Source organism: Streptomyces sp. NPDC014734 (genome assembly GCF_043083325.1).
Classification (GTDB): domain Bacteria; phylum Actinomycetota; class Actinomycetes; order Streptomycetales; family Streptomycetaceae; genus Streptomyces.
This window is the reverse complement of sequence record NZ_JBIBYN010000013.1, coordinates 109,074-166,744: the sequence shown is the minus strand read 5'-3', so window position 1 is coordinate 166,744 and position 57,671 is coordinate 109,074. Positions and strand designations below refer to the sequence as shown.

General features: G+C 72.2%; 46 protein-coding genes and 1 pseudogene (2 of these 47 cut by a window edge). 31 read left to right on the top strand and 16 right to left on the bottom strand.

Going from position 1 to position 57,671, the window contains the following annotated elements; genetic code table 11:
- On the top strand, positions 1-184 hold the 3' end of the coding sequence (locus tag ACF1CT_RS21720) for an acyl-CoA dehydrogenase family protein (RefSeq protein WP_391785545.1). It extends 1,031 nt beyond the left edge of the window; only the last 184 of its 1,215 coding nucleotides appear in the window; the start codon falls outside the window, past its left edge; the stop codon is at positions 182-184.
- A gap of 22 nt (positions 185-206) precedes the next feature.
- Here the strand turns inward: ACF1CT_RS21720 and ACF1CT_RS21715 are convergent, their stop codons facing one another.
- Complete coding sequence (locus ACF1CT_RS21715) at positions 207-650, bottom strand: cell division protein SepF (protein WP_391785544.1); 444 nt, start codon at positions 648-650, stop codon at positions 207-209.
- A gap of 309 nt (positions 651-959) precedes the next feature.
- Between ACF1CT_RS21715 and ACF1CT_RS21710 the strand changes: the two genes are divergently transcribed.
- Positions 960-2,219 carry a DUF5685 family protein gene (locus ACF1CT_RS21710; protein WP_391785590.1) on the top strand — a complete coding sequence of 420 codons (1,260 nt, stop codon included), beginning with the start codon at positions 960-962 and terminating at the stop codon, positions 2,217-2,219.
- A 152-nt stretch (positions 2,220-2,371) separates the two neighbouring features.
- On the opposite strand, the gene ACF1CT_RS21705 is transcribed toward ACF1CT_RS21710, so the two are convergent.
- On the bottom strand, positions 2,372-3,316 hold the full coding sequence (locus ACF1CT_RS21705) for an ABC transporter substrate-binding protein (RefSeq protein WP_391785543.1): 945 nt from the start codon (positions 3,314-3,316) through the stop codon (positions 2,372-2,374).
- 563 nt (positions 3,317-3,879) lie between these two features.
- On the opposite strand from ACF1CT_RS21705, the gene ACF1CT_RS21700 reads away from it, so the two are divergent.
- The 9 genes from ACF1CT_RS21700 (at position 3,880) to ACF1CT_RS21660 (ending at position 12,985) form a co-directional block, all read left to right on the top strand.
- Complete coding sequence (locus ACF1CT_RS21700) at positions 3,880-4,746, top strand: amino acid ABC transporter permease (protein ID WP_391785542.1); 867 nt, start codon at positions 3,880-3,882, stop codon at positions 4,744-4,746.
- Positions 4,743-6,599 carry an FAD/NAD(P)-binding protein gene (locus tag ACF1CT_RS21695; RefSeq protein WP_391785541.1) on the top strand — a complete coding sequence of 619 codons (1,857 nt, stop codon included), beginning with the start codon at positions 4,743-4,745 and terminating at the stop codon, positions 6,597-6,599. Before ACF1CT_RS21700 ends, ACF1CT_RS21695 begins: the two co-directional genes overlap by 4 nt.
- Positions 6,600-6,659: 60 nt before the next feature.
- Positions 6,660-6,926, top strand: coding sequence for a hypothetical protein (locus tag ACF1CT_RS21690; protein WP_391785540.1), 267 nt, complete (start codon positions 6,660-6,662; stop codon positions 6,924-6,926).
- Between the two features lie 38 nt (positions 6,927-6,964).
- Positions 6,965-7,717, top strand: coding sequence for an amino acid ABC transporter ATP-binding protein (locus ACF1CT_RS21685; RefSeq protein WP_391785589.1), 753 nt, complete (start codon positions 6,965-6,967; stop codon positions 7,715-7,717).
- Between the two features lie 190 nt (positions 7,718-7,907).
- Positions 7,908-8,975, top strand: a complete 1,068-nt coding sequence (locus tag ACF1CT_RS21680) for an LLM class flavin-dependent oxidoreductase (protein ID WP_391785539.1) — start codon at positions 7,908-7,910, stop codon at positions 8,973-8,975.
- A 17-nt stretch (positions 8,976-8,992) separates the two neighbouring features.
- Positions 8,993-10,273: an NtaA/DmoA family FMN-dependent monooxygenase gene (locus ACF1CT_RS21675; protein WP_391785588.1), complete on the top strand. Its 1,281-nt coding sequence runs from the start codon at positions 8,993-8,995 to the stop codon at positions 10,271-10,273.
- A 3-nt stretch (positions 10,274-10,276) separates the two neighbouring features.
- Positions 10,277-11,092 carry a DUF1684 domain-containing protein gene (locus ACF1CT_RS21670; RefSeq protein ID WP_391785538.1) on the top strand — a complete coding sequence of 272 codons (816 nt, stop codon included), beginning with the start codon at positions 10,277-10,279 and terminating at the stop codon, positions 11,090-11,092.
- A gap of 252 nt (positions 11,093-11,344) precedes the next feature.
- Positions 11,345-12,244, top strand: a complete 900-nt coding sequence (locus ACF1CT_RS21665) for a S1 family peptidase (RefSeq protein WP_391785537.1) — start codon at positions 11,345-11,347, stop codon at positions 12,242-12,244.
- A gap of 261 nt (positions 12,245-12,505) precedes the next feature.
- Entirely contained in the window at positions 12,506-12,985 is a 480-nt protein-coding gene (locus ACF1CT_RS21660; RefSeq protein ID WP_391785536.1) for a hypothetical protein, read from the top strand.
- A gap of 55 nt (positions 12,986-13,040) precedes the next feature.
- On the opposite strand, the gene ACF1CT_RS21655 is transcribed toward ACF1CT_RS21660, so the two are convergent.
- Positions 13,041-13,967, bottom strand: a complete 927-nt coding sequence (locus ACF1CT_RS21655; protein WP_391785535.1) for a DUF4231 domain-containing protein — start codon at positions 13,965-13,967, stop codon at positions 13,041-13,043.
- Between the two features lie 211 nt (positions 13,968-14,178).
- On the opposite strand from ACF1CT_RS21655, the gene ACF1CT_RS21650 reads away from it, so the two are divergent.
- The 5 genes from ACF1CT_RS21650 (at position 14,179) to fxsT (ending at position 23,068) form a co-directional block, all read left to right on the top strand.
- Positions 14,179-14,886 (top strand): hypothetical protein, encoded by a 708-nt coding sequence (locus tag ACF1CT_RS21650; protein ID WP_391785534.1) that lies wholly within the window; start codon positions 14,179-14,181, stop codon positions 14,884-14,886.
- A gap of 253 nt (positions 14,887-15,139) precedes the next feature.
- Positions 15,140-15,307: an FxSxx-COOH cyclophane-containing RiPP peptide gene (fxsA, locus tag ACF1CT_RS21645; RefSeq protein WP_391785533.1), complete on the top strand. Its 168-nt coding sequence runs from the start codon at positions 15,140-15,142 to the stop codon at positions 15,305-15,307.
- A gap of 30 nt (positions 15,308-15,337) precedes the next feature.
- Complete coding sequence (fxsBH, locus tag ACF1CT_RS21640; protein WP_391785532.1) at positions 15,338-17,572, top strand: radical SAM/SPASM protein FxsBH, inactivated beta-hydroxylase extension form; 2,235 nt, start codon at positions 15,338-15,340, stop codon at positions 17,570-17,572.
- 221 nt (positions 17,573-17,793) lie between these two features.
- Complete coding sequence (gene fsxC / locus ACF1CT_RS21635) at positions 17,794-19,152, top strand: FxsC protein (RefSeq protein WP_391785531.1); 1,359 nt, start codon at positions 17,794-17,796, stop codon at positions 19,150-19,152.
- Positions 19,136-23,068: an FxSxx-COOH system tetratricopeptide repeat protein gene (fxsT, locus tag ACF1CT_RS21630; protein WP_391785530.1), complete on the top strand. Its 3,933-nt coding sequence runs from the start codon at positions 19,136-19,138 to the stop codon at positions 23,066-23,068. Before fsxC ends, fxsT begins: the two co-directional genes overlap by 17 nt.
- Before the next feature lie 45 nt (positions 23,069-23,113).
- Here the strand turns inward: fxsT and ACF1CT_RS21625 are convergent, their stop codons facing one another.
- A complete protein-coding gene (locus tag ACF1CT_RS21625) occupies positions 23,114-23,989 on the bottom strand; it encodes an alpha/beta fold hydrolase (protein WP_391785529.1) in 876 nt (291 codons plus the stop codon).
- A 477-nt stretch (positions 23,990-24,466) separates the two neighbouring features.
- Positions 24,467-25,504, bottom strand: a complete 1,038-nt coding sequence (locus ACF1CT_RS21620; protein WP_391785528.1) for a DUF3533 domain-containing protein — start codon at positions 25,502-25,504, stop codon at positions 24,467-24,469.
- Positions 25,505-25,711: 207 nt separating this feature from the next.
- On the opposite strand from ACF1CT_RS21620, the gene ACF1CT_RS21615 reads away from it, so the two are divergent.
- From ACF1CT_RS21615 to ACF1CT_RS21600, 4 genes are all read left to right on the top strand, one after another.
- The gene (locus ACF1CT_RS21615) at positions 25,712-29,239 is read left to right on the top strand and encodes a DNA polymerase III subunit alpha (RefSeq protein ID WP_391785527.1); all 3,528 of its coding nucleotides are present in this window, start codon (positions 25,712-25,714) and stop codon (positions 29,237-29,239) included.
- Entirely contained in the window at positions 29,236-30,246 is a 1,011-nt protein-coding gene (locus ACF1CT_RS21610; protein WP_391785526.1) for a hypothetical protein, read from the top strand. Before ACF1CT_RS21615 ends, ACF1CT_RS21610 begins: the two co-directional genes overlap by 4 nt.
- A 211-nt stretch (positions 30,247-30,457) precedes the next feature.
- Positions 30,458-31,342, top strand: coding sequence for an esterase/lipase family protein (locus tag ACF1CT_RS21605; RefSeq protein ID WP_391785525.1), 885 nt, complete (start codon positions 30,458-30,460; stop codon positions 31,340-31,342).
- Between the two features lie 165 nt (positions 31,343-31,507).
- Positions 31,508-33,055 carry a trifunctional class I SAM-dependent methyltransferase/NUDIX hydrolase/VOC family protein gene (locus tag ACF1CT_RS21600; RefSeq protein WP_391785524.1) on the top strand — a complete coding sequence of 516 codons (1,548 nt, stop codon included), beginning with the start codon at positions 31,508-31,510 and terminating at the stop codon, positions 33,053-33,055.
- A gap of 130 nt (positions 33,056-33,185) precedes the next feature.
- Here the strand turns inward: ACF1CT_RS21600 and htpG are convergent, their stop codons facing one another.
- The 3 genes from htpG to ACF1CT_RS21585 all read right to left on the bottom strand — a co-directional run bounded on the left by htpG (position 33,186) and on the right by ACF1CT_RS21585 (position 36,671).
- The gene (htpG, locus tag ACF1CT_RS21595; protein WP_391785523.1) at positions 33,186-35,117 is read right to left on the bottom strand and encodes a molecular chaperone HtpG; all 1,932 of its coding nucleotides are present in this window, start codon (positions 35,115-35,117) and stop codon (positions 33,186-33,188) included.
- A gap of 158 nt (positions 35,118-35,275) precedes the next feature.
- On the bottom strand, positions 35,276-35,770 hold the full coding sequence (locus tag ACF1CT_RS21590; protein ID WP_391785522.1) for a DUF402 domain-containing protein: 495 nt from the start codon (positions 35,768-35,770) through the stop codon (positions 35,276-35,278).
- Positions 35,751-36,671 carry a GNAT family N-acetyltransferase gene (locus tag ACF1CT_RS21585; protein WP_391785521.1) on the bottom strand — a complete coding sequence of 307 codons (921 nt, stop codon included), beginning with the start codon at positions 36,669-36,671 and terminating at the stop codon, positions 35,751-35,753. Before ACF1CT_RS21585 ends, ACF1CT_RS21590 begins: the two co-directional genes overlap by 20 nt.
- A gap of 69 nt (positions 36,672-36,740) precedes the next feature.
- Between ACF1CT_RS21585 and ACF1CT_RS21580 the strand changes: the two genes are divergently transcribed.
- Positions 36,741-37,118 carry a GntR family transcriptional regulator gene (locus tag ACF1CT_RS21580; RefSeq protein WP_391785520.1) on the top strand — a complete coding sequence of 126 codons (378 nt, stop codon included), beginning with the start codon at positions 36,741-36,743 and terminating at the stop codon, positions 37,116-37,118.
- A 137-nt stretch (positions 37,119-37,255) separates the two neighbouring features.
- On the opposite strand, the gene ACF1CT_RS21575 is transcribed toward ACF1CT_RS21580, so the two are convergent.
- Entirely contained in the window at positions 37,256-38,350 is a 1,095-nt protein-coding gene (locus ACF1CT_RS21575; RefSeq protein WP_391785519.1) for a DUF5925 domain-containing protein, read from the bottom strand.
- Between the two features lie 223 nt (positions 38,351-38,573).
- On the opposite strand from ACF1CT_RS21575, the gene ACF1CT_RS21570 reads away from it, so the two are divergent.
- Entirely contained in the window at positions 38,574-39,383 is an 810-nt protein-coding gene (locus tag ACF1CT_RS21570) for an SGNH/GDSL hydrolase family protein (protein WP_391785518.1), read from the top strand.
- 273 nt (positions 39,384-39,656) lie between these two features.
- Positions 39,657-39,920 (top strand): hypothetical protein, encoded by a 264-nt coding sequence (locus tag ACF1CT_RS21565; RefSeq protein WP_391785517.1) that lies wholly within the window; start codon positions 39,657-39,659, stop codon positions 39,918-39,920.
- A 343-nt stretch (positions 39,921-40,263) separates the two neighbouring features.
- Here the strand turns inward: ACF1CT_RS21565 and ACF1CT_RS21560 are convergent, their stop codons facing one another.
- Together ACF1CT_RS21560 and ACF1CT_RS21555 are read right to left on the bottom strand one after the other, a co-directional pair.
- The gene (locus tag ACF1CT_RS21560; protein ID WP_391785516.1) at positions 40,264-41,070 is read right to left on the bottom strand and encodes an ABC transporter permease; all 807 of its coding nucleotides are present in this window, start codon (positions 41,068-41,070) and stop codon (positions 40,264-40,266) included.
- Positions 41,067-42,044: an ATP-binding cassette domain-containing protein gene (locus ACF1CT_RS21555; RefSeq protein WP_391785515.1), complete on the bottom strand. Its 978-nt coding sequence runs from the start codon at positions 42,042-42,044 to the stop codon at positions 41,067-41,069. The genes ACF1CT_RS21560 and ACF1CT_RS21555 overlap by 4 nt, the downstream gene beginning before the upstream one ends.
- A 64-nt stretch (positions 42,045-42,108) precedes the next feature.
- On the opposite strand from ACF1CT_RS21555, the gene ACF1CT_RS21550 reads away from it, so the two are divergent.
- Positions 42,109-42,816 carry a TetR/AcrR family transcriptional regulator gene (locus tag ACF1CT_RS21550; RefSeq protein ID WP_391785514.1) on the top strand — a complete coding sequence of 236 codons (708 nt, stop codon included), beginning with the start codon at positions 42,109-42,111 and terminating at the stop codon, positions 42,814-42,816.
- A gap of 50 nt (positions 42,817-42,866) precedes the next feature.
- Here the strand turns inward: ACF1CT_RS21550 and ACF1CT_RS21545 are convergent, their stop codons facing one another.
- From ACF1CT_RS21545 to hmgA, 3 genes are all read right to left on the bottom strand, one after another.
- Positions 42,867-44,084: a type ISP restriction/modification enzyme gene (locus tag ACF1CT_RS21545; protein ID WP_391785513.1), complete on the bottom strand. Its 1,218-nt coding sequence runs from the start codon at positions 44,082-44,084 to the stop codon at positions 42,867-42,869.
- A 70-nt stretch (positions 44,085-44,154) separates the two neighbouring features.
- The gene (locus ACF1CT_RS21540) at positions 44,155-44,940 is read right to left on the bottom strand and encodes a GntR family transcriptional regulator (RefSeq protein WP_391785512.1); all 786 of its coding nucleotides are present in this window, start codon (positions 44,938-44,940) and stop codon (positions 44,155-44,157) included.
- Between the two features lie 61 nt (positions 44,941-45,001).
- On the bottom strand, positions 45,002-46,330 hold the full coding sequence (gene hmgA / locus ACF1CT_RS21535; RefSeq protein ID WP_391785511.1) for a homogentisate 1,2-dioxygenase: 1,329 nt from the start codon (positions 46,328-46,330) through the stop codon (positions 45,002-45,004).
- Between the two features lie 167 nt (positions 46,331-46,497).
- On the opposite strand from hmgA, the gene ACF1CT_RS21530 reads away from it, so the two are divergent.
- The 7 genes and pseudogenes from ACF1CT_RS21530 (at position 46,498) to ACF1CT_RS21500 (ending at position 56,395) form a co-directional block, all read left to right on the top strand.
- Positions 46,498-48,732: a right-handed parallel beta-helix repeat-containing protein gene (locus ACF1CT_RS21530; RefSeq protein ID WP_391785510.1), complete on the top strand. Its 2,235-nt coding sequence runs from the start codon at positions 46,498-46,500 to the stop codon at positions 48,730-48,732.
- The gene (locus ACF1CT_RS21525; RefSeq protein WP_391785509.1) at positions 48,729-49,580 is read left to right on the top strand and encodes a hypothetical protein; all 852 of its coding nucleotides are present in this window, start codon (positions 48,729-48,731) and stop codon (positions 49,578-49,580) included. The genes ACF1CT_RS21530 and ACF1CT_RS21525 overlap by 4 nt, the downstream gene beginning before the upstream one ends.
- Positions 49,577-50,875, top strand: a complete 1,299-nt coding sequence (locus tag ACF1CT_RS21520) for a hypothetical protein (RefSeq protein WP_391785508.1) — start codon at positions 49,577-49,579, stop codon at positions 50,873-50,875. Before ACF1CT_RS21525 ends, ACF1CT_RS21520 begins: the two co-directional genes overlap by 4 nt.
- A gap of 71 nt (positions 50,876-50,946) precedes the next feature.
- On the top strand, positions 50,947-51,579 hold the full coding sequence (locus ACF1CT_RS21515; protein WP_391785587.1) for a TetR family transcriptional regulator: 633 nt from the start codon (positions 50,947-50,949) through the stop codon (positions 51,577-51,579).
- Positions 51,580-51,676: 97 nt separating this feature from the next.
- Positions 51,677-53,623, top strand: a pseudogene (locus ACF1CT_RS21510) (ABC transporter ATP-binding protein).
- A gap of 173 nt (positions 53,624-53,796) precedes the next feature.
- Positions 53,797-55,185, top strand: a complete 1,389-nt coding sequence (locus ACF1CT_RS21505) for an aldehyde dehydrogenase family protein (protein WP_391785507.1) — start codon at positions 53,797-53,799, stop codon at positions 55,183-55,185.
- A 127-nt stretch (positions 55,186-55,312) separates the two neighbouring features.
- Positions 55,313-56,395 carry a Zn-dependent alcohol dehydrogenase gene (locus tag ACF1CT_RS21500; RefSeq protein WP_391785506.1) on the top strand — a complete coding sequence of 361 codons (1,083 nt, stop codon included), beginning with the start codon at positions 55,313-55,315 and terminating at the stop codon, positions 56,393-56,395.
- Positions 56,396-56,479: 84 nt separating this feature from the next.
- Here ACF1CT_RS21500 and ppk2 read toward each other — a convergent pair whose 3' ends face one another.
- Together ppk2 and ACF1CT_RS21490 are read right to left on the bottom strand one after the other, a co-directional pair.
- Entirely contained in the window at positions 56,480-57,508 is a 1,029-nt protein-coding gene (ppk2, locus tag ACF1CT_RS21495) for a polyphosphate kinase 2 (protein WP_391785505.1), read from the bottom strand.
- Positions 57,474-57,671 carry the final stretch of a DMT family transporter gene (locus ACF1CT_RS21490; RefSeq protein WP_391785504.1) on the bottom strand. 792 nt of this gene lie beyond the right edge of the window, so 198 of the gene's 990 nt are visible here — the last part of the coding sequence; the start codon falls outside the window, past its right edge; its stop codon occupies positions 57,474-57,476. The genes ppk2 and ACF1CT_RS21490 overlap by 35 nt, the downstream gene beginning before the upstream one ends.

Below are 57,671 nucleotides of genomic sequence, written 5' to 3'. Positions count from 1 at the left end.
GCGGGAAGCGATCGACATCTGCCGCACCTCGCGCACGATCCTCGGCGCCAACGGGATCTCGCTGGAGTACCCGGTGATGCGCCACGCGACGAATCTGGAGTCGGTGCTCACCTACGAGGGCACCGTGGAGATGCACCAGCTGGTGCTGGGCAAGGCGCTCACCGGTCTCGACGCGTTCCGGTAGAACGGTCCGGCGAGCGCCCTGCTCAGCTCTGGTTGAAGAAGCCGTCGGCCGGCCGGCCGGCGGCTTCGCCGCTGACCACCCGGGTGTCGGCCGGGGTCAGCAGGAAGACCCGGGTGGCCACCCGTTCGATCGATCCACGCAGTCCGAAGGTCAGACCGGCGGCGAAGTCCACCACGCGCTTGGCGTCGGTGGGATCCATGGCCGTGAGATTGACGATCACCGGGACGCCGTCCCGGAAGAGCTCTCCGACGGCCCGGGCGTCCCGGAAGCTGTCGGGGGTGACGGTGGCGATCCGGCGGCCCGTGTCCTCGGCGCCCCGGGAGGCCACCTGCACCCGGGGGTCGGTCACCCACGCCTGACCGGTTCCGGTCTGTGCGACCTCGGGGTACTCGTCGTCGTCGTAGTACCGCTCGTCGTTGTCCTCCACGAGGCCCAGCCAGGCACTCGCCTTGCGCACCGATCCCATGGACGCCTCCTCTCACCGCGGTTCCGTGATGCTCCGCATCTCTTTCGTGTCCCTATGGTCGTCCATGATGCGGATCGCGCGCCAAGTGGATAGTCGGCGCGCAGGGGGTTCGTGACGGTACTGATGCAGAAGATGTGGCGGTTCGTCAGCATTCCTCCCGTATCGATGGTCTGAAAGAAAGAAAATCTGATGCAGCGGTCCGTCCGAGTGACCCGGGGGACGTACGGGTGAACGCGTGGCTGGATTACGATGCACGTCGCGCACGCGCACGAGCACGGCGCACGAGTGAACGACCGTCGGGGGATCGTCGTGTTCGGAATCGTCAGGCCCTGCGCCCATCGGCTGTCCGAGGGGTTGCGGACCGAGTGGATGGCCCATCTCTGCGGGCTCTGTCTCGCGCTCCGTTCGGACCACGGACAGTTCGCCCGCGTCGTCACGAACTACGACGGCCTGATCGTCTCGGTGCTGACGGAGGCTCAGTCCGAGCGCACCACCGGATGGCGACGGACCGCGGGCCCCTGCCCGCTGCGTGCCATGCGGACCGCGTCCGTCGCCCGCGGCGAGGGGGCGAGGCTGGCTGCCGCCGTCTCCCTGGTACTGGCCTCGGCGAAGGTACGGGACCACGTCGCCGACCGGGACGGCCTGTTGGGGCGCCGCCCGGTCGCCGCCGCCGCCCGCCGGGTCGCCGCGGGCTGGGACCGGGCGGGAGCGCGCACCGGCGCGGCGCTCGGCTTCGACACGGCGCTGCTCGTCGACGCCGTCGACCGGCAGGGCGGCATCGAGCTGCTCGCGGGCCCCGGAACACCACTGCTCACGGTCACCGAACCCACCGAGACCGCCACCGCCGCCGCCTTCGCTCACACCGCGGTACTCGCCGGCAGGCCGCGGAACGCGGGGCCGCTGGCGGAGGCGGGCCGGCTCTTCGGCCGCCTGGCACACCTGCTGGACGCCGTGGAGGACCAGGAGGCTGACGCCGCGTCGGGAGCCTGGAACCCGCTCACCGCGACCGGCACCTCACGGGCCGAGGCCCGACGGCTCTGCGACGACGCGCTGCGCGGCATACGGCTCGCGCTGCGCGACGCGGAGTTCACCGACGGCAGGCTGACCCATGTGCTGCTGGCCCACGAGCTGCGGCAGTCGGTGGACCGGGCCTTCGGCACGTCGTCGTGCTCGCACCGGGCCGACGGGACGGCGCCGGACGGACTCGTGACCCCGTCGGAGACCCGGCCGGCCGGGTCCTTCGGCCCGGCGCCCGGAAACCCGTACGCCCCGAGTCCCGGAAACCCGTACGCCCCGGGGCCCGGGGGGCCCGGCGGTCCGCCGCAGCCCCCGCCCGAGCCCCCGCGCGACCGGCGCGGACTGATCACGGGCTGCCTGGTCTGGGCGGGGCTGGCCTGCACCTGCCAGATGTGCTGCGGCACCTTCGACGACCCGTGGAGCCATCAGCGCCGCGAAGGACTGTGCCGTCAGTGCGACTGCGGCAGCTGCTGTGATGCGTGCGACTGCTGCAGCAACTGCGGTGACTGCTGCGGGTCCTGCGACTGCTGCGACTGCGACTGCAGTTGCTGAGGCGGGCCGTCACCGGGTCCGCCACGAGACCGCCACCGGGCCGTCAACGGATCCGCCACGAGACCGCCACCGGGCCGTCAACGGATCCGGCCGCCCGGCCCGGCCGTCCGAACCGTCCCCTCGGGCCGCTCCGCCCGCCGCGGCCGGGCGGGTCACCTGATCTCGGGCGGCGAGATCCGCGAGGTCTCGATCGCCGACGCGGTGATGCCCCACTTCCGCAGAATCCGTTCATAGGTGCCGTCCGCCTCCAGGCCGTTCACCGCGGCCCGGAGGGCGGGCGCCAGCGGACTGCCCTTCTTGAGCGCGAAGCCGACGTCCAGCCGCTTGAACTCGTTGAGGAAGCGCACGCCCCGCTGCTGCTCCACCGCGTACCGCAGCCCGTTGATCGTCGACATCACCACATCGCTGCGGCCCTGCTGGAGCGAACCCCAGGTCGCGCCCTGGTCGCTGTAGGTCTTCACCCGGTACGGCTCGTGGCCCGTCTCGGAGCACCGGTGCCGGTTCTCCTCCAGCGTCACCTCGAAGGTGGTGCCCGCGCCGGTGCCGATGGTCAGCCCGCAGAGCTGCGTGAGATCGGTGACCTTCCGGAGCGTGCTGTCGTCGCGCACCGCGAAGCCCTGGCCGTCGTTGACGTAGGTGACGAAGTCGATGGTCCCGCGGCGCTCGTCGGTCACCCCGAAGTTCCCGGTGCCCACGTCGTACTTGCCGCTGCCCAGGGCCGGCAGGATCGCCTCGAAGGAGGCCACTTCGCGCTTCAGCTCCAGCCCCAGCTTCCTGGCGACCGCGTCCGCGATGTCGATGTCCGTGCCGGCCACCGTCCTTCCGTCCGGGAGGTAGGTGGAGCTGGGCGGGTTGCCGACGGCGGTGGCGACGGTCAGCGTTCCGGAGGCGCGGACATCGGCGGGCAGCAGCTTCGCGGCGGTCTTGTCCTCGCGCACCGACGACACCACGTCGTCGGTGGGGATCTCTCCCCCGGCCGCCGCGGGTCCGGCGGCACCGGCCGGAGCGGTGGCCGGGTCACCGGACCCGCAGCCGGTGAGGCCGAGAGCGGCGAGGGAGATCAGCGCGAAGGCAGCGGTGTGCCGGATTCGGGGCATGGGGCGTGCTTCTCCAGAGGTCGTCGGCCGAGCGGGCGCATCGCACACGGCACCCGGACGCGCCGGGGCGCGGACGCCAGGGACCTCAGACGTGCGGGGCCGTCGCCGGAGCGAGGCGCGGTGGCATCACGGCCGGGGCGGAGGAACGGGACGGGACGGAAGGCGCCGGGGCGCGGAGGAACGGTGACACGAGGGGAGGGTGCGGCGATGTTGTGTACGTGAGGACACGCGGGGAAACAACGCCCGGGCGCGGCACACGGCGCCAGGCGGAAACGCGGCAGGAATCAGTGGGTCGGCTCAACAGGAGGACGACCACACGCGACCGAAGTCGATGTGGGAGCGCTTGACCAGCCACTGCTGCGAATGCATGGCCCCAGTGGAACAGGCATCCGGTGACCCGTCAACCGCACTGAGACGTACGGCTCACAGTGTGGACAAGCTTGACAGCGCACGGTGAACGGCGCTTACCTCGGAGGCGGACCGGTGCTGAGGGGCCCGGTCCGTGTTGTGTCCGCGACGAGGACGCGCCCCGTGTTCGATCTCTGCATCCACGGAGCCCTCGTATGCCCGCGCAGACAGACACCCTTCCTCCCACCCTCCCCGCCCCGCCCACGAAGAACGACGGCGCCGAACGGCTCCGGATCGTCCCGGTGCGCCGGACCGGCCAGTGGACGACCGCCGTTGCCGTCCTTGCGCTGCTCGTCCTGGCGCTGAATTCCATCGCCCGCAACGACGCCTTCCAGTGGGACGTCGTCGCCGAGTACTTCGCCACCACCGCGGTCCTGCGCGGCCTCGGCCTCACCCTCTGGCTGACGGCGCTGGTCATGGTGCTCGGATTCGCCCTCGGCACCCTGCTCGCCGTACTCAGAATGTCTGGCAACGCCGTTCTGAGAACGGTGAGTTGGGGATACATATGGCTTTTCAGGTCCACCCCGGTCCTGGTCCAGCTGCTGTTCTGGTTCAACATCGGCGCGCTCTACCCCCGGATCCTCGGCATCCGCACGGTCGACCTCCTCGGCCCCGTCACGGTCGCCGTCATCGGCCTCACCCTGCACGAGGCCGCGTACGCCGCCGAAGTCGTCCGCGGCGGCGTCCTGTCCGTCGAACGGGGACAGATCGAGGCCGCCCAGTCGCTCGGGCTCGGACCGTGGCGCAGGTTCCGCCGGATCGTGCTGCCGCAGGCGATGCGCTCCATCGTCCCGCCCGCCGGGAACATGCTGATCGGCACGCTCAAGGGCACCTCGATCGTCAGCGTCATCGCCGTGCAGGACCTGCTGTACTCGGTGCAGCTCGTGTACCACCGCACCTACCAGGTCATTCCCCTGCTGCTGGTGGCCACGCTCTGGTACGCCGTCGTCACCTCGCTGCTGAGCATCGGTCAGCACTACGTGGAACGGCACTACGCGCGCGGCACGGCGGGCGCCCGGTGAGCGGCGCACCCGTACTCGTCGTCATCGGCGCTGGGCCGCGCGGCACCGGACTGATCGAGCGCATCGCCGCCAACGCCCCCGAGGTGTACGGGGACCGCCCCCTGGACATCCACCTCGTCGACCCGTACCCGCCGGGCGGCGGACGGATCTGGCGGCACGACCAGTCGCCGCTGCTCTGGATGAACTCCATGGCCGAGGACGTCACGATGTTCACCGACAACACGGTCCGGCAGGAGGGTCCGATACGCCCCGGACCCGCGCTCCACACCTGGGCGGCGGGCGTCCGGAACGGGCGGACCGCACTCCCGGAGGCCGCCCACCTCGACCCCGAACTCCTGAAGGAAATAGTGGAGTTGACGCCCGGGGACTTCCCGAGCCGACGGCTTCAGGGCGTCTACCTGCGATGGGTGTACGCGCAGTCCGTGGCCGCACTCCCGGAGAGTGTCACCGTCCACTGGCACCGCGACCGGGCGGTGCGCGTGACCGGACCCCGGGACGGGCGCCAGCGGGTCTGGCTGGAGGGACGGGACCGGCCGCTCCTTGCCGATCTCGTCGTCCTCACCATCGGCCACCTCGACGCCGAACCGGAGCCCGGACACGTCGAGTTGGCGGGATTCGCGGACCGGCACGGCCTCGTCCACCTGCCACCGGACTTCACCGCCGACACCGACCTGACCGCCCTCCCGGCGGGCGAGCCGGTCCTCGTCCGCGGCTTCGGACTCGCCTTCGTCGACCTGATGGTGCTGCTCACCGAGGGCCGCGGCGGACGGTACGAGAACGGCGCGTACCTGCCCTCCGGCAGGGAACCCGTGCTCCACGTCGGCTCCCGCCGGGGCGTCCCCTACCGCTCCAAGATCGGCTACCCCTGGCGGGGAGAACGCCCGCCGCTGCCGCGTTTCCTCGGACCGGACCTGATCGAGACGCTGCTGAAGGCGCAGGATCCGATCGACTTCCGGCGCGATGTGTGGCCCCATGTCGACAAGGAGCTCGGATACGCCCACTACCACCGGCTCTTCACCGCCCACCCGGAGCGGACCGAGCGCGACTGGCCCGGCTTCGAGGCGGAGTACGCCGCGGCCGCCCCGGGCGGTCCGGAGCTGCGCGCCCTCGTGTCGGCCGCCGTCCCCGACCCGGCGGACCGGCTCGACCTCGACGCGCTCGACCACCCCCTGAACGGGGTGCGCCACGACTCCCACGACGCACTCCAGGAAGGGCTGCGCGCCCACATCACCGCCGACCTGGAACGCCGCCACGACCCGGCCCGCAGTCCGGACCTCGCCGTCTTCCTCGGGCTGCTTTCCGCCTACGGGCAGCTGATCCGGCTCGGCGACACCGGCGACCGGTGGCACGGCTTCTTCAGCTACCTCGCCTCCGGCCCGCCGGGCCCCCGGCTGCGGCAGCTCCTCGCGCTCTCCCGGGCCGGAGTCGTGCGGTTCCTCGGCGCCGGAATGACCGTCGAAACCGATGAGAGCCGGGGCCTCTTCGTGGCCGGGAGCGCGACCGTGCCGGGGGAACGGGTGGCGGCCCGCGCCCTGGTCGAGGCCCGGTTGCCGGACCCGTCCACCGAACGCAGCCGCAGCCCGCTGCTCCAGGACCTCCACGCGGACGGGGCCGCCGCCACCGCCTCCGGGCTGCTCTCGGTCGATCCCGACGACGGCCGGATCGTGGGCCGCGACGGCCGCCCGCACCCGCGCCGTTTCGCCCTCGGCCCGTTCACCACCGCACGCGCCGGCGGGGCGTTCACCCGGCCGCGCACCGGGGGCACTGCCTTCCGCCAGAACGACGCCACCGCGCGCACGGCGCTCGCCCTCCTCGGGGCTCTTGCCGGTCCCGGTCGTCCCGGCGACGCCTGACCGCGGCCTCGCGCACGCCCCCGACCCCGCCCCGGCAGCCCTCACACCCCTGGACCTCTCATGCCTCTCACCAGCGATCCACCCATCGACAGGTCGACACGACCACACGACGACGGACCTGCCTTCCTCTCCTTCGACACGATGAGCCCGATCGGTGCGACGGGCGCCGCCGTCCTCGGCCCGGCACCGCGCCGGGCCGCCCACGCGGCGGAGACCGTGCGGGGCGGCGTCCCCGCCGCGGACCACGGCCAGTCGGCGGGGGCCGCCGCGCTCCCCGTCCTCCGGCACCACGTCGAACGCCACTACGCCAAGGGGACCTCCCGATGAGCCGTACGACCGACCGCGCCACCGGATCCGCGCGACCCATGGTCGAGATCCGCTCCGTCCACAAGCGCTTCGGCGGCCTCGAAGTGCTGCGCGGCATCGACCTGACCGTGCGGGCCGGTGAGGTCACCGTCGTTCTCGGCCCGTCCGGCTCCGGCAAGTCCACGCTGCTGCGGACCATCAACCACCTGGAGCGGGCCGACCGCGGCTGGATCAGCGTCGACGGCGCCCTGGTCGGCTACCGCAGGGACGGCGACAAGCTGTACGAACTGCGTGAACGCGAGGTCCTGCGCCGCCGCACCCGCATCGGCTTCGTCTTCCAGAACTTCAACCTCTTCCCGCACCTGACCGTGCTGGAGAACATCATCGAGGCCCCGGTGGCCGCCCTCGGCCGCACCAGGAAGGAGGCCGTCGCCACCGGGGAGAGGCTGCTCGCCCGGGTCGGGCTCGCCGACCGGGCGGCGGCGTACCCCGAGCAGCTCTCCGGCGGGCAGCGGCAAAGGGTCGCCATCGCCCGCGCGCTGGCCCTCGAACCGAAGCTGCTGCTCTTCGACGAGCCGACCTCGGCGCTCGATCCCGAGCTGGTCGGTGAAGTGCTGGACGTCATCAAGGACTTGGCGGAACAGGGCACCACGATGATCGTCGTCACGCACGAGATCGGCTTCGCCCGCGAGGTCGCCGACACCGTCGTCTTCATGGACGAGGGACGGATCGTCGAGCGGGGAGCCCCCGGTGACGTGCTCGACCGGCCGGTGCACGAGCGCACCCGCGCCTTCCTCTCCAAGGTTCTGTGATCACCGCCGTGCCCATGCCGAGGAGTACGCGTGTGCCCGGTGCCCGGAGCCCGGTGCCCGGTGCCCGGAGCCCGGAGCCCGGAGCCCCGACGCCGAACGCCGAATGCCGAATCCCGAGGTCCTGAGGCCCCGCGATCCCGAACACCGAGCCCTGAGAACCGGGCGGAACCGAGCCCCGAGAGGCACTGAGATGTCCGCAACCACCCCGCTGCACCTGGCCGCCGAGATCGGTGGTCCGCCCCGCTACGATCCCGGGCACTACACCGCCCTCGCCCGGCTCGCCGAACGCGGCGCACTCGACTTCGTCACGCTCGGCGACTCCTTCGCCCGGCCCGGCCCGGACGCGCTCGCCGTGCTGTCCCGGGTCGCGCCCGCCACCGACCGGATCGGCCTGGTGCCGACCGTCACCACCACGCACACCGAGCCGTTCCACGTGTCGTCGGCCGTGGCCACCCTGGACTGGGTGAGCCGCGGCCGGGCGGGCTGGAACGTCGATGTGTCGACCACCGGGGCCGAGGCCCGGCTCTTCGGACGACGCCCGCCGGCGCCCGTCGAGGAGCTGTGGCGCGAGGCCGGCGAGAGCGCCGACGTGAGCGCACGGCTCTGGGACAGCTGGGAGGACGACGCCGAGATCCGGGACGTCGCCACCGGACGCTTCGTCGACCGCGGCAGACTGCACCACATCGACTTCGAGGGCGAGTTCTTCGCGGTCCGCGGCCCGGCCATCGTGCCCCGGCCGCCGCAGGGGCGCCCGGTCACCGTCGTCGACGGGACGGGCGGGCCTGCCGCACGCGTCGCCGCCCGGCACGCCGACGTCGTCCTCGTCCGGGCCACCACCCCCGAACGCGCCGCCGCGATCCGCGCCGAACTGCGCGGCCGGGCTGCGGCGTACGGGCGCGACCCCGGAGCACTCCGATTCCTGGTCGCGCTCACCGTCGACCTCGGCGACGCCGAGACCGTCCCGGAACCCGGGCTGGAGAGCGGCCCCCCGCTCGCGGGCGGCGGGACCTACTACCGCGGCGGCCCGGTCGACCTCGCCGAACTGATCGGCCGGTGGCACCGCGGCGGTGCGGCGGACGGCTTCCACCTCACCCCCATCACCCCCGGACGCGACCTCGAACGGATCGTCAACGGAACCGTGTCCCTGCTCCAGCACCGGGGCCTGTTCCGCACCTTCCACCCCGGCGGCACCCTGCGCGAACACCTCGGGCTGACCCGTCCCGCCAACCGATACGCCGCCGAAGGAGGCCGGGCATGAGCACCACACCTCGGCAGATGCACCTCGCCGCCCACTTCCCGGGCGTCAACAACACCACCGTCTGGTCGGACCCCCGTTCCGGGAGCCAGATCGACTTCTCCTCCTTCGCGCATCTGGCCCGGACGGCGGAACGCGGCAGGTTCGACTTCTTCTTCCTCGCCGAGGGGCTGAGACTGCGCGAGCACAACGGCCGGATCCACGACCTGGACGTGGTCGGCCGCCCCGAGTCCCTCACCGTGCTGTCCGCGCTGGCGGCCGTCACGGACCGGCTGGGGCTCGCCGCCACCGTCAACGCCACCTTCAACGAGCCGTTCGAGCTGGCCCGCCGCTTCGCCACCCTGGACCATCTCAGCGCGGGCCGCGCCGCCTGGAACGTCGTCACCTCCTCCGACGCCTTCACCGGGGAGAACTTCCGGCGCGGCGGCTACCTCGACCGGGCCGACCGGTACACCAGGGCCGCCGAGTTCGTCGCCGCCGCCCGCGAGCTGTGGGACAGCTGGACCCCCGACGGGGCCCCGCGTCCGTTCGCGCACCGCGGTCAGCACTTCGGCATCGAGGGCGAGTTCACCGTCCCGCGCTCCCCGCAGGGGCACCCCGTCGTCATCCAGGCCGGGGACTCCCCCCAGGGCCGCGAGTTCGCCGCGTCCACCGCCGACGTCGTCTTCACCCGGCACGGCACCCTGGAGGCCGGCCGTGCCTTCTGCACGGACGTCAAGGCGCGGCTGGCGACGTACGGCCGCAAGGCCGACGAGCTGAAGGTCATGCCCGGTGTCACCGTGGTGCTCGGCGACACCGACGCCGAGGCCCAGGAACGGGCGGCCGAGATCCGACGCCTGCAGATCTCGCCGCAGAACGCGCTGCTGGCGCTGGAACAGGTCTGGGGCCGCGACCTCTCCTCCTACGACCCCGACGGCCCCCTGCCGGAGATCGAACCGGATCCCGGTTCCACCCTGGTCCAGGGGCGGGTCGCGCACGCCGATCCCCTCGCGGTGGCGGCCCGTTGGCGCGCCCTGTCGAAGGAGAAGGGGCTGTCGATCCGGCAGACCGTCATCGAGACGTCCGGGCGGCAGTCCTTCGTCGGCAGCCCCCGCACGGTCGCGGCGCGCATGACGCAGTTCGTCGCCGCGGACGCCGCCGACGGGTTCATCCTCGTCCCGCATCTCACGCCGGGCGGTCTGGACGACTTCGTCGACAGGGTCGTGCCGCTGCTCCAGGAACGCGGGACGTTCCGCGGCGACTACACCGGATCCACCCTGCGCTCGCACCTCGGGCTCGCCGAGCCGGTGTGGAAGGGGTGACGCATGAGCACGGACACGCCGGGGCCGCGGGAGACCGAGCGGGCGGCACAGGACTGGCAGCACTGGCACGAGAAGCGCATCGCCGGGGTCGCCGCCCCGTACGGGCCGCTCTCCCTCACCGGCACCCACTGGCTCTCCGACCACCCGGACGGCCGCGTTCCGGGGGTGCCGGGCCGGTGGCGGGAGGACGGCGACGAGGTGGTGCTCGACGCGGACGCGGAGGACGGCCCGACGGTCGACGGAAGGCCCCTGGCGGGCCGGGTCCGTCTCACCGCCGACCGCGGCCCGATCGAGGCGTCCCGCGTCGCGCACGGCGGGCGCCGCCTGGTCGTGCTCCGCCGCGAAGGACTCTGGGCGGTACGGGACTTCGACCCGGAATCCGCCGCCCGACGGGCCTTTCGGACCATCGTGGCCACCCCGTACGACGCCCGCTGGGTGCTGCCGGGCTCCTTCCGCCCGTACGACGGGGTGCGCACCGTCCGGGTCGAGAACGCCGACGGCGCCGAGCGCGGCCTCACACTCGGCGGCGAGATCGTCTTCGGGAACGGGGGAGCGGAGCACACCCTGAGCGCGGTGATCGAACCGGACGGCTCGCTCTGGGCGGTCTTCGCGGACGCGACAAGTGGGGGAAGCAGCTACCGGTTCAGGTTCCTGCGGCCCGCCGCCCCGTCGCCGGACGGCGCGGTGACGGTCGACCTGAATCGCGCGCTGCTGCCGCCCTGCGCCTTCGCGGAGCACTTCATCTGCCCCTTCCCGCCGCCCGGCAACACTCTTCCGTTCGCCGTCGACGCGGGAGAGCGCCACCGCGTCGACCACTGACACACCCTCACGTTCCCCCGGGGCGTCGGCCCCGGCGGCCCGTCCGGCCGCCGGGGCCGAGGGGCGGTCCGGGGGGAGGCGGACCGAAAGGCCCTCTTGCGCCGGAAGTTGACGCCTTGAATACTCCCGTGCAGCGCTTGTCAGGAACACGGCATGTTTGCGTCGTGCGCAGCCTGCCGTGCGAACGACTGCGCCTCACGGGTCCGACCACCCCACAGGCGGACCCCCGACTTCCCTCGGGAGGAACGAAAAGTGAGGATCAAGCGCACCACCCCCCTCAGCGGTACCGTCAGACGCAGCCGGGTCGTCGCCGTCGCCGCGGGACTGCTCGCCGTCGCCGCGCTCGCCGTCCCCAGCGCACAGGCCGACTCCGCCACCACATTGAGCGCCGCCCGGCTCACCGCCGTGAACGACGCCGTGCTCAAGGCCGACGTGGCGGGTACCGCCTGGAGCGTCGACCCGAAGTCCGGCACCGTGACGGTCTCCGCGGACAGCACGGTCTCGCAGGCCGGGATAGCGCGGATCAAGCAGGCGGCCGGAGCCGACGCGGGTGCCCTGCGGATCGAGCGCACCCCCGGGAAGCTCAGCAAGCTGCTCTCCGGCGGGGACGCGATCTACGCCCCCGGCTGGCGCTGCTCGCTCGGCTTCAACGTCCGCAGCGGGAGCACCTACTACTTCCTGACCGCCGGCCACTGCACCGACGGCAACCCGCCCTGGTACACCAACTCCTCCCAGTCGACCAGCATCGGCCCGACGGTCGGCTCCAGCTTCCCGGTCAACGACTACGGCCTGGTGCGCTACGACAACACCTCCGTCCCCCATGACGGCACCGTCGGCAGCGTCGACATCACCGGTGCGGCCGATGCCACGGTCGGCATGTCCGTCACCCGCCGGGGTTCCACCACCGGCACCCACAGCGGTTCCGTCACGGGGCTCAACGCCACGGTCAACTACGGCAACGGCGACGTCGTGTACGGCATGATCAAGACCAATGTGTGCGCGGAGCCCGGTGACTCCGGCGGCCCGCTGTACTCGGGGTCCAAGGCCATCGGCCTCACCTCCGGCGGCAGCGGCGACTGCTCCTCGGGCGGCACCACGTACTTCCAGCCCGTTCCCGAGGCGCTCAGCGCGTACGGGGTCAGCATTTTCTGACCGGGGGCGGGGCCGACGCGGGCCCGGTACTTCACACCTGAGCTCGATGCTCGAACACCCGTCGGCCCGATCCTCGAACAACAGTGGGAAGAGACAGGGAGCCCCCGCCCGAATTCCGGGCGGGGGCTCCCGCTCGCCCGTCCCGTCTTGAGAGGATGTGGGGCAGGTCGGTCATGCAGGAGCAAACGGGGGCGGATGCTGTCCCGCCCGGAGGGTGGCCTCCGGGGACCCCCGGCAGACACCTCAGGGGGTTCCAGGTCCGTGAATCGCATCGGAGTGACCGGTCATCGCAGCATTCCGCACGAGGCCCACGCGCACGTCCTGGCCGGGCTGGAGACGGCCCTGAGCCGCTTCCGGGGGTCGATGGAGGCGCTCTCCAGCCTGGCGGTGGGGGCGGACCAGATCTTCGCCGACCTCGCCCTGGCCCGTGGCGCGGACCTGACCGTGGTCATCCCGAGCGGCGACTACGAGGCCTCCTTCGCCGACGCGGCCGAACTCGCCCGCTACCACGCCCTCAGAAACCGTGCGGTGCGGGAGGTCCGGATGGACTTCCCGCACTCCACCGACGAGGCGTACTACGCCGCCGGCACGTACATCGCCGACCACTGCGACCGGCTCCTCGCCGTATGGGACGGCCGGCCCGCCCGCGGCCTCGGCGGCACCGGCGACATCGTGAGCTACGCCCGCGGCCTGGGCCGCCCGGTCACCGTCATCTGGCGCGAGGGCGTGGAGCGCGGCTGACCCGCGACGCGGCCGGCCTCCGGGGCCGGCCGCCCCGGCCACGCCTGATTCTCCGTCACATCTGGTGCCGGGCGAGCCAGTCGGTGTGCTGCGGCGAGACGATGCGCTCGGTCTCGAACACCGCGCGCGGCCACTGGCGTTCGGTCAACGTGGTCTCCATCGCGACCTGCATCGCCTCCAGGTCGTCCTCCACCAGCGAGTGGGCGGAGATCAGCGGGTGGTGGCGGCGGATCTCGTTCCAGGCGAGGCAGGCCGCGGCGGCGGCGGACAGCACCCCGGTCAGGGCGAAGGACTGGGCGACCGAGAACGTCCGCAGCAGGGCGGAGAGCAGCGCCAGCGCGGTCAGGACGGCGATCGTGCTCGACCAGAGCAGGGTGGCCCGCCGTGACACCTCCTGGCGTCTGCGGTACCACGTGCGCTGTTCGATCAGCCGGTCGCGGATGTAGGTCTCCTTGCGAACGGTGAACGCCCTGTTCCGTAATTCCCGCATGGAGTCGGTGATCAGGCCGCCGGAGTCCGCCGTGAGGTCGCGGGGGTCGGTCCAGCCCACTTTCCGGAGCTCCTGGAGGCCCTCTTCGAGGCGGTTCGCGAACACGGCCTCGGGGTGCAGGGTGTCGGTGTCGAAGGGGGAGCCGTGCACCGAGTAGCGCCAGCACATCGACTTGATGAACTCCGCGGCGGAGCGGTTGAGCTGCCAGTGGGACTTCGCCCTGCGCCGGGTGGCGAGGTACGTCGTCAGGAGCACACCCGTGTAGGCCAGGACACCCACGGCGTCGATGAGCTGGAAGGTGCCGCCGAGTTCCGCGTGCCAGGGCAGCGCCGCCGGCACCGTGCCGATGACCAGGAGGACCAGTTGGACGCGGGTCGTGTTCACGGCCTCCCGCTGGCTCGTGACCGCGATGGCGTCCGTGTGGTGGAAGAGCTCCGGCAGGTCAGCGTTCCTGAACACCATGCTCCGGAGCGGTCCGGGAATCGCCGTCATGTTCGCTCCCGTCTGCAGTTGTGGAGGCAAGAGAGTAAGGGGCGCCGTGGGGTGCGGCAACGAAACCGACGCGCCGGTGGTCCTTTTCAGTCCCGCCGCCAACTCCCCCTGAAGCAGAGGGCGTTGTGGAAGAGCGGCCCAACTGGCAATATTTTAAGGCCATTTACTGATGGTGCACCCTTCGGTGCCCGTCGCTGCGGGGGAGAGGCCGATGAGCGGAACGGTCCGGGACGACGTCTCATTGTGTGATGCCCAGCGGCGGATTCGCAGAAGCCCGCTGCTGTTCGCCGTTCCGTTGGTCTTCCTGGTCCTGCTGCTGGTGGTGCTCGTCTGGGAGACGATCCGGGCCAATGTGTCGGCCGGAACCCTTGCCGAGTGGCCTTGGCGTCTGCAACTCCTCGACGGCGAGGCGCTGGGCAGTCTCCTCGCCGTCGCGGCGGGGGCCGTGCTGGCCCGTGCGCAGTACGCCCGCACGGTGAGGCCGTATCTGGGATGGCGGGGCACTTGGGCGAAGGGAGAGCTCGCCGGGGGCGTTCCCGCGTGGCGAGTCGGGATAATGAACGGTGGTCAGCACCTCGCCGTTGTCGAGTCCTGGGACTTCAAGGTGGTGCTGAGAGGGGAGCGGGGACGCCCGGACGCTCCCTGGGGAAGCCTCCTCGACGCCTCCGGCGAGCTGACCGGGGCCGGACTGGTCGACGGCGCGGACTTCCGGCTCATCGCTTTCGGGGCCGGGTTCCCCCTGGTGGGGGCCGGAAGCCACGAGACGGTACTGATGGGCGCGTTCTCGGAGGAATGCGTCGGGCGGGTCCGGTCCCTGTACGTGCGCGCCAGGATCACGGATGTCGTGGGCGACACCCACGAGAGGATCATGGACTGCATGAGGGGTGCGCGGGCGAGCGGGCTCCCTCCGGCCGACTGAGTGCTCGGCCTCCGGGAGGGCGCTTTGGTCGGGCGGTGTCCGCCGCGAGTGAGCCGGTTCGCTCCCCCTCCCACCACGGCCGATACCGGTTCTCGCCACGCCCGTGACTTTTCTTTATGCCAGTCGTGTGACGAGCGGATCTCCGTAGTTGCCAAGCCCGTTGAGGGGAGTAAAGTCATTCCGCCGGGCACTGTGAATATGCAGAAACTGGCTGCTTTGCTCATGATCCGGAACGCTCCCCTCAAGGATGGCCGTGAAGACATCTGAATCCCCTCGCGCCTTCGCTGTTGCGAAGAAGAGCCGCGTGTCGCTCGCCGAGATCGACCCCCGCGGTGCAGAAGCCAGCCGGAAGCTCGGCCGAGTGTTCTCGGCCCCCGCGGACCGCCACACCCAGGCATCGACCTTCAGTTCCGCGCTCTGATGTGCGCAGCATGCTGGCTAGACTGAGGGAATGACAGGACCCCTGGTCCCATTCCGCGAAATTGTACTTAAAGTACACAGCAGGTGCGATCTTGCCTGCGACCATTGCTACGTCTACGAACATGCAGATCAGAGCTGGCGTACCCGCCCCAGGACAATCTCTGACGAAGTCATCTTCCGGACAGCTCAGCGCCTGGCCGAGCATGCCGCTGCGCATGCGTTGCCCTCCGTGTCAGTGATCCTGCACGGAGGGGAGCCCCTACTGGCGGGCCCCGCCCGACTGCGGCGCGTCTGCGAAGGGCTGACTTCCGCCTTCGAGGGCGTCGCGGAGCTCGATCTCCGGGTCCACACCAACGGAATCCAGCTCAGCCCGCGCTATCTCGACCTCTTCGACGAGTTCGACGTCAGGGTCGGCATCTCCCTCGACGGCGACCGGGCCGCCAACGACCGGCACCGGCGCTACGCCGACGGGCGCAGCAGCCATCCCCTGGTCCTCAAGGCCGTCGAGCTGCTCCGGCAGGAGCGCTACCGCCATCTCAATCTCGGTCTGCTCTGCACCGTCGACATCCGGAACGACCCGCACGCGGTCCTCGACGCGCTCATCGAGCTCGAACCGCCACTCATCGACTTCCTGCTGCCGCACGCCACCTGGGACGAGCCGCCGTTCCGTCCCGACGGGTCGCCCACGGCCTACGCCGACTGGCTCCTCACGGTCTTCGACCGCTGGGAGGAGCGGGGGCGCCCGGTGCCGGTACGGATCTTCTCCTCGGTGCTGTCCACGCTGAGCGGCGGCCCCAGCCTCACCGAGTCGCTGGGCCTCGCCCCCACCGACCTCGTCGTGGTGGAGACCGACGGGCAGCTGGAGCAGGTCGACTCGCTCAAGAGCGCCTACGAGGGTGCCGCGGCCACCGGGTTCGACGTCTTCAGCCACACCTTCGACGAGGTGGCGGCACACCCCGGGGTACGGGCCCGCCAGCTCGGGCTGGCCGGTGTCAGCGAGACCTGCCGGCGATGTCCGGTCGTACGTTCGTGCGGGGGTGGTCTCTATACCCATCGCTACGACTCCGCCGGGCCCTTCGGCCCGTTCGACAACCCGTCCGTGTACTGCGCCGACCTGGAGGCGCTGGTGCGCGGGGTCGAGGCGCGCACCGCGGGGACCCTGGTCGCCCCGGCGGTGACCGACCGCGCCGAGCTCGCCGTCGCCCAGCAGGACCTCACCCGCACCCTGCTCGCCCGGCTGAACGCCGACATCGGCCGGCGCGGCGGCCGGGAGTGGGCGCAGGCGTGGGAGCTCGCCGGTGCCATCGAGGCGTCCGAGCGGGGTGCGCGCGGCCTGGACGAGGTGCTGGCGCTGCCGTACACCCGCGGCTGGCTGCTGCACGCCCTGGAGCCGGCGCACGAGCGGTTCGGAGCCGTCCGGGCGGCACGCCGGCTGTCGACGTACCTGGCGGCGGCCGTCGCGAGGGCGGGTCTCGACCTGCCCGTACGGGTGACGTTCTCGGACGGTGTCCTCTTCCTGCCCGGCCTCGGCGAGTTGCGGGTCGCGGGCGCCGGGGAGTGCGGCACGGCTCTGGTGCGGGGCGCCGAGGAAGGCTTCCTGGTCCACAGGGAGGGGGGCGACGAGGACGAGCCGAGGGTCGTGCGCCCGGAGCGGGCCGGTCCCGACTGGCGGCCGTTGCGACGCATCGTGCTTCCGGGGGCGGTACCCGGCCCGGTGCTGGACGACATGGACCCGTCCCGTGACTGCTTCCCCCGTCGAGCGGCCCCCGCCCTCGACGAGCGGGCCGCCGCCGGTGCGGCGGCCCGGATCGCGGAGGCGTGGACGCTCCTCGCGGAGAAGGCTCCCCGGCACGCCCGGCAGATGGCCGGCTTCCTCACCACCCTCACCCCGCTGACCGGAACGGCCCCGGCCGAGCCCTCGGTGGGACGCCACGGACCGGGTGCCCTGGGCATCTCGCCGGACGGCAGCGCCGAGGAACTGGCGTTCGCATTGCTCCGGGGTTTCCGGCGGGCGGAATTGCGGGCGCTTTGCGACGTCACGGATCTTTACGCCGCAGACGGCTCCTGGGAACATCGAATTCCATGGCAGGAAGAACCAGTTCCGTTTTCCCGGCTGCTGGCCGACACCTACGAACGGGTGGGGCTGGGGGATTTCGAGCCAGATTGGCTCGAAGGAGTTCCGCGGGCTCTTGATGTGCTGGAGAGGGCCGCCGAACTCACCGTCCATGGAAAGCGACTGCTGGACCTGATGCGCAAAGAGGTGTGAGACGGTCCGGGTTCAGTATTCCTGTTCGACCGAGAGGGGCGGTACGCATGGGGCAACAGGGGAGAATGCGGCACAGACCGAATTCGATCAAGGAAATCATTCACTGAATCCGGGAACGCGTGACCGGAAACCGGCGTTGAATGACCGAACGCCATGGGAGTGGAGCAACCTCCGCTCCGGAATGATGAATTCGCTCGCATTCACCTCACCTCACTTCCCGGATGCGGGTGCTCACACAGGACGGGGGTCGTGTGCACGCAACAACGCAACAGCGAGTGGCGGACCATCGGCCGTACTTCTTCTTGAGCTACGCCCACACACCGGGGTACGGCGGTGGCACGGACCCCGACATGTGGGTCGAGCGTCTCTTCCAGGATCTCTGCGGCCATGTGATGGCCATGACCGATCTGCCCGCCGGCGCGCCCGCCGGGTTCATCGACCGCGAGATACGCTCCGGTGAGGGCTGGTCCGAACGGCTCGGCGAGGTGCTCGCCACCTGCCGGGTCTTCGTCCCGCTGTTCTCACCGCGCTACTTCGCCAGCGAGATGTGCGGCAAGGAGTGGTACGCCTTCGCGCAACGGGCCATTCATCATCGTGCCCGCTCCAACCAGCGCGCCGAGGCGATCGTCCCGGCGCTCTGGGTTCCGGTTCCGCCCAGCCAACTCCCCGGCCCCGCCGAACGGTTGCAATTCAATCACCGTGATTTCGGCGACCGCTACGTCAGCGACGGACTCTACGGGCTCATCAAACTCAGGCTCTTCGCCGAGGAGTACGAGCGCGCGGTGTACGAACTCGCCAAGCGCATCGTCAATGTCGCGGACACCATACGGATCGGCACCGGCCGCCCCGTCGACTACCGGCTGGCCCCCAGCGCCTTCGGCCCGCCGAACAGCACCGTCGCCCCCCGCCCCATGCAGGTGACGATCGCCGCGCCCACCCGGCACGACCTGCCCGAGGGGCGCAACGCCGACTACTACGGCGACACCCCGCAGGACTGGAACCCCTACCACCCGGTCGCCGCCCGCCCGCTGGCGTACATAGCCGAGGACCTGGTGCGCTCCCTCAACTACCAGGCCACCATCTCCTCCTTCGACGAGGAGTCCGGGCACCCCGAGGGCAAGCACGTGCCCAGCAGGCCGGAGATCCTTCTCGTCGACCGCTGGGCCCTGCAGGACGAGGACCGGTGCCGACGGCTCGCCGCCTTCGACGCCGAGAACCGTCCCTGGGTGACGCTGGTCGTGCCGTGGAACCGCGAGGACTTCGAGAGCAGGGCGGCCGAGGCCGAACTCACCGAGAAGCTCGAACGGACCATGCCGACCAAGATGAGCCAGGGGCGGGCCTTCTGCCGGGCCGCCGCCAAGGGAGTGCCCAGCATGGAGGCGTTCGGGCAGATCCTGCCGCAGGTGGTCGAGGTGGCCGCCCAGCAGTACCTGAGACACGCGGCGGTCTACCCACCCGCCACCGGAGGCGGCCACACCGAACGGACACGGTTGATGGGGCCCATGGCGCAGACGAACTACATCCCCGAGACACACGACCCTGCGACGGACGCGGAGGACACGGATGACGGCCGGTCGTGACGGGCGCATCGTCACCTTCTACTCGTACAAGGGCGGCACCGGGCGCACCATGGCCCTGGCCAACACCGCCTGGATACTCGCCGCCAACGGCAAGCGGGTACTGGCCGTCGACTGGGACCTGGAGGCGCCGGGGCTGCACCGGTTCTTCCACCCCTTCCTCGACCCCTCGACGCTCGGTGCCACCACCGGCGTCATCGACCTGATCACCGAATACGCGTGGGCCGCGACCAGTCCCGCCCAGCGCGCCGACGACTGGCACCGCGACTACGCCCGCATCCAGCCGCACGCCGTCTCCCTCGCCCCCGAGGCGCTCGGCTGGGAGTTCCCGCAGGGCGGCACCCTCGACTTCGTCTCCGCGGGACGCCAGAACCGCGAATACTCAGCGACGGTCTCCACCTTCGACTGGGACAACTTCTACGACCGGCTCGGCGGCGGCCACTTCTTCGACGCCCTGCGCGCGGACATGAAGGCCAACTACGACTACGTCCTGATCGACAGCCGGACCGGCCTCAGCGACATCGCCGACATCTGCACCGTCCACCTGCCCGACGTCCTCGTCGACTGCTTCACGCTCAGCGACCAGTCCATCGACGGCGCCGCCTCCGTCGCCCGCCAGATCTCCGAGCGCTACACCGGCCGCCCCATCGCGATCTATCCCGTCCCGATGCGCATCGACGAGGGCGAGAAGGAGAAGGCCGACGCCGGACGGGCCCTGGCCCGGCTGAAGTTCGACCGGCTGCCCCGCGACCTGTCCGGCGACGAACTCACCGCCTACTGGGGCGCGGTGGAGATTCCCTACCGCCCCTACTACGCCTACGAGGAGACCCTCGCCACCTTCGGCGACGAGGCGGGACTCACCAACTCGCTGCTCTCCGCCTTCGAACGGCTCACCTCGGTCATCACCGACCAGCAGGTCACCTCGATGCCACCGGTCGGCGAAGAGGTGCGGCTGCGCATCAGGGACGCGTTCACCCGGCGCAGGCCCGCACTGCCCGCGGACCTCTTCCTCAGCTACGTGGCGGAGAACCGGATGTGGGCCGACTGGATCGAGTCCGTGCTCACCCGGGCCGGGTTCCGGGTCGTGCCGCGCGACGTGTCCGCCGAGCGGGAGGAATCGGAACCGGCGGGCGTCGCGGAGAACGCGGCCCGCACCGTGGTGCTGCTGTCCAGCGCGTACCTCAAGTCGCAGCGCGCGGTGAGCCTCTGGGACCGGGCGGTGGCGGAGGACCCCGGCGGCGGCCGGCGCCAGCTCCTGCCGCTGAGGGTCGGTGACGTACGGCTGTCCGCGGCCTACATCGACCGCAACCCCGTCGACCTCTTCCGGCTCGACGAGGTGCACGCCACCGCCGTGCTGCTGCGTGCCCTCGACCGGCCCGTCCAGCTCACCGACGGTGTGTCGCCCGGGCCGCGCTTCCCCGGCACGGTGCCCAGGATCTGGAACGCCCCGCCCCGCAACCCGGGCTTCACCGGCCGTTCCCTGGTCCTGGAGCGGATGCGTGACCAGCTCGGCGGCGGCATGGCCGTGGTGCTGCCGCAGCCGCAGACCCTGTACGGGCTCGGCGGCGTCGGCAAGACCCAGGTCGCGCTGGAGTACGTGCACCGCTTCATGGCCGACTACGACCTGGTCTGGTGGATATCCTCGGAGCAGACCGACGACGTGGTCGCCTCGCTCGCCGAGCTGGCCGTGCGGCTCGGCGCCCAGGGCGGCGACGACATGGCGGCCGCCTCGCAGGAGGCCGTGGACCTGCTGCGGCGCGGGGTCCCCTCGGACCGCTGGCTGCTGGTCTTCGACAACGCCGACGACCCCGAGCGGCTGAGGCGGTACTTCCCGCAGGGCGGCTCCGGGCACATCCTTGTCACGTCCCGGAACCAGGCGTGGTCCCAGCACGGCGACGCCCTGCCCGTCGACGTCTTCCTGCGCGAGGAGTCCATCGAACACCTCCAGCGCCGGGCTCCGGGGCTGAGCGACGAGGACGCCGCCCAGGTGGCCACCGCGGTCGGCGACCTGCCGCTGGCCGTCGAGCAGGCGGCGGCCTGGATCGCGGAGACCGCCACCCCGATCGACACCTACCTGGAGCAGTTGGCACAGCAGGCCCCCGAGGTCCTGGCGCTCAACCAGCCGGCCGGCTACCCGCAGCCGGTCGCCGCGACCTGGAACATCTCCATCGAACGGCTCAAGGAGCGCTCGCCGGCCGCGGTGCGGCTGCTCCAGCTCTGTGCCTTCTTCGCCCCGGAGCCGATCTCCGGGAACCTCCTCTACAGCAAGGAGATGATCGAGGCGCTGAAACCGTACGACGCCTCGCTCCAGGAGAAGCTGGTGCTGGGCCGGGTCATCCGGGAGATCGGCAGGTTCGCCCTCGCCAAGGTCGACCAGGTCTCCAACTCCATCCAGGTGCACCGGCTCGTCCAGGCCGTGATCCGGGCACAGCTCAGCGAGGAGGAGCAGCGCGACGCCCGGCACGCCGTGCACCGCATCCTCGCGGGTGCCCGGCCCGATGACGACGAGCCGATCGACAACCCCTCGACGTGGCCGCAGTTCGCGACCATCTGGCCGCACCTCGCCCCCTCCGACGCCCGCAACTGCAAGGAGCCCGAGGCGCGTCGGCTGCTGATCGACCGGGTCCGCTACCTCTGGAAGCGCGGCGAGTTCCGGACCGCGGGAGCCCTCTGCGAGGAACTGCGCGCCATCTGGAAGGAGACGCTGGGGGAACGGGACATCCAGTACCTCTACCTCTGCTTCCACCTCGCCAACATCTACCGCTCGCGCGGGCGTTACGTGGAGGCGCGGGAGCTGGACGAGGTCACGCTGGCCATGCAGCAGGAGGTGCTGGGGCCGGAGCATCCGCACACCTACATGAGCACCAGCAGCCTGGCGACGGACCTCGGCACGCTCGGCGAGTACACCAGGGCGATCGAGCTGGCGACCGAGGCCACCGACGGGTTCAACCAGATCTTCCACGAGTCGCACCCCAGGACCCTGGCGGCGGCGAACAACCTGGCGTTCACCCTGCGGTCCATCGGGCAGTACGCCAGGGCCCGGGAGATCGACCAGGACGTCTTCGACCGGCGGGTGGAGGTGCTCGGCGCGGAACATCCGTACAGCCTGTCCTCGGCCATGAACCTCGCCCGCGACCTGCGTGACGTGGGGCGGTACGAGGACTCCGTCGGCATCCTCAGCCGTACGTACGACAGCTACAAGGCCACGCTCGGCAGGGCGTTCCCCGGCACACTGAGCGCGGCGAAGAGCCTGGCCGTGTCACTGCGGAGGGCGGGCAGACTGGAGGATGCCCGCAGGCTCACGGCCGCCACCCTGGCCAGGTACCGGGCCAAGTACACGGCCGCCAACCCGGAATGGCTTGCCTGCGACCTCAATCTGGCGGCCGACCTGTACGCGGCGGGCGAGACCGTCGAGGCCAGGGACACCGCGCAGCAGGTCGTCGACCAGTACGTGAAGGTGCCGGGGGAGAAACATCCGTACACCCTGGCGGCGCTGAACAACCTTGCCGTCTACCAGTTGGGTGTCGGTGCGGTGGAGGAGTCGGAGCAGGTGCTGACCCGGGTGGTCGCGTCGATGCGGGAGGTGTACGGGCAGGAGCACCCCAACACCCTGTTCTGCGTCATGAACCTGGCCAACGTGACGGCCGAGCAGGGCGATCTCGACATCGTCCTGAGGACCGAGCGGCAGTTGTCCGGGCAGCTCAGGCACGTACTGGGGGCACACCATCCGGAGACCTTGGCCATGATGTCGAACATGGCGGTCACGCTCGACGCGATGGGGCGCCATGACGAGGCCGTGCGGCTGAGGGCGGAGACCGGCGACGAACTGTCCCGGCAGCTCGGGGACGACCATCCGATGACGAAGATCGCCCGCAACGAGAACCGGTTCGAGCGCGAACTCGAACCGATGCAGGTCTGAACGAGGGGGAGCGTCCGGCGAATCGCCGGACGCTCCCCCCTGCCTTCACTCGGCAAGCGGCTCCAGCAGCCAGTTGAGGATGCTGGGCAGGGCGTGCAGGGCGTCGAAGTGCGCCGCGGCCGGCTCCAGCACCACGGTGGCGTTCGGGATGCGCCCGGCCAGCCAGCGCGAGTGCCCCACCGGCGAGAACACGTCCTTCTCGCCGTGCCACAGCATCACCGGACCCGGAATGTCCGACGGATCGAACCCCCACGGACGACTGAACGCGATCGCGTCGTCGATCCAGCCCCATGCCGAGGTGCGCAGCCCCTCACGGTAGTTCCGCAGCAGCATGGAGCGGACGCCGGCGTCGTTGACCACCATCCGGTCGGAGTCGGTGAGTTCCCGGCGCAGGTCGTCGATCAGCCGGACCGGGTTCTTCCTGATGACCGCCGACCGTGAGATGAACGACTCGGCGAGCCCGTCCGGGTCGGCCGCAGCGGTGGAGTAGGCCAGTACGTTGGACGCGGCCATCCCCTCGAACCAGTCGAGGCCGTCGGCGCCCCAGGGGGCCAGCCCGACCAGCGCGGCGGTACGGGTCACCCGCTCGGGCATCAGTGCCGCGCAGGCGAGGGCGTGCGGGGCGCCGCCGGACCGGCCCACCACGGCGAACCGTTCGAGGCCCAGGTGGTCCGCGATGGCCCGCACGTCCTGGACGGCGTCGGCGACACAACGGCCCGGCAGCCGGTCGGAATCCCCGTAGCCCGGTCGGTCGTAGGCGATCAGCTGGGTCTTGCGCTGGTACAGCACCATGCCGCGCGGCGCCGGCCCCAGCCTGCTGCCGGGCATCCCGTGCAGCAGGAAGACCGGTCTGCCGCGTGGGTCCCCCAGACGCTCCACCATCAGATGCCGCCCGTCCTCCGCGCGCACCCGGCTTCGCACTCCGTGCCTCCTCCGTTTGGTGCGGGCACGACGTGCCCGACTTTCCCGCCCCGAATCGATGATGGCTCATCAAAGCCCTTACCGGGACGGCGTGTTGGGAAACAGTGCCCGGCTCAGGGGGCGCGGAGGACGGCGGTCGGAATGCACACGGACCGTGATGGTCTGCGCCCTCGGGCAGGAAATGGCCCGGTCATGGGCCCCGCGCACCCCTGGAGCGGTGCGCGCGAGCCCAGGAACGGACCAGGATTCGACAGGCGTTATCCGGCCGCGCGTGTCCGTGCGACGAAGGCGGTCCATTCGTTCCGCGGGATGCGGAGGACCGGTCCGCAAAAGGAACAGGCCCGCCACCGTCCGGCACGGGGCCGTGCGCTCGGCCGGCGTGTCCGGCCGTCGGCCAGGACCACGACGACATCCGGCCGGGGCCGCGCCCCTCGACGGAGAAGGGGACGGGGCGCGGCCCGTACGGAGGCGGCCGGGTCAGTCGACCGTCGAGCCGAACGGCGGCGGGGGGTCGGCGATGTCCTGCGGGGTGCGGCGCATGGCGATCAGGCAGGTGACGAGGGTGCCCGCCACCGCCCACGCGGACAGCACCAGCAGCGGCCCGGTGATCGCGTTGCCCCGGAAGTAGGCGATCGAGCGGGCCACCCAGGTACCGGCCCCGGGCGGCAGCGCGGGGCCGATCGCCCGCCAGAAGTCCGGGAGCATCGGCAGCGGGAAGGCGCCGCCGGCGCTCGGGTTGCCCGCGATCACCACGACCAGCACGGCCAGGCCGATGCCGACGATGCCGGTGAGGGCCTGGAGGGCGAGGGTGAGCATGCCGACCGCGAAGACGGTAAGCGCCCCCAGCCCCGACAGGCCCCAGAAGCTTCCGGGCAGTGCGCCGAGGATCGGGCCGATGATGAGCGCGCCGCCGATGCCGCCGACGACGGAGTACAGCGCCATGACGCCGGTCCGGATCAGGGCGCGCTGCCGGTTGGCGGGTTTGGCGCCGGCGCTGATGGCCAGGATCGACGCGCAGAGGTAGCCGCCCACGCACCAGCCCACGACCAGGTAGAAGGACGAGATCCCGTTGAAGTCCTGGCCGGAGGCGGGGGCCAGGTCCACGGGCCGTACCGTGCGCTGCCGGGCCCCGTCCGCCTTCGTGACGATCCTGGTCAGAGTGTCGGCCATGGCGGTGCCGCCGCCGGAGGCGACGAGGACGGTGTCGGTGGTGGAGGCGGGGTCGACGATCAGGGCGCCGTCGATCTCGCGGTTCATGATCTGCTCGCGGGCCGTGGCCTCGTCGGTGAGCGCGCGGGGGTCCAGCGGGCCGCCCGGGAGGTTCTTCAGCTCGGTCAGGAGTTGTGCGGACATCTGCCGGGGGGCGACGACCCCGAAGGGGACGTCCGTCGGTTTCGGCCGGTGCAGTGCTCCGACGTAGGAGGCGATGAACAGCAGTTGCAGCGCGAGTACACCGATGACGAGCACGGCGGCCCGTGGGGTGACGGCGTTCTTCACCTCGTCGACGAAAGTCATGTCCCCACGCTCCGGGGTGTCGGCCGCCGGTGCAGGTGGGGCTGGGCCGAACGGGTGAACGGGAGCGGAGGGGGAGGTGTCCGGGTCCGGGGGCGTGTCCTGTGCGGCCCCGGTCCGCCCCGCCTCGGGTATCGTACGAATGTTCGAAACTTGGTTTATGGTGGAGAGCGAGGGGGTGGTGAGTACGGATCGGTCCAGGAGGTGCGGGTGCCAGGGTTCACGCATCTGCGTACCGTCTCCGGATTCTCCCCGCGGTACGGGGCCTCGCACCCGGAACGGCTGGCGCGGCGCGCCGCGGAACGGGGGATGGACTCCCTCGCGCTGACCGACCGCGACACGCTCGCGGGGACGGTCCGCTTCGCCAGGGCGTGCGAGCGGGCCGGGGTGCGGCCGGTCTTCGGGGTGGACCTCGCGGTGGGGGCCGCGGCAGGGTCCGGGGCGGCGGAGGATACGAGAGAGGGCGGACGTGCGCATCGGCTGCGGACCCCGGTCCGCGGCGGCGCCTTTGTCGACGAATCCGCACCCCGGGCCACCTTTCTCGCCCGGGACGGTGCGCGGGGCTGGGCGGAACTGTGCCGCCTCGTCACCGCCGCGCACGCCGGGACGGGAGCCGGGCGCGCCGGGGCCGGACAACCCCTGGTCGACCGGTCCGTGCTGTCCGGTGAGGGGCTCGTCGTGCTGCTCGGACCCGCCTCGGACGTCGGCCGGGCGCTGGCCGCCGGCCGCCCGGACCTGGCCGCCGCGCTGCTCGCCCGCTGGCGGGAGGTGCACGGCGACGACCTGCGTCTCGAAGCCGTCCACCACGGACGCGAGGGCACCGGCCCCGGATCGCTGCGGCTCGCCGCCCGTACCGTCGGCCTCGCCGCCGAACAGGGGGTGCGGGCCGTGCTGACCAACGCCGTCCGGTACGCCGATCCCGGGCAGGGCCCGGTCGCCGACGTACTCGACGCGGCCCGCCGACTGGTCCCCGTCGATCCCCGCCGCGCCCCGCTGGACAGCGGCGAGCGCTGGCTGAAGGACACCCGCGCGATGGCGGAGACCGCCGAACGGATCACCTCCGCCGCCGGGCTCGGGCAGGGAGCCGGGGCGCGGCTGCTCGCGGAGACCCGGCGCACCGCCGACTCCTGCGTCGTCGACCCCGGGGGCGACCTCGGCCTCGGCACCGTCCACTTCCCCGAACCGCGCCTCGTCGGCGCCGAGCACCGTACCGCCCAGCGGGTGCTGGCCTCCCGCGCCGCCGCCGGCATGGTGCTGCGCGGCTACGACCGCAGGCGCGACTACTGGGAGCGGATGCGCCGGGAACTGGACATCATCGCGTACCACGGCTTTGCCTCCTATTTCCTGACGGTCGCTCAAGTCGTGGACGACGTAAGGGAGATGAAGGTCCGGGTGGCGGCCCGGGGCTCCGGTGCGGGATCCCTGGTCAACCACCTCCTCGGGATCGCGCAGGCCGACCCGGTCGAGCACGGGCTGCTGATGGAACGCTTCCTCTCCGAGCGCCGCGCCGTGCTGCCGGACATCGACATCGACGTCGAGTCCGCCCGCAGGCTCGACGTCTACCGCGCGATCATCGGACGCTTCGGCGCCGAACGGGTCGCGACCGTCGCCATGCCCGAGACCTACCGGGTGCGGCACGCCATCCGGGACGTCGGCGCCGCGCTCTCCATGAACCCGGCCGAGACCGACCGGCTCGCCAAGGCGTTCCCGCACATCCGGGCCCGCGACGCCCGCGCGGCCCTGGAGGAACTGCCCGAACTGCGTGACGTGGCACGGGAGAAGGGCCGCTACGGGCGGCTCTGGGAACTGGTGGAGGCACTGGACGGCCTGCCGCGCGGCGTCGCCATGCACCCGTGCGGGGTGCTCCTCTCGGACGCCTCCCTGCGGCACCGGGTGCCCGTCGTGCCCACCGGCGGGGAAGGCTTCCCGATGGCGCAGTTCGACAAGGAGGACGTGGAGGACCTGGGGCTGCTCAAACTCGACGTGCTGGGTGTGCGGATGCAGTCGGCGATGGCGCACGCGGTCGCCGAGATCGGCCGGGCCTCGGGCCGGGACGTGGACCTGGACGCCGTGCCGCCGGGGGACCCGGAGACGTACCGGCTGATCAGGAGCGCCGAGACACTGGGGTGCTTCCAGATCGAGTCGCCGGGCCAGCGCGATCTGGTCGGCAGGCTCCAGCCCGCCGACTTCCACGACCTGGTGGTCGACATCTCGCTGTTCCGCCCCGGGCCGGTCGCCGCCGACATGGTGCGGCCGTTCATCGAGGCCCGGCACGGCCGGGCGCCCGTGCGCTACCCGCATCCGGACCTGGAGGGACCGCTGCGCGAGACCTGCGGGGTGGTCGTCTTCCACGAGCAGATCATCGAGATCGTCGACATCATGACCGGCTGCGGCCGGGACGAGGCCGACCGGGTGCGGCGGGGGCTCTCCGACCCCGAATCGCAGGACCGGATCAAGGTGTGGTTCGCGCAGCGCGCGGCGGAGCGGAAGTACGCCGCCGACGTGATCGTCCGGACCTGGGAGATCATCGAGGCGTTCGGCAGCTACGGCTTCTGCAAGGCGCACGCGGTCGCCTTCGCCGTGCCGACGTACCAGTCGGCCTGGCTCAAGGCGCACCACCCGGCGGCCTTCTACGCCGGGCTGCTCACCCACGACCCCGGGATGTACCCGAAGCGGCTGCTGCTCGCGGACGCGCGACGGCGCGGGGTGCCGGTGCTGGGGCTGGACGTGAACCGGTCGACGGCCACTCATAGAATCGAACTGGTGTCTGATGGCGGGGGAGGGGGCGGGCTCTGGGGGGTGCGGCTCGCGCTCTCGGACGTCCACGGCATCAGCGGGGCCGAGACCGCCCGGATCGAGGCCGGACAGCCCTACACCTCGCTGCTGGACTTCTGGCAGCGGGCGAGGCCCGGCAGGCCGGTCGCCGAACGGCTGGCCCAGGTCGGCGCGTTGGACACGTTCGGCGCCAACCGGCGCGATCTGCTGCTGCACCTGTCCGAGCTGCACGGCGACCGCCGGGGCGCGGGCTCCGGCGCCGGTACGCAGCTCCCGCTCGACGGCGGGCGCCGGACCGGCACCATCGGGCTGCCCGACCTCAACGAGGCCGAACGCCTCAGCGCCGAGCTGGGCGTCCTGAGCATGGACGTCTCCCGTCATCTGATGGACGATCACCACGTGTTCCTGAAGGAACTCGGAGCGGTCTCCGCCCGACGGCTGCGCGAGGCACGGCACGGGCAGACCGTGCTGGTCGCGGGCGCCAAGGCGGCCACCCAGACCCCGCCGGTACGGTCCGGCCGCCGGATCGTCTTCACCACCCTTGACGACGGCACCGGCCTGGTCGACCTCGCCTTCTTCGACGACAGCCACGCCGCCTGCGCGCACACCGTCTTCCACTCCTGGCTGCTGCTGGTGCGCGGAGTGGTGCAACGGCGCGGGCCGCGGAGCCTGAGCGTGGTCGGCTCGGCCGCCTGGAACCTGGCGGAGCTGGCCGAGCTGCGGCGCACCGGCGGACTCGACGCGGTCGCCGCACGGCTGGCCGAGGATCCGTCGGGGACGGGCGCCCCCGGGAGAACCGGTCCCGACACCGAGGAGGCCGGGCCGGCGACGGCCGGCGACGGCCGCCGCCTGCGGATGCCCACCGGGTACGAGATGAACCCCTGGGCCGACCTCCGGCCGCCCGGCGAGGGCGTCGCCACCGGCAGGAAGCTGTGGCACCGGAGCCCGGGGAGCGCGGGATGAGCACGGCGCCCGACGAGCCGGGAATCCTGTACCTGCGGTTCCGCAGGGTAGGCGGAGGCCCCCCGGACGCCACCGGATACGAGGGGATGCTCGCCCTGCTCGGCGCGTTCACCCCGGTGATCGAGGCGGCCCCGCCCGACGCGGCACTCGCCGACGTGCGCGGTGCGCTGCGCTATTTCGGGCAGGACGCGAAGGGACTGGCCGCGATGATCCGGGTCCGGGCGCTCGCCCTGCACGGTGTGGACTGCGTGATCGGCGCCGCGGAGAACCCGATGCTGGCCCGGGCGGCGGCCCGCCGGTCCGTGCCCGGAGCGACCCGCGTGGTGCCCCGGGGCGGGGGCGCGGGTTTCCTCGCGGCGGAGCCGGCCACGGCACTGGACGGCGTCGGCACGGCGACCGCCCGCACCCTGCGCGGCTACGGGCTCGACTCGGTCGGCCGGATCGCGGCCACCCCGCTCGGCACCCTGCAACGGATCACCGGCGCCCGGACCGGACGGGAACTGTGGGAGCGCTCGCGCGGCATCGACCGCACGGCGGTCGTGCCGGGCGCCCCCGCCCGGTCGATCGCCGCCGAACGGACCTTCCCGCGCGACGAACTCGACCCGGACCGCCGGCGCCGCGCACTCCTGTCGCTCACCGAGGAACTGGGGGCCCGGATGCGCGGGAGCGGACAGGTGTGCCGGGGGCTCACGGTCGTCGTGCGTCACGCGGGCCGGACCGGATACGCCACGCTGAGCCGCGGCCGTACGCTCCCGGAGCCCACCGCCCACTCCGCGGCCCTCACCGCACTCGCGTACCGGATCCACGACTCGTTCGGACTGCAACGGGCCCGCGTCCGGGGGATCGCGTTGCGCGCGGAGGGGCTGACCGACGCCGAACGGGCCGCGCACCAGCTGACGTTCGACCCGGCGGACGAACGGGCACGCCGGATCGAGGCGGTGGCGGACCGGCTGCGGGAGAGGTTCGGCCCGCGGGCCGTGGTGCCGGGGCGGCTCGCGGCGGACTGACCCGGGCGACCCGCCATCGTGGTGAACCGTCAGTTTTTACCGACGCGTAACTTCCCCTGGCACTCTACTCATGCGTAACTTGACCTGAGCATGCAGAAGGTCGCCCGAGTGCGTGGTGGACCAACTGCCAGAACCCCCAGCACTTGTGGTCCGGGCCGCAGGGCGTACCCCCCCCCATCGCAACTCCCTTGAGCCGCAAGGAGATCACACGATGCTGCCCCGGTCCCGTGCGTCGCGCGCCCCACGTGCCCGAAGGATCCTCGCCGCACTGCTCCTCGCCGTCGCCGCCGTCGCCACCCCCGCCGCCGCGGCCGCCGCCACCCCCACCGCCGCCACCTCCCGCGGCTGGAACGACTACTCCTGCAAACCCTCCGCGGCCCACCCCCGCCCGGTCGTCCTGGTCCACGGGACCTTCGGGAACTCCATCGACAACTGGCTGGTCCTCGCCCCCTACCTCGTCAACCGGGGATACTGCGTCTACTCCCTGGACTACGGTCAGCTGCCCGGCGTACCGGTCTTCCACGGACTCGGCCCGATCGACGAGTCGGCCGGCCAGCTCGCCTCGTTCGTCGACAAGGTGCTCGCCGCCACCGGGGCGCCCGAGGCCGACCTCGTCGGCCACTCCCAGGGCGGGATGATGCCGAACTACTACCTGAAGTTCCTCGGCGGCGCCGCCAAGGTGAACGCCCTGGTCGGGATCGCCCCCGACAACCACGGCACCACCCTGCTCGGCCTGACGAAGCTGCTGCCGTACTTCCCGGGCGTCGAGGACCTGCTGAACGACCACACCCCCGGCCTCGCCGACCAGGTCGCGGGCTCGCCGTTCGTCACGAAGCTCAACGCGGGCGGCGACACCGTGCCCGGAGTGCGCTACACCGTCATCGCGACAAGGTACGACGAGGTCGTGACCCCGTACCGCACCCAGTTCCTGGACGGCCCGGACGTGCGCAACGTCCTGCTCCAGGACCTGTGCCCGGTCGACCTCTCCGAGCACGTGGCGATCGGCACCATCGACCGGATCGCCTTCCACGAGGTGGCGAACGCCCTCGACCCCGCCCACGCCACCCCCACCACCTGCGCCTCGGCCATCGGATAGCCGAAGAAGGAGCGGTGGCGAGCAGAGCCCGTCCGGGAACCACCGGTGTCCCGGGCGGGCCACCCGCACCGCGCGTCGCACCCGTCGGCGGCCGACGGCGATCCGGACCGTCACGAATCCGGCCGACCGGACACCGCTGTCGGTGACGGATGGCACGATCGACCCATGACGACGATCGACTGGGATTCCGCCGCCGACTCCTTCGACGAGGAGCCCGACCACGGGCTCCTCGATCCGGTGGTCCGGCACGCCTGGGCGAGGCGGCTGGAGAGCTGGCTGCCCGGTGGCCGCTCCGAGGTGCTCGACCTGGGATGCGGCACCGGAAGCCTCGCCCTGCTCGTCGCCGGGCAGGGCCACCGGGTCACCGCCGTCGACAGGTCGCCGCGCATGGTGGAGCAGGCACGGGCCAAGCTCGCCGGGACCGGCACCGAGGTGCTCGTCGGGGACGCGGTCCGCCCGCCCGTCGGCAGACAGCGCTTCGACGTGATCATGGTCCGGCACATGGTGTGGCTGCTGCCCGATCCGGCGGCGGCCCTGCGCCACTGGTTCACCCTGCTGCGGCCCGGCGGCAGACTGATCCTGATCGAGGGCGTCTGGGACGGGACAGGCCTGCCCGCCGGGCGGCTGACCGGGCTGCTCTCGGAACTCACCGAGCGCATCCACCACGAACGGCTCTCCGACGACCCGGACCTGTGGGGCAAGCGGGTCGACGACGAACGCTACGCCCTGGTCGCCCGCGTCGAACCGCCGCGACGGCACACCGAGGTCGTCGACGTGCACCTGATCCTCCGTCGGGGACCGGACGTGCTGCTCGCCCGCCGGGCCGGCACGGGATACGCGGACGGCCTGTTCAACGGCCCGTCCGGGCACGTCGAGGACGGCGAGGACGTTCGCGAGGCGATGATCCGCGAGGCCGCCGAGGAGATCGGTGTCGAACTCGGCCCGGACGAGCTGCGGGTCGCGCTGGTCATGCAGCACCGCGGCCCCGGAGCCCGTCCCCGCACCGGCTGGTTCTTCGAGGCCGAGTACGACCCCGCCCGCCCGCCGTACAACCGCGAGCCGGACAAGTGCTCCGAGCTGGCGTGGTTCCCGCTGGACGCGCTCCCGGACGACATCGTCGCCTACTGCCGGGCCGGGCTCGACGGCTACCGCGCGGGTGAGCACTTCCTGATCCACTGGCACGAGGACGACGACCCCGTGGCGTACCGGCCGCACGGCGCCCGGCGCGCGGTGGCACTCCCGGCCGGGGCGGCCGGCACCGGAGGGGTGCACCACATCGAGCTGTGGGTGCCCGATCTGCGGGTGGCCGAGCGGGGGTGGGGCTGGCTGCTCGGCGAGCTGGGCCATGTCCCGTACCAGCACTGGGAGCACGGGCGGAGCTGGCGGCGCGGCGGGAGCTACGTGGTCGTGGAGCAGTCGCCCGATCTGACCGGCGGGACGCACGACCGCTGTCGCCCCGGGCTCAACCACCTGGCGTTCCACGTCCGGGACCGGGCCACCCTGGACGCGCTGGTGGCCGGGGCCCCGCAGCACGGCTGGCGGCAGCTCTTCCCGGACCGCTACCCGCACGCGGGCGGGGAGGAGCACGTCGCCGCCTATCTGGAGGACGCGGCGGGATACGAGGTGGAGCTGGTCGCCGGGGTCCGGCAGGCCCGCCCGGCGCCGCAGGAGCCGGACCCGTACACCGACGTATGGGAACGGCCCCGCGATTGAAACGTGTTCCGGGAATCGCGTCGTCTGCCCGAAGGGCAGGCCGGACGCCGTCCGGCAGGCTTCCGGATGACGGCCTCGGCCGGACCCGGTTGCGAACCGGGTCCGGCCGACGGGGTGGTGCCCCTCGCCCCTACAGGGTGCGTTCGAGGCGGTCGGCCATCAGCCTGACGAAGCGCGACGGGTCCTCCAGCTCCCCGCCCTCGGCCAGCAGCGCCAGGTCGTGGAGGAGCTCGGCCGTCTCCTCCAGCCCGGTGCCGTCCTGCTCACCGCGATCGGCGTACGCCCGGTTGAGACCGCTGACCAGCGGGTGTCCCGGGTTGAGTTCGAGGATCCGCTTGACGTGGGGAACCGGCTGGCCCATGGCGCGGTACATGTTCTCCAGCGCCGGAGTCACGTCGTGCGTGTCCGAGACGACGCAGGCGGGCGAGACGGTGAGGCGCGAGGAGAGCCGGACCTCCTTGACGGTCTCGTCGAGCTGCTTCGACATCCAGGAGAGCAGGTCCGCGTATTCCTGCTGCTGGTTCTCCCGCTCGGTCGCCGCCTCCTTCTTCTCGTCCTCGGTGCCGAGGTCGACCTCGCCCTTGGCGACGGACCGCAGCTTCCTGCCGTCGAACTCGGGCTCCGCCTCGACCCACACCTCGTCGACCGGATCGGTCAGCAGCAGCACCTCGACGCCCTTGTCCCGGAACGCCTCCATGTGGGGGGAGTTCTCGATGGCCTGCCGGGACTCGCCCGCGAGGAAGTAGATGTGCTCCTGGCCCTCCTTCATCCGCTCCACGTACTGCTGCAGCGTGGTCGGCTCGTCCTTGTCGTGCGTCGTGGCGAAGGAGGCGATCCTGAGGATGGCGTCGCGGTTCTCGAAGTCGCTCAGCAGCCCCTCCTTGACGACGCGGCCGAACTCCCGCCAGAACGTGGCGTAGCGCTCCGGGTCGGAGGACATCATGTCCTTGACCGTCGACAGCACCTTCTTCGCCAGGCGGCGGTGCATCATCTGGATCTGGCGGTCCTGCTGGAGGATCTCGCGCGACACGTTGAGCGACAGGTCCTGCGCGTCGACGACGCCCTTCACGAACCGCAGGTAGGGCGGCATCAGCGCTTCGCAGTCGTCCATGATGAAGACGCGCTTCACATAGAGCTGGATGCCGCGCTTGTACCCCTGCATGAACAGGTCGTGCGGCGCGTGCGACGGGATGAAGAGCAGCGCCTGGTACTCGAAGGTGCCCTCCGCCTGGAGGCGGACGGTTTCGAGCGGTGCCATCCAGTCGTGGCTGATGTGCTTGTACAGCTCGTGGTACTCGTCGTCCGACACCTCGTCGCGCGAGCGCGCCCAGAGGGCCTTCATCGAGTTGAGGGTCTCGGGCTCGCGCGGGGCGTCGTCGGACTCCTCCCCGGCGTCCGCCGCTTCGGCGGCCTCCGGGACCATCCTGATCGGCCAGGTGATGAAGTCCGAGTAACGCTTGACGATCTCCCTGATCTTCCACGGGGAGGAGTAGTCGTGGAGCTGGTCATCGGTGTCCTCCGGCTTGAGCCGGAGCGTGACCGAGGTCCCCTGGGGGGCGTCGTCGACGGACTCGATCGTGTACGTGCCCTCGCCGGTCGACGTCCAGCGGGTGCCCCGGGCCTCGCCCGCCCTCCGGGTCAGCAGCGTGACCTCGTCGGCCACCATGAAACTGGAGTAGAACCCGACCCCGAACTGGCCGATCAGCCCTTCGGCCGCGGCCGAGTCCTCGGCCTCCTTGAGTTCCCGCAGGAACTTCGCGGTGCCCGAGTTCGCGATCGTTCCGATGAGCTGGACCACTTCGTCGTGCGACATGCCGATGCCGTTGTCCCGCACCGTCAGCGTGCGGGCCTGTTTGTCGGCCTCAAGGTCGATGTGGAGATCGGACACGTCCGCGCCGAGCGAGTCGTCGCGGAGCGCTTCGAGTCGCAGCTTGTCGAGCGCGTCGGAGGCATTGGAGACGAGTTCGCGCAGGAACACGTCCTTGTTCGAGTAGATCGAGTGGATCATCATCTGCAGAAGCTGGCGCGCTTCCACCTGAAACTCGAACGTCTCAGTGGGCATATCCGTGATTCCTTCTCAGGTCACCGGGTGGGGAACTGACCTGAGAACTTTAGATCAGCGGTTGATCACGGAAGTACCCTTTCGCTCAATCCAGGTCCGGGGACCGGCCGCCGGGGCCCGTTCCCGGAGAGCGAACCCCGGCATGGGGTCCCCGCAGGTCAGGCCGGCGGCACCGGGAGGCCTTCCGTCCGGGCCAGGTGCTCCAGCTCGTCCAGCGCGCGGCGTGCCGCGGCCGCGGACGCCGGATCCCGGTCGGCGAGGCCGCTCTCCTCGAACTCGTCCTCGTCCAGCCGCAGCACGGACGAGCCGTCCGCCGACACCCACAGGTCGAGGTCCAGATCCTCGACCAGCAGCTCCCCGTCGCGCAGCACGGCGGGGCGGGTGACGTCGCAGTACCAGCCCTTGAGGCCGCCCGACGCGGTACGGACCTCCTTCACGGCGTACCACCGGTCGCGCCAGTAGTGCTCCGTGAACACGTCGCCGGGTTCGAACCGGACGAAGCCGAAGTCGCGGACGCCCGGGGCCGCCCAGGCCGCCCGCACCGTGACGCGGGTGCCGTCGTCGTGGGCGAGCTCCGCGGGATAACTGATCTTGGTCCGTCCGCCCTTGGTGAGGGTGACCGTCACCGCGCTCTCAGCCGAGCTCGCGGACATGGCGCACCTCCGTGGCACAGATCTCGTAGCCGAACCAGCGGTTGACGGCCAGCATGGGGCCGTTGTCCGCGTCGTTGCCGGTGTACGCGTCGGTGTATCCGGCGGCGCGCGCCCGGTGCAGCGAGTCGGCCTTGGCGAGCTTGGCCAGGCCCCGGCCGCGGTGGGCGCGCACGGTGCCGGTCATCCCCGACATGTAGCGGGTGCCGCCGTCGGTCCGCGCCGCGGTGAACGACGCCACCTCCCCGTCCACCACCACGACCGAGGTGAGTTCGTGGTCGAGTGCGGGATGGCGCCAGGTTCGCCGGAGCCAGTCCTCGTAGTCGTCGAGTTCGGCCGGGGTGTCGCTCGGTTCGTCGGCCGTGGCCTCGGCGTCCGCCACGAAGAGCGGGCGCGGATCGTCGGCGAAGTCCGCCCCGGTCCGCAGCTCGGCGTCCGCCGGGAGGGACGGGAGGGGCGGCAGCGGACCGCCCGCCAGATCGAGGCGGAGGAAATGCGCCGAGCGGCTCGGCGCGTAGCCGCGCCTCTCCGCGAAGGCGCGGTTCGACGGGGTGTCGAGCACCCAGGAGTAGACGGCCCGCGCGCCCTCCCGCGCGAGGTGTTCCTCGGCCGTCCGCAGCAGCAGTCCGCCCGCACCGCGCCCGGTGCGGTCCGGATGCGTGTACGGGTCGCAGAACGCCTGGCCGGGCTCGGGGCTCTCGTGCACGAGGCCGGTCCGGGCGATGGCGACGATCTCCCCGTCCTCCTCGGCGACCAGCAGCCGACGGTGCTCGTCGGGGTGGGCGCAGGCGAGGTCGAAGACGGCCTGCTCGGGGACGGTCACGAGGTAGGGCATCGCTGCGTGCCCCACCCGGGCCCAGGCGGCGGCGTCGGTGGGCAGGAAGTCGCGGACGAGGACGGTCATGGGCCGGACGGTACGCGTGGACCGGTGCGGACCGCTTCCGGTTTTTTCGCGGTGGGGGACAATCGGGGCGTGACTCTCAAGATCGTCCTTGATCCGGACTCCGGTACCGCCCCGTACGAACAACTGCGTTCGCGAATCTCCGAGTTGGCCCGCTCGGGCGCACTGCCGGTCGGTTTCAGACTGCCGACCGTACGCGGCTTCGCCGAAGAACTGGGCCTCGCCGCGAACACCGTCGCCAAGGCCTACCGGGCGCTGGAGGCCGACGGGGTGATCGAGACGCGCGGACGCAACGGCACGTTCGTCGCCGCGGCCGGTGACGCTGCGGACCGGCAGGCGGCGGACGCGGCGCGGGAGTACGCCGAGCAGGCCCGGCGGCTGGGCCTGTCGCGGGCCGGGGCACTGTCCCTGGCCGAGGACGCGGTACGGGCGGCGTACGCGGCGCACTGAGCCGGCGCGAGGGGCGGACCCGTCGGCCGCTCCGGCCGGTGGGCCGCCCGGCGACCGATGGCCCGTCCGGCGACGGGCAGGCCGAAAGGGGTTCCGGAACGCGTTCGGCGGCCGGGAACCGGTCCGGTGACCGGGCGTCAGAGGTAGAGGCCCGCGTCCGCGCCGGAGTCCTGCCGCGGCACCGACGCCGGGCCGCCGCCGCGCCGCAGCGCGTACAGCTCGGCGAGCGTCGCGCCCTCCCGGCCGAGCCCCTCCTCCGTGCCCAGCCAGCCCGCCGCCTCCTGCCGGGTCAGCGGGCCCACCTCGATCCGGGCGAGGCAGCGCCCGGGCCGGACCACGGCCGGATGGAGCTTCTCCAGATCCTCGTTGGTGGTGACACCGACCAGCACGTTGCGGCCCTGGCCCAGCAGCCCGTCGGTCAGATTCAGCAGCCGGGACAGCGCCTGGCCCGCCGTCTGCCGGGCCTCACCGCGGATCAGCTCGTCGCAGTCCTCCAGGAGCAGCAGCCGCCAACGGCCCTTGGGCGTGCCCTCGTCCTCGCCGACCGCGATGTCCATCAGATAACCGACGTCGTTGAAGAGCTGCTCCGGATCGAGTACGCAGTCGACCTGGCACCATTCCCGCCACGAGCGCGCGAGCGTGCGCAGCGCGGACGTCTTGCCGGTGCCGGGCGGGCCGTGCAGCAGGAGCAGGCGTCCCGTGACGTCGTCGGGCGTGACCTTCATCAGCCGGTCCAGGGCGTCGGCCACCGGAGCCGTGTAGTTGTCCCGGACCTCGTCCCAGGCACCGGCGGCGATCTGCCGGGTGGTGCGATACGGGCCGCGGCGGGGCGACGCGTACCAGAAGCCCATCGTCACGTTCTCGGGCTGCGGTTCGGGTTCGTCCCGTACGCCGTCCGTCGCCCGGTCGAGGATCTCGCGGGCCAGCTCAGGGCTGGTGGCGGTGACCGTGACGTCGGCGCCGCGGTTCCACCGGGAGACGAGCAGGGTCCAGCCCTCGCCCTCGGCGAGCGTGGCGCCGCGGTTGTCGTCCCGGGCGGCGCGCAGCACCGCGGCGCCCGGCGGCAGCAGGGTGGCATCCGGCTTGATCCGGTCGAGGGAGGTGTTGTGGGAGTAGGGCTGCTCGCCCGTCGCGAAGCGGCCGAGGAACAACGCGTCGATGACGTCGGCCGGTGAATCGCTGTCGTCGACGGTGAGCCGGATCGGCAGCGCGGACTCGGGGTTGGCGGACATGTCGCCCATGATCCGGCACAGGGGTGACCGGCGCACCCGGGTTTCGTCGCCTTTTTTCCCGCTTCGGGGGCGGTCGGCGGCCCTGACGTGAACTCAGGGGGGCGCGTGGACGCACTCGTCGGGGCAACTTGGCATGAACACTTCCGTGATGGGTGTGGGTCCTGCTACCACGGAGTCGGCGGACCAGGGCGGAGATCCCGCCGGTCGGCCCAAGGGAGGCCCCATGAAGATGTCCAGACTCGCGGCGTTCTCGTCCTCGCTCCTGCTCGGTGCCGTACTCGCGCTGACCGGCGCGGCCACCGCCACTGCCGCGCCGTCGGCCCTGGCGGTGGACTACGTCGCCCTCGGGGACTCCTACTCCTCGGGTGTCGGATCCGGCAGTTACGACAGCGGCAGCGGTTCCTGCAAGCGCAGCGCCAAGGCCTACCCCGCCCTCTGGGCCGCCGCCAACGCGCCCTCGTCCTTCGCCTTCGCCGCCTGCTCGGGTGCCCGTACGGGTGATGTGAAGTCCGGTCAGCTCGGCTCGCTGAACGCCTCGACCGACCTCGTCTCGATCTCCATCGGCGGTAACGACGCGGGCTTCGCCGACGTGATGACCACCTGTGTCCTCCAGTCGGAGGCCACCTGCCTGAACCGGATCGCCACGGCCCGCGGCTACGTCGACAGCACCCTGCCCGGCAATCTGGACTCGGTGTACTCGGCGATCCGGGCCAAGGCGCCGTCCGCCCGCGTCGTCGTCCTCGGCTACCCGCGTTTCTACAAGATCGGCGGCAGCTGTGCCGTCGGCCTGAGCGACAAGGTGCGCTCCGCGATCAACGACGCCGCCGACTACCTCAACGCGGCGACCGCCAAGCGTGCCGCCGACCACGGATTCGCCTACGCCGATGTCGCGGGCAGGTTCACCGGACACGAGATCTGCTCCGGGAGCGCCTGGCTGCACAGCGTCAACTGGCTCGACATCGGTGAGTCGTACCACCCCACGGCTGCAGGGCAGTCGGGCGGGTACCTGCCGGCCCTCGACGCGGCGGCCTGATCACCCGTCGTGACGACACGCCGGTCCCGTTCGGATTCCGGACGGACGGGGGGCCTCCGCGGCGGAGGCCCCCCCTCCGGCTCCCCGTCGTTCCGGCACGGGAAATTCCGGGCCGTTCTGTCCAACTCGCCCTGGAATCGGAGGGATACGGAGACTGATCGTCAACCTCCGCATGTGTGTCCGCGATCCCGTGCCCGGGATACACGAGTGTCGTCGCGGGAGGATAGGGTTACCCTGCCCGGGCCGGGTGCCCTCGTACGGGTGGGGAGTGACATGGAACAGATAACGGTGCGTAGCAGGCCGCGTGTGCCTGCCATCACATGCGGGAGCAGCGCGACGAGTTCGCGCCTCGACCGCCATCTCGCGGTGCTCGGCGGTCCCGCCGTGCCGCAGCGGGACGCCGCGGAGGCGACGCTGCTCATGCGTGAGCTGACCTCGCGCGAGGCCGGCCACAGCCGCCGGAGCAGGAATGCGCGGGTCTCGCTCTTCGCGCCGCTGCGTCGGCTGCGGCGCTCGCTCTTCGGCAGCCGCCACTGACCCGACGGCCCGTCACCACCGCTCATCGGCCCCGCCCGGGCTCTCGGCCGCGTCCCGCCCGGGGCCTTCCCCGGTCGGGGCCCGCCGATGCGGGCCCCCGCCGGGGCCGAACCGGGCGACTGTGCAGTCCCGGCCATGCGCTGCCGCCCGTCCTCCCGTCATCCCCGGGGCCCGCGGCAGCGCTTCGGCGTACTCACCGGCTCTCGCCGCCGGGGCGGCGGCAGCCGTCCCGCACATGCGGCGTGCGTGCCGGGTGCGATGGACGCGGGCGGCTCGTCCGTGTGTACCGGCCCGGACCCGCCGCGTGTCCGCCTCGTCGCCCGTAGCCGCGCGGCGCGACGGTTCATTCGCCGCCGCGTGCGTGACGTCGCACCGCCAGCGGCACGAAGACCGCGAGGAGCAGCAGCGACCAGGCGATCGTCCCGGCGACGGGATGGGCGACCGGCCAGGCGGCGTCGGCCGACGGGGAGGCGTTGCCGAACAGGTCGCGACTTGCCGAGGCCATGGCGCTGATCGGGTTCCACTCCGCGAGTGTCCGCAGCCACCCCGGCAGGTTGTCGGTCGGGATGTACGCGCTCGACAGCAGGGGCAGGACGAAAGTGGCGCTGCCCAACTGGCCGGCCGCCTCCTCGTTGCGGATCAGCAGCCCCAGCCAGCAGCCCAGCCAGGATGTCGCGAACCGGAGGAGCAGCAGCAGTCCGAAGCCGCCCAGGGCCGCGAGCGGGCCGCCGTCGATCCGCCAGCCGACCGCGAGCCCGACCAGGATCAGCGGGATCATGCCGAGCGCCGTGGTCAGCAGGTCGGCGAGGGTCTGGCCGAACGGGACGGCCGCCCGGCTCATCGGCAGGGTGCGGAACCGGTCCATCACCCCGCGGTGGCAGTCCTGCGAGGACTGGAACATCCCGACCATGATGCCGTTCGCCGCCGTCGCCGCCAGCAGGCCGGGCACCAGGAACGCGCGGTACTCCCGGCCGGGCATCGCCAGGGCGCTGCCGAAGACGTACCCGAAGAACAGCAGCATCGTGATGGGCATGGTCTGGGTGAGGATCATGACGCCCGGAGCCGCCTTGATCCGTTGCAGATGGCGGCCCAGCACGGCCAGGACGTCGGTGACCGGTGCGCGGGTGACCGGTGCGGTGCCGATGCTCATGCTGCCGTCTCCTTCGCGGGCGGGGAGGTGCGGACGTCGCCGCGGTCGGTGAGGCGGAGGAAGACCTCGTCGAGCGTCGGCGGGCGCAGGCTCGCGTCGAGGACGGGGACCCCCGCGGCGTCGAGTTCGCGGACGACCCGGGGCAGGGTGAGGGAGGCGTCGGTCGCGACGGCGCCCACGGTGCGGCGTTCCCGGTCGAGTGCCGGCTCGGCGCCGGTGAGCCGGTCGAGGACGCCCGCCGCCGGGACCAGCGCCGATTCGTGGGCGACGACCACCTCGGCGTAGTTGCCGATGAGGGCCTTCAGTTCGGCCGGGGTGCCGCGGTGGGCGGCGCGTCCCCGGTCGATCAGCACGATGTCGTCCGCGAGCCGGTCCGCCTCCTCCAGGTACTGCGTGGTGAGCAGGACGGTGGTGCCGCGGGCGGCCAGCTCGCGGACCGCGGCCCAGATCTGGTTGCGGCTGTACGGGTCGAGCCCGGTGGTCGGCTCGTCCAGGAAGAGCACTCCCGGACGGGTCAGCAGGCTGGCCGCGAGGTCGAGCCGACGGCGCATGCCGCCCGAGTAGGTGCGGGCGGGGCGGTCCGCGGCCCCGGTCAGCTCGAAACGCTCCAGGAGCGCGTCCGCGCGGGTGCGCCCCGTCCCGCCCCGGAGCCCGAGCAGTCTCGCGAACAGCCGCAGGTTCTGCCGCCCGGTCAGCTCCCCGTCGACCGAGGCGTTCTGGCCGGTGACGCCGATCGCCTCGCGCACCGCGTCCGCCTCGCGCACCACGTCGTGGCCCGCGACCCTGGCGCTCCCGCCGTCCGGGACCGTCAACGTGGTGAGGACCCGGACGGCGGTGGACTTGCCCGCGCCGTTCGGTCCCAGTACTCCGCACACGGTGCCCTCGGCGACCGCCAGATCGAGGCCGCGCAGTGCGTGGACGTCGCCGTAGCGCTTCTCCAGACCTTCACTAAGTACAGCGTACGTAGTTGTCATGCGGCCCACCGTACCGCACTACGTACGGTGTACGTAACTACGATGGTGGGCGAGGTGATGATCCATGGTGGGGCGATCCGCTGTACCCGAAGTGATCTGGGCGCGTCCCGAGCGTGCGGGCCGCGGACCCAGGCCCGCGTTCAGCCGCGCCGACATCGCGGCGGCCGCCGTCCGCATCGCCGACGCCGAGGGCTTCGACGCGGTGTCCATGCGGAAGGTGGCGGCGGAGCTGGGCTGCGGCACGATGTCGCTGTACAACTACGTGCCGCGCAAGGAGGACCTGTACGAGCTGATGCTCGACGCGGTCAGCGCCGACTACGACTTCCCGGAGCCGTCCGGCGACTGGCGCGGCGACCTGATCGCGCTGGCCCGTCAGGCCCGCGCGATGATGCACCGACACACCTGGGTGCCGCGCCTGATGTCACCGGTCTACGGCTTCAGCCCGAACGTGTTGCGGTACCTGGAGTACGCGCTGAGCTGCCTGGACGGCGTCGACGCGCGGTTCGGCGAGAAGATGGAACTCATCGCCATGGTCAACGGGATCGTCACCACCTATGTGTCCAACGAGATCGCCACGGCGGAACGCGCCCGGTCACTGCCCTGGTCCGAGGAGCAGGAGCACGCCGTGCGCACGGCCTATCTGATCGGCGAGATCGCGACCGGAAAGTACCCGCGGATGGCGGCCGGATTCGCCGAGGATCCCGGGCCGATCGATCTGGACGGGGTCTTCGACCGGGCGCTCGGCCGGGTGCTTGACTCCTTCGCGCGGTAGGTGTTCCGTCCCGGGGACCGTGTCCTCGCACCGCACGGCCCGGCCCGCGGTCACAGCAGTGCGAACTGCCCGTCCGGGCCCTCCTCCCGGTGGTCCAGCACCGATGCGGGGCGCCGGGCCGCGGCGGGGACGGGCAGCACCCCCGCCGCGCGGAGCGCGGTGGGGGTGAGGGGCGGGCCGTCGGCAAGTGCCCGCTGCCGGGGCCGGAGTTCGGCGAGCAGTGCGAGCACCGTGATCAGCTCCAGCAGCTCCGAGGTCCACTCCTGGGGCCAGGCGCGCGGCCGGACCGCCTCCAGGCCGTCCGCGTCGTCCCCGCCCGCGACGGTGCGGCGCGCGAACCAGAGCTCCAGCATCCGGACCCCGCCCACCCGGAACTCCCACGCCCCGGCGGGCACCGGCGAGATGCGGCCCGTGCCCAGCACCAGCGCCTCGTCCACCGGGTCGTACGCCATCCCGGTCGGCACGGGCGGGACGGCGGCCCGCACATAGGGCCGCCGCCCGCCCGGCAGCCGGGGGCGCTCCCCGCCCCGGGCTCCGCGCAACTGCACCCGCAGCATGTCCAGTCCCAGCTCCACGCCCGCCGACCAGCGCGCCGTGTCGGCGGGCAGCGGCACCACGCACCCGGCGGGGGAGTGGCGGGCCGCAGCGAGGATCCACGCCAGTACGGACCGGGCGGTGACGCCGTCCCCGTGGTGGTGGCGCAGCAGGGCGAGCAGCCCGGGGGCCAGGTTGGGTTCGAGACCGCCGGGGCGCCGGTACAGCGGCCGGATCCGTCCCGGACGGCCGGCGGGCGAGTGGCCGTCCGGCAGCAGCGCCGTCACGGACAGCGCGGGGCCGGCGTCCCGGGGGACGTACCCGTGCTCGACGGCGAAGAGCTGCCGCTCGTCCGCGACCCGCCACAGCTCGGGACGGGCGGCGTCGATCAGCCGGTGGTCGGGCAGCAGCCAACACACGTCGAACGGGCCGTGCGCGATCCGGACCGGCTCGGGACACGGCCCGCCCTCGCGGTCGAACCGCCCGGTGCCGGTGGCCTGTCCGGGCAGCGCCGCCACCGGGGTGCTCGGATCCCGGGAACGCGTGGGCCGGAACAGCCGCTCGCGTTCCTCGTCCGGGGCGCGGACCAGACGTTCCCAGCGCGTCCTGAGCGAGGCCGCGTCGGGGGCGGTCACCCAGCGGCGCCCCGTGCGCAACGGCCGTACGGACCACGGCATCAGGTCGTCCAGGAGCGGGGCGTCGTCGCCCCTTCCGCCCGCCGCCCGTGCTGCCACCGTGTCGCCTCCCCGTCGCCACGTCCGCCCACTGCCCCGGCATCGTAACGACCTCGGCGACGCGACGGGGTCAGTGCGCCTCCACCGTCACCGAGAAGGCGAACCGGTCGCCCCGGTAGCGGATCCGCGCCACGTCCACCACCCGGCCGCTCTCCTCGTACGTCACCCCGGTGTAGAACAGGATCGGGCTCAACAGGGGGATCCGGAGGAGTTCGGCGGTGACGGGGTCGGCGAGGCGCGCCTCGACCGTGTCGGTGATGCGCGCGATCCGGACGCCCACCCGGTCGCGCAGCACCTTGGTCATCGGCCAGCGTTCGAGATCGGTGACATCGAGCCGGGCCGCCACCTCGGGACGCACCACGTTCTCCGCCCAGTTGGTGGGTTCGTCGCTGTCCCCGTCGTGGCGCAGCCTGCGGTAGCCGACCACCTCCGCGCAGTCGGGGAAGTGCTCCCCGAGATCGGCCGGCACGGCGAGGGGGCCGTGGTCCAGGACCGTCGTGCGTTCGCCGGACTGCTGGGCCACGATCGCGTCGATCGAGCCCAGCAGCCGGACCGGCGAGACCCGGCGGGCGCGCGGCTCGATGAACGTGCCGCGCCGCCGGTGCCGGCTGATCAGCCCCTCCGTCTCCAGCTCCTTGAGTGCCTGACGCATGGTCAGGACGCTGACGCCGTAGTGCGCGGCGAGCTGTTCCTCGGTCGGCAGCCGGGCCGAGGCGTCCTTCGCGCGCCCCAGTATCGAGGCGCGCAGCGACTGCGAGACCTGGTACCACAGCGGCAGCTTGCGGTTCAGGACCAGTGAGTCGGGGGCGAAGGCGGTTCCCTGGGACGGCTGCGGGATCTGGGGCACCTGGGTCACCTGGTCTCTCCGTACTGCGACACGGCGGGCGCGACGACGTGGGGGCCGAGCGGTGGCTCGTCTACGGCCTGAAGTTGCGGCTCAGACCCTGCCACACGTCGTCGTAGCCGCGCTGCAGATGACCGGCGGACGCCGCCTGCCCGGTCGCCGTCACCGGCCAGCGGGTCTCGAACATGAAGGCGAGGCCGTCGTCGATCTTCTGCGGTTTCAGCTCCGCCGCGCTCGCCCGGTCGAAGGTCTCCCGGTCCGGTCCGTGCGCCGACATCATGTTGTGCAGCGATCCACCACCCGGTACGAAGCCGCCCCTCCCCGCCGACTTCGCGTCGTACGCGCCCTCGATCAGGCCCATGTACTCGCTCATCACATTGCGGTGGAAGTAGGGGGGCCGGAAGGTGTCCTCGCCGACCAGCCAGCGCGGCGCGAAGACGACGAAGTCGACACCGGCGAGGCCGGGGGTGTCGGACGGCGAGGTCAGCACCGTGAAGATCGACGGATCGGGGTGGTCGTAGCTGATCGACCCGATGACGTTGAAGCGGCGCAGGTCGTAGACGTACGGGGTGTGGTTGCCGTGCCAGGCGACCACGTCGAGCGGCGAGTGGTCGTAGGTGGCCGACCAGAGGTTGCCGCAGAACTTGTTCACCACCTCCACCGGGCGTTCCCGGTCCTCGAACGCGGCGACGGGGGCGAGGAAGTCCCGGGCGTTCGCCAGGCCGTTGGCGCCGATCGGGCCGAGGTCGGGCAGGACGAACGGCCGGCCGTAGTTCTCGCAGACGTAGCCGCGGGCGGAGGCGTCGAGCAGCTCCACCCGGAAGCGGACACCGCGCGGGATCAGGGCGACATGGCCGGGTTCGGCGCGCAGCATGCCCAGTTCGGTGCGCAGCAGCAGGCCGCCGTGCTCGGGGACGATCAGCAGCTCGCCGTCCGAGTCGCCGAACACCCGGTCGGTCATGGACGTGTTGGCGTGATACAGGTGCACGGCCATGCCGGTGCGCTGCGTCGCGTCGCCGTTGCCGCCGAGGGTCCACAGCCCGGCCAGGAAGTCCGTTCCGGCAGGGGGTTCGGGCAGCGGGTCCCAGCGCAGCCGGTTGGGGTCGGGCACGGACTCGGTGAACGGGGCGGTGCGGATCGCGCCGTTGTCGACGCGGACGAACGGCGGGTGGGCGGCCGACGGGCGGACGCGGTAGAGCCAGGAACGGCGGTTGTGTGCCCGCGGTTCGGTGAAGGCCGAGCCGCTCAGCTGCTCCGCGTAGAGACCGAGCGGGGCGCGCTGGGGGGAGTTGCGGCCGTGCGGCAGGGCTCCGGGCACCGCCTCCGAGCTGTGCTCATTGCCGAAACCGGGCGAGTACTCAAGCCCCTGTGCCGTCTTCCTCGCCTGCTCGATGCCACTCATGCGCGCTCCCGGTGCCGAAGAAATCCTATGGAACACCGTAGGAATCGGATCGTGGCGCGTCAACGCCATTCGGTGATGTCCGGGAATTCCCGGGTCCGGCGCGGGGCCGGATTCCGGGGCGTGCACGGGGGGTTCAAAAACATGAACAATGCTCTACTCTCCCACGCATGTCGTGTACACGAAGACTCTTGGCGGTTCTTGCCGCGCTCGTCGTCGTCCTGCTCGCCGCCCCGGCCGCGCAGGCCCACGAGGAGCGCCCGGTCGCCCTGCCCGACGGAACCGGCAGTGTCCCCGTGTACCGCGGCGGCGAACCGGACCTGCTGGTCTGCAAGACCGACCGGGCGGACTTCGCACGACGGGTGTCCGGCTTCCCGGACGCGCTGCGGACCCGGAACCTGAAGCTGTTCGAGCGGTGCCTGACGTCCGGCTACCGCCACCTGCAACAGGCCGTCGACGCCGTCGACCGGGCCGGGATGAACATCGCGATCCTGCCCGGCCTCTACGAGGAGGAGCCCTCGCTGCCCGGACCGTCGGGGGAGTGCGCCCGGCTGAAGGCGCGCAACTCCCAGCTCGGCTACCAGATCCTGTCGTACGCCCAGCAGAAGCGGTGTCCGCACAACCAGAACCTGGTCGCGGTCCTCGGGAAGAAGGACCTCCAGATCGAGGGCACCGGGGCCGAGCGCACCGATGTCGTCGTCGACGCCAAGTACCGCAAGCTCAACGCGATCCGCGCGGACGGCTCGGACGGCGTCTACTTCAAGAACTTCACCGCCCAGCGCACCACCTTCAACTCGCTGTACATCCTCGCCCAGGACGGCTTCGTCATCGACGACGTCCTCACCCGGTGGAACGACGAGTACGGCTTCCTGACCTTCGCCAGCGACCACGGGCTGTACAAGAACTGCGAGTCGTACGGCAACGGCGACTCCGGCATCTACCCCGGCAGCGCGTCGAACATCAACGACCGCCACGGCTACGACGTACCGCGCTACGCGATCGAGATCACCGGCTGCCGCAGCCACCACAACATGGTCGGCTACTCGGGCACCGCGGGCGACTCCGTGTACGTCCACGACAACGAGTTCGACCACAACATGGGCGGCGCCTCGATGGACAGCGCCTTCCCCGGACACCCCGGACTGCCCCAGAACCACGCCCGCTTCGCCCGCAACCTGATCCACGACAACAACGCCGACTACTACCCGTACGTCGCCGACGGCACCTGCGCCAAACCGCCCGTGGACCGGGGCTACGAGGACGGCGTCGTCTGCCCGCAGATCTCCATGCCGCCGGGCAGCGGCATCATCACCGCGGGCGGCAACTGGAACCTGTACGAGGACAACTGGATCTACGGGCAGGACCGCGCCGCCTTCTACCTGAGCGCCGTTCCCGCCTTCATCCGCGGCGAGAACGCGCTGTCCAAGCAGACCGACACCTCCCACCACAACCGCTACGCGGACAACCACCTCGGCACCGACCGGGCGGGCAACCCCCGGCCCAACCGCACGGACGTGTGGTGGGACGGCCAGGGCGAGGGCAACTGCTGGCAGGCCGACACCGGGCCGTCCTCCCCGCGCGCCCTGCCCGCCTGCGGGGCCGAGCGAGGCGCCGTGTCCGGGCGCACCGACCGGCTCGTCGGCGAACCGGTCAAACTCGCCCAGCTGATGGTCTGCGCCGACTACAACGTGCAGGCCCGACGGCTGCCGGCCGGTTGCGACTGGTACGGGGCACGGGGCATCGAGCGCATCGAGGTGCAGATCGCGCTGGCGGTCGCGGTGGTGCTCGCCCTGGTCGGCGGGGTGCTGTGGTGGCGACGGCTGCGCGGCAGCCGGGTCGCGACCGCCGCCGCGCTGCTCGGCGCGATCGGTCTCGGACTGGACGTGGCAGGAGCGACGACCGGGCTCGCCGCCACGTACGTGCCCGCGCTGGCCCTGCTGCTGACCGGGCTGTGGTGGACCGGGACCGGGCTGGTGCTCCGGCGCGAACGGCCCCGGCTCGGGTGGACCACCGTGCTCCTGGGGGCGCTCACCCTGCTCGACGCCCTGGACAAGGCGGTGTTCATGATCCCGTGGATTCCGCTCAGCCCGGCCTGGGTGCGCGGACTGCTCGGCGTGGTCTGGGTGGTGTGGGCCGTGACGGCCGCCGCCCGGCACGGCGAACGCGGAGCCCAGGCCGGACCGGGCGCGCCGGAGCGGGGCGCGGGGCCGGGCACGACCTCGGACACCGCACCGGACACCGCACCGGACACCGTCCCGGCGGCGGCCGGGAGTCCGGGCACGACGCCGGCCCGCCGCGAATCCGCCCGCGGCGGACCCGCCTTCCGTCCCGGCCCGGCACCGGCACCACATGAGGCGACCGGCGCACGACAACCGGACCGGGAACAGGAAGGAGAAGGATCGTGAAGCGTTCCCCGCGGCGCGTACGGCCCACCCGGCCGGGCATCACGGTCGCCGCCCTGATCACCGCGGCGGCGCTCGTCCTCGGCGCGAGCGCCTGCGGAGGGCGGGCCACCACCCACCACAAGCCCGGCACCGGCCACGAACAGGCCACCGGGGACGTCGGCAGGCTCCTCGACGCCGATGACGGCACCGGCCACCGGCTGCGCCAGGTCGACGCCGAGGGCGCGCCCGGTGTGACCGTCGCCGTGCGTCCGGACACCGAGGACGGATGGAACGTCCACCTCGCCGTACGGAACTTCCGGTTCACCCCGGACAGCGTCGGCGGCGCCGCGCTCCCCGGGCGCGGTCACGCCCGGCTGTTCCTCGACGGCCGCCCCCTGGCCAGGGTCTACGGCTCCTGGTACCACCTCTCCGACTCCCTCGTCCGGGCCACCGGCGGCGGCACCGGCCTCACCGCCCGGCTGTACGCCGACGACCACACCGCCTGGGCGGTGGGCACCGCCCCCGTCCAGGCCACCGCCTCCCTCGCCCCGGGCACCGCACCGGCCGGGAACGGCTCCGCGGCCCCCCGCCCGGCGACGCCCCGCCCCGACACCGCGCTCGCCATCGAGATCTCCGACAGCAGGGTGAGCCCCGCCCCCGGCCGCACCGACGTGCGCAAGGGTGCGACCGTGGAGCTCCGGGTCCGCAGCGACCGGGACGACACGCTCCACGTCCACGGCTACGACAAGGAGGCCCGGCTGCCCGCGGGGAAGACCGTCACCCTGACGTTCACCGCCGACCGCACCGGGCTCTTCGAGGTCGAGACGCACGAGTCCGACCTGCTCCTGACCCAGCTCGTCGTACGGTGAGCCGTTCCGGGACGAGCGTCCTCGCGCACGGCATCGGAGCCCAGCACGACCTTCCGCTGTCGCCCTTCTACGCCTTCGCCGGGGCGTTCGCCGCCCTCTTCGTCTCCTTCCTCGCGCTCGGCCTGCTCTGGTCCACCTCCCGGTTCCGCGGAGACCTGGCGGGCCGGCCCGTCCCGGCCGCCGTCCAGCGCCTCGCCGACGCCCGCCCGACCCGGCTCGCCGCCCGCGTACTCGGCCTCGCCGCCGCCCTGTTCGTCCTGCTCCACCTCCTCCTCGGCCCCGACGACCCGGACCGCAACCCGGCCCCGGGCACCGTCTACGTACTCCTGTGGGTGGGGCTCGTGCCCGCCTCCCTCCTGCTCGGGCCCGTCTGGCGCGCGGTCAACCCACTGCGCACCCTTCACCTCCTCGGCTGCCGGCTCCTCGGCCGCGACCCGGACGCCGGGCGCCCCCTCCCCGCACGGCTAGGGCTGTGGCCCGCCGCGGCCGGGCTGCTCGCCTTCACCTGGCTCGAACTCGTCGCCCCCGAACCGGCGTCGACCACCACCCTGCTGTTCTTCCTCGTCCCCTGCACGGCCGTCCACCTCATCGGCGCCGCCCGTCACGGCGCCGGGTGGTTCGGCCGGGCCGACGCCTTCGAGGTCTACTCGGCGCTGCTCGGAAGACTCTCCCCGCTCGGCCGCCGCCCCGCCGACCGGCGCCTGGTGTTCCGTTCCCCGTTCAACGGGCTCGACTCCACCCCGCAACTGCCCGGACTCGTCGCCACCGTCTGCGTCATGCTCGGCTCCACCGCCTACGACGGTTTCTCCGACGCCCCCTCCTGGATCACCACCGTCCAGACCTCGTCCCTGGGCCGCACCACCACGGCCACGCTAGGGCTCCTGGCCGCCGTCGCCCTCGTCGCCGCCCTCCACGCGCTCTGCACCGGCGCCACCCGGCTGATCTCCGGCCGGCTCGACCGGCCCCTCACCTCCTTCGCGCACTCACTCGTCCCGATCGCCCTCGGCTATCTCGTCGCCCACTACTTCACGCTGTTCGTCACCGAAGGGCCACGCACCGTCATGGTGGCATCCGGCACCGACAACCCGGCCCCGCCCGAACCGCCGCTGGGCCCCGGCGGCGTCGCCACACTCCAGGTCGCCGCGATCGTCATCGGGCACGTGCTCGGCGTCGTCGCCGCCCACGACCGGTCCGTGCGCCTCTTCCCGCCCGGCCGCGCCGTCGCCGGTCAACTCCCCCTGCTGGTGCTGATGATCGCGTACACCGTCGGAGGACTGTCCCTGCTCATCGCCTGACGAACCGCTCATCGCCCGACGGCGTCCGCGCCGACGGCCACCGGGTCCCGCACGGGAGCACCCACGGCATGATGGAGCCCGTGCCCCACGAGAACACCAGCCTCCGCCGCGCCCCGGTGCAGCAGCGCAGCGCCGAACGGCTCGCCCGGATACTCGACGCCTGCGCGGAACTCCTCGACGAGACCGGCTACGAGCAGTTGTCCACCCGGGCCGTCGCCGTCCGCGCGGGGGTTCCCATCGGCTCCGTGTACCGGTTCTTCTCCAACAAGCGCGCGCTGGCCGACGCGCTCGCGCGGCGCAACCTGGACAGCTACGCGGAACGCGTCACCGGCCGCCTCGCCGACATCCCGGCGGCCGACTGGCGCAGCGCGATCGACGCCGTCCTGGACGAGTACCTGGCGATGAAGCGGACCGTCGCCGGGTTCGCCCTCGTCGACTTCGGCGCACCCGCACCCGCGCCCGCACCGGACGACGACCCGGCGGCCGACGCCAACCAGCGGGTCGCGGGCCGTCTCGCCGGTCTCCTCTCCGGGCACCTCGGCCGTACCGCCGACGAGGACCTGCTCCGGACCGTCCTGGTCTGTGTCGAGGCCACGGACGCGCTCCTGCGCCTCGCCTTCCGCACCGACCCGTCGGGGGACGCCGCCGTCGTCGCGGAGACCCGCGTCCTGCTCCGGGCGTACCTCGCGCGGGTCCTGGACTGACCCCGGGCGCCGGATTCCGGTGCCGATCGGGGGCCGCGGAGGTGTGGGCCGGGCCGATCGTTGACCTCAAGTCCACTGGAGGTCGTACGTTCCCGTCATGAGCATGGAAGCCACAGCGTGGACGCAGCTCCACAACGTCATGAACGCACAACAGGACCGACGCCCCTTCGAGCGGGCCACCCTGCGGCGCATCGCCGCGTTCGCCCGCCCGCACCGGCGCCGGGTCGCCCTGTTCCTGGTCCTGAGCGTGGGGACGGCGCTGCTCGCGGTCGCCACCCCCGTACTCGCCGGCCGCGTCGTCAACACCATCGTGACCGGCGGGGACACCGGAACCGTGGTCCGTCTGTCCCTGCTCATCGCCGCGATCGCCCTCGCGGAGGCGGCGCTCGGCCTGACCGGCCGCTGGCTCTCGGCCAACCTCGGCGAGGGACTGATCCTCGACCTGCGCACCGCGGTCTTCGACCATGTGCAGCGGATGCCGGTCGCGTTCTTCACCCGAACCCGCACCGGCGCGCTCGTCAGCCGCCTCAACAACGACGTCATCGGCGCCCAGCGCGCCTTCAGCAACACGCTGTCCGGCGTCGTCAGCAATGTGGTGACCCTGCTCCTCACCCTCGGGGTCATGCTCTCCATCTCCTGGTAGATCACCGTGCTGGCGCTGGTGCTGCTGCCGGTGTTCGTGCTGCCCGCGCGCCGGATGGGCGCCCGGATGGCGAGACTCCAGCGGGAGGCCGCGGCCCACAACGCCGCGATGGGGACCCGGATGACCGAGCGCTTCTCCGCCCCCGGCGCCACGCTGATCAAGCTCTTCGGCAGGCCCGCCGACGAGTCCGCCGAGTTCGCCGCCAGGGCGGGCCGGGTCCGTGACATCGGGGTGCGCACGGCCATGGCCCAGTCCGCGTTCATCACCGCCCTCACCCTGGTGTCGGCACTGGCGCTCGCCCTGGTCTACGGGCTCGGCGGGTTCTACGCGCTACGCGGGCGGCTGGACGCGGGCGCGGTCGTCGCCCTCGCCCTGCTCCTGACCCGGCTGTACGCACCGCTCACCGCGCTCGCCGGGGCCCGCGTCGAGGTGATGAGCGCCCTGGTCAGCTTCGAGCGGGTCTTCGAAGTCCTGGACCTCAGGCCCCTGATCGACCAGAAGCCCGACGCGCGGACCGTTCCCGAGGGCCCGGTGTCCGTGGAGTTCGACCGGGTGCGGTTCGGCTACCCGTCCGCGGACAAGGTCTCCCTCGCCTCGCTGGAGGACGTCGCGACACTGGACACCCGTGACGGCGGCGAGGTGCTGCGCGGCATCTCGTTCCGCGCCGAACCCGGCCGGACCGTGGCGCTCGTCGGCTCCTCCGGCGCGGGCAAGTCGACCATCGCGCAACTGCTGCCGCGCCTGTACGACACCGACGAGGGCGCGGTGCGCATCGGGGGCATCGACGTGCGCGACCTGTCCGCCGACACGCTGCGCGACACCCTCGGCATGGTCACCCAGGACGGCCACCTCTTCCACGAGTCGGTCCGTGCGAACCTCCTGCTGGCCCGGCCCGACGCCGCCGAGGAGGACCTCTGGGACGCGCTGCGCCGCTCACGGCTGGACGGGCTGGTCGCCTCGCTGCCCGACGGGCTCGACACCGTCGTCGGCGAACGCGGCTACCGGCTCTCCGGCGGCGAACGCCAGCGGCTGACCATCGCCCGGCTGCTGCTGGCACGTCAGCGCGTCGTCATCCTCGACGAGGCCACCGCCCACCTGGACAACACCTCCGAGGCAGCCGTCCAGGAGGCCCTCACCGAAGCGCTCGCCGGGCGCACCGCGGTCGTGATCGCCCACCGGCTGTCCACCGTGCGGGCCGCCGACCTCATCCTGGTGGTGGAGGACGGACGGATCGTGGAGCGCGGCACCCACGACCAACTGCTGGCCGCGGGCGGCAGGTATGAGGAGCTGTACCGCACGCAGTTCGCGGACTCCGAGTCCACGGGCCCTGAGTCCGTGAATCCGGACCCCGTGAGCGCCCGGTCGGGCGACCTCGGAACGGAGCCCGCGGGGCTCGGCTGACGGGCGGGGCGCTGCCGGTACGGCCCGGAGCGGCGCGGAGCGGTGCGAAGGGGATTGGGCCCGGTGGCGTCGTGCCGGGAGCCGTGGCGGCGGACCCTGGCGCCAAAAAACTAACACCGCTAGTTTGGGTGCGGACCACGACGCCGCGACGACGGCATCCCGGGAGGAACGCGATGAAGGCCCACGACGGCATGTACATCGGCGGCGCGTGGCGGCCCGCCGTCGGCACGGACACCATCGCGGTGCTCGATCCGGTGAGCGAGCAGGTCATCGCCCATGTCCCGGCGGGCGGCGCCGAGGACGTCGACGCCGCCGTGGCCGCCGCGCGCGGGGCGCTGACGGCCTGGGCGGCCACCCCGCCCGCCGAGCGCGCCGCGAGGATCGCGGCCCTGCGCGACGCCCTCGCCGCCCGCGTGGACGAGATCACGGCCACCGTCACCGCCGAACTCGGCGCGCCCCCGCGGTTCTCCCGGGCGGTGCACGCGGCCCTGCCGATCGCGGTGGCCGGTTCGTACGCCGAGCTCGCCGCCTCGTACCCCTTCGAGGAGAAGATCGGCAACTCGGTCGTCCACGCCGAGCCGGTCGGCGTGGTCGGGGCGATCACGCCGTGGAACTACCCGCTGCACCAGATCGTCGCCAAGGTCGCCCCCGCGCTCGCGGCCGGCTGCACGATCGTCCTCAAGCCCGCCGAGGACACCCCGCTGACCGCCCAGCTCTTCGCCGAGGCGGTCCACGGGGCGGGCGTCCCCGCAGGGGTGTTCAACCTGGTCACCGGCGTCGGCCCGGTCGCCGGGCAGGCGCTGGCCGAGCATCCGGGCGTCGACCTCGTCTCCTTCACCGGCTCCACCGCGGTCGGCAGGCGGATCGGCGCCGCGGCAGGTGCCGCCGTCAAGCGCGTCGCCCTCGAACTCGGGGGGAAGTCCGCCAATGTCATCCTGCCGAGCGCCGACCTCGCCCGGGCCGTGGCCGCCGGTGTCGCGAACGTCATGGGCAACTCCGGCCAGACGTGCAGCGCCTGGACCCGCATGCTCGTGCACACCTCCCGGTACGACGAGGCGGTCGCCCTCGCCGCGGAGGCCGCCGCCACGTACGCCGACCGCATCGGCCCCCTCGTCAACGCCGGGCAGCGCACACGGGTGCGCGGCTACATCGAGAAGGGGGTGGCGCAGGGCGCGCGCCTCGTCGCGGGCGGGCCCGAGGCCCCGCGCGAGCGGGGCTACTTCGTCAGCCCCACCGTCTTCGCCGACGTCACCCCGGAGATGACCATCGCCCAGGAGGAGATCTTCGGCCCCGTCGTCTCGGTCATCCGCTACGAGGACGAGGACGACGCCCTGCGCATCGCCAACGGCACCGTGTACGGACTGGCGGGGGCGGTATGGGCCGGTGACGACGCCGAGGCGGTGGCGTTCGCCCGCCGGATGGACACCGGACAGGTCGACATCAACGGCGGCCGGTTCAACCCACTGGCGCCGTTCGGCGGCTACAAGCAGTCCGGTGTCGGGCGAGAACTCGGTGCGCACGGCCTCGCCGAGTACCTCCAGACCAAGTCCCTCCAGTTCTGACGGGCTCCGATGCCCCGGACGCCCGGGCCGGCCGGACCTCACCGGTTTTGGCGGGCCGGCCGTCCCCGGCCGTCGTGCCGCGTCCCGTTCCCGCCCGTCCCGCCGCCGACCGTCAAGGAGCCCATTCGTGGTCCGTGCCGCCGTACTGCCCGCCGTCGGAGCCCCGCTGGAGATCACCGACATCGAACTGCCGGAGCCCGGCCCCGGCCGGGTGAGGGTCCGGCTCGCCGCCGCCGGTGTCTGCCACTCCGACCTCTCGCTGTCCGACGGCACCATGCGGGTGCCCGTCCCCGCCGTCCTCGGCCACGAGGGCTCGGGCACCGTGGTCGCGGTCGGGGAGGGGGTCGCCCATGTCCGGTCCGGCGACGCCGTGATCCTGAACTGGGCTCCCTCCTGCGGGAGTTGCCACCACTGCGGGATCGGTGAGGTCTGGCTCTGCGCCGACGCCCTGGCCGGCGCGGCCGGTGTCCACGGCCGTACCGCCGACGGCACCGAACTCCACCCCGGCCTGAACGTGGCCGCGTTCGCCGAGGAGACGGTCGTCGCCGCGAACTGCGTGCTGCCCGCACCGGAGGGGGTGCCGCTCACCGACGCCGCGCTGCTCGGCTGCGCGGTCCTCACCGGGTACGGCGCGGTGCATCACAGTGCCCGGGTCCGGGCCGGTGAGACCGTCGTCGTGCTCGGCGTCGGCGGTGTGGGCCTCGCGGTGCTCCAGTCCGCCCGGATCGCGGGCGCCGCGAAGATCATCGCCGTCGACGTGTCGCCGGAGAAGGAGGAACTCGCCCGGAGGGCGGGCGCCACCGACTACGTGATCGCCTCCGACACCACCGCCCGCGCGGTCCGCAAGCTCACCGGCGGGCTGGGCGCGGACGTCGCGATCGAGTGCGTCGGGCGCCCCGTCACCATCCGGGCCGCCTGGGACGCCACCCGGCGCGGCGGACGCACCACGGTCGTCGGTATCGGCGGCAAGGACCAGCAGGTGTCCTTCAACGCCCTGGAGATCTTCCACTGGGGCCGGTCGCTGACCGGCTGCGTGTACGGGAACAGCGACCCGGCCCGCGATCTGCCGGTCCTCGCCGAGCACATCCGGGCGGGCCGGTTCGACCTCTCCATGATGGTCACCGAACGGATCGGCCTGGCGTCCGTCCCGGCCGCCTTCGCCCGCATGGCCGAGGGCCGGGGAGGCCGTGCGCTCGTGGTCTTCCCGTAGGCCGGCCGGTCCGGCCCCGTGTGCGGGGGACCGGCCGTCGGCGGGCCTCGGCGCCCCGGGCACCGGCCCGGGGCCCGTCGGCGCTCACGCGGGCGGTGGCGCGTCCGTCGACCGTTCGGTGGTGAGCAGCCGGGCGTCCATCTCGCCGCGCTCGAAGAGCCGGGAGGCCGGGCCGACGACCAGCGGGTCCGGCTCGCCGACCACGTCGGCGTCTTTGTCCGGGTAGTCGAAGCGGTGCAGCACGTGCCGGATCGCCTCCAGCCGGGCCCGCTTCTTGTCGTTGCTCTTCACCACCGTCCAGGGCGCGTCCGCCGTGTCCGTGTGGAACAGCATCAGCTCCTTCGCCTCGGTGTACGCGTCCCACTTGTCCAGCGAGGCGAGGTCGACCGGGCTGAGTTTCCACTGCCGCACCGGATCGATCTGCCGGATCATGAACCGGTTGCGCTGCTCGTTGCGCGAGACCGAGAACCAGAACTTCACCAGATGGATGCCGTCCCGGGCGAGCATCCGCTCGAACCCCGGTGCCTGGTGCATGAATTCGAGGTACTCGCGGGTGGTGCAGAAGCCCATCACCCGCTCCACCCCCGCCCGGTTGTACCAGGACCGGTCGAACAGCACGATCTCTCCGGCGGACGGCAGATGAGCCGTGTACCGCTGGAAGTACCACTGTGTGCGCTCGCGTTCGGTGGGCTTCTCCAGCGCGACCACGCGCGCGCCGCGCGGGTTGAGGTGCTCGGTGAAGCGCTTGATCGTGCCGCCCTTGCCCGCGGCGTCGCGCCCCTCGAAGAGGATGACGATGCGCTCGCCGTGCTCCTTCACCCAGTACTGGAGCTTGAGCAGTTCGATCTGGAGGGAGCGCTTGGACTTCTCGTACGCCCTGCGGCCGAGCTTGTTCGGATACGGGTAGTCCTCGCGCCAGGCGTCCCGGGCCCGGCCCTCGGGCGTCACCAGCACCGGATCGTCGTCGCCGCTGTCGACCACGCCGTAGCCGTGCAGTCCGGGGCCGCCGTGGCGGGCCGCTTCGGCGAGGGCGTCCGGTGCGGTGCCCCGGGCGGGGGTCCGTTTCTTCCCCGCCCGGCTACGGCCGGTCGGCTGCTTCGCGCTCCGCGTCATGTCGGCGTCCTTCTGACGGCTGTGCCGGGCTCCTCTGCGTCAGGCCAGTCTGCGGACGCATCCGGGAGACCGCCACCCCGGCCAGGCAGAGCACACCGCCGACGACCGCGAGCGGGGCGGGCACCTCGCCCAGCAGCAGCCAGGACATCGCCACCACCAGCGC

Excerpts from the sequence above, each read along its gene's own strand:
- ACF1CT_RS21605 (WP_391785525.1), top strand. The coding sequence starts at position 30,458 with ATGCTGCCCCGGTCCCGTGCGTCGCGCGCCCCACGTGCCCGAAGGATC.
- ACF1CT_RS21685 (WP_391785589.1), top strand. The coding sequence starts at position 6,965 with ATGGTCGAGATCCGCTCCGTCCACAAGCGCTTCGGCGGCCTCGAAGTG.
- ACF1CT_RS21670 (WP_391785538.1), top strand. The coding sequence starts at position 10,277 with ATGAGCACGGACACGCCGGGGCCGCGGGAGACCGAGCGGGCGGCACAG.
- ACF1CT_RS21565 (WP_391785517.1), top strand. The coding sequence starts at position 39,657 with ATGGAACAGATAACGGTGCGTAGCAGGCCGCGTGTGCCTGCCATCACA.
- fxsT (WP_391785530.1), top strand. The coding sequence starts at position 19,136 with ATGACGGCCGGTCGTGACGGGCGCATCGTCACCTTCTACTCGTACAAG.
- ACF1CT_RS21650 (WP_391785534.1), top strand. The coding sequence starts at position 14,179 with ATGAGCGGAACGGTCCGGGACGACGTCTCATTGTGTGATGCCCAGCGG.
- ppk2 (WP_391785505.1), bottom strand. The coding sequence starts at position 57,508 with ATGACGCGGAGCGCGAAGCAGCCGACCGGCCGTAGCCGGGCGGGGAAG.
- ACF1CT_RS21585 (WP_391785521.1), bottom strand. The coding sequence starts at position 36,671 with ATGACCGTCCTCGTCCGCGACTTCCTGCCCACCGACGCCGCCGCCTGG.
- ACF1CT_RS21570 (WP_391785518.1), top strand. The coding sequence starts at position 38,574 with ATGAAGATGTCCAGACTCGCGGCGTTCTCGTCCTCGCTCCTGCTCGGT.
- ACF1CT_RS21705 (WP_391785543.1), bottom strand. The coding sequence starts at position 3,316 with ATGCCCCGAATCCGGCACACCGCTGCCTTCGCGCTGATCTCCCTCGCC.
- ACF1CT_RS21675 (WP_391785588.1), top strand. The coding sequence starts at position 8,993 with ATGCACCTCGCCGCCCACTTCCCGGGCGTCAACAACACCACCGTCTGG.
- htpG (WP_391785523.1), bottom strand. The coding sequence starts at position 35,117 with ATGCCCACTGAGACGTTCGAGTTTCAGGTGGAAGCGCGCCAGCTTCTG.
- ACF1CT_RS21610 (WP_391785526.1), top strand. The coding sequence starts at position 29,236 with ATGAGCACGGCGCCCGACGAGCCGGGAATCCTGTACCTGCGGTTCCGC.
- ACF1CT_RS21715 (WP_391785544.1), bottom strand. The coding sequence starts at position 650 with ATGGGATCGGTGCGCAAGGCGAGTGCCTGGCTGGGCCTCGTGGAGGAC.
- fsxC (WP_391785531.1), top strand. The coding sequence starts at position 17,794 with ATGCGGGTGCTCACACAGGACGGGGGTCGTGTGCACGCAACAACGCAA.
- ACF1CT_RS21690 (WP_391785540.1), top strand. The coding sequence starts at position 6,660 with ATGCCTCTCACCAGCGATCCACCCATCGACAGGTCGACACGACCACAC.
- fxsBH (WP_391785532.1), top strand. The coding sequence starts at position 15,338 with ATGACAGGACCCCTGGTCCCATTCCGCGAAATTGTACTTAAAGTACAC.
- ACF1CT_RS21560 (WP_391785516.1), bottom strand. The coding sequence starts at position 41,070 with ATGAGCATCGGCACCGCACCGGTCACCCGCGCACCGGTCACCGACGTC.
- ACF1CT_RS21515 (WP_391785587.1), top strand. The coding sequence starts at position 50,947 with ATGGAGCCCGTGCCCCACGAGAACACCAGCCTCCGCCGCGCCCCGGTG.
- ACF1CT_RS21555 (WP_391785515.1), bottom strand. The coding sequence starts at position 42,044 with ATGACAACTACGTACGCTGTACTTAGTGAAGGTCTGGAGAAGCGCTAC.
- ACF1CT_RS21530 (WP_391785510.1), top strand. The coding sequence starts at position 46,498 with ATGTCGTGTACACGAAGACTCTTGGCGGTTCTTGCCGCGCTCGTCGTC.
- ACF1CT_RS21575 (WP_391785519.1), bottom strand. The coding sequence starts at position 38,350 with ATGTCCGCCAACCCCGAGTCCGCGCTGCCGATCCGGCTCACCGTCGAC.
- ACF1CT_RS21600 (WP_391785524.1), top strand. The coding sequence starts at position 31,508 with ATGACGACGATCGACTGGGATTCCGCCGCCGACTCCTTCGACGAGGAG.
- ACF1CT_RS21620 (WP_391785528.1), bottom strand. The coding sequence starts at position 25,504 with ATGACTTTCGTCGACGAGGTGAAGAACGCCGTCACCCCACGGGCCGCC.
- ACF1CT_RS21590 (WP_391785522.1), bottom strand. The coding sequence starts at position 35,770 with ATGTCCGCGAGCTCGGCTGAGAGCGCGGTGACGGTCACCCTCACCAAG.
- ACF1CT_RS21655 (WP_391785535.1), bottom strand. The coding sequence starts at position 13,967 with ATGACGGCGATTCCCGGACCGCTCCGGAGCATGGTGTTCAGGAACGCT.
- ACF1CT_RS21550 (WP_391785514.1), top strand. The coding sequence starts at position 42,109 with ATGGTGGGGCGATCCGCTGTACCCGAAGTGATCTGGGCGCGTCCCGAG.
- ACF1CT_RS21505 (WP_391785507.1), top strand. The coding sequence starts at position 53,797 with ATGAAGGCCCACGACGGCATGTACATCGGCGGCGCGTGGCGGCCCGCC.
- ACF1CT_RS21700 (WP_391785542.1), top strand. The coding sequence starts at position 3,880 with ATGCCCGCGCAGACAGACACCCTTCCTCCCACCCTCCCCGCCCCGCCC.
- hmgA (WP_391785511.1), bottom strand. The coding sequence starts at position 46,330 with ATGAGTGGCATCGAGCAGGCGAGGAAGACGGCACAGGGGCTTGAGTAC.
- ACF1CT_RS21680 (WP_391785539.1), top strand. The coding sequence starts at position 7,908 with ATGTCCGCAACCACCCCGCTGCACCTGGCCGCCGAGATCGGTGGTCCG.